Annotated in this window: 44 protein-coding genes and 3 rRNA genes (1 of these 47 running past the window's edge); 34 read left to right on the forward strand and 13 right to left on the reverse strand. The window is 67.3% G+C overall.

Annotation, left to right across the window (positions count from 1 at the left end; all coding sequences use genetic code 11):
* Positions 1-424: 424 nt before the first annotated feature.
* The 6 genes from HDA44_RS00005 (at position 425) to HDA44_RS00030 (ending at position 9613) form a co-directional block, all read left to right on the forward strand.
* A 16S ribosomal RNA gene (locus HDA44_RS00005) occupies positions 425-1949 on the forward strand.
* 510 nt (positions 1950-2459) lie between these two features.
* Positions 2460-5583 (forward strand): 23S ribosomal RNA (locus tag HDA44_RS00010).
* Between the two features lie 140 nt (positions 5584-5723).
* Positions 5724-5841 (forward strand): 5S ribosomal RNA (gene rrf / locus HDA44_RS00015).
* The 16S, 23S and 5S rRNA genes sit together here, the layout of an rRNA operon.
* Before the next feature lie 996 nt (positions 5842-6837).
* Positions 6838-7308, forward strand: coding sequence for a hypothetical protein (locus HDA44_RS00020; RefSeq protein ID WP_184830340.1), 471 nt, complete (start codon positions 6838-6840; stop codon positions 7306-7308).
* A 380-nt stretch (positions 7309-7688) separates the two neighbouring features.
* Positions 7689-8753: a tetratricopeptide repeat protein gene (locus HDA44_RS00025; RefSeq protein WP_337905562.1), complete on the forward strand. Its 1065-nt coding sequence runs from the start codon at positions 7689-7691 to the stop codon at positions 8751-8753.
* Between the two features lie 95 nt (positions 8754-8848).
* Entirely contained in the window at positions 8849-9613 is a 765-nt protein-coding gene (locus tag HDA44_RS00030; RefSeq protein ID WP_184830341.1) for a CHAD domain-containing protein, read from the forward strand.
* A 30-nt stretch (positions 9614-9643) separates the two neighbouring features.
* Here the strand turns inward: HDA44_RS00030 and HDA44_RS00035 are convergent, their stop codons facing one another.
* On the reverse strand, positions 9644-10789 hold the full coding sequence (locus HDA44_RS00035) for a DUF1015 family protein (RefSeq protein ID WP_184830342.1): 1146 nt from the start codon (positions 10787-10789) through the stop codon (positions 9644-9646).
* Between the two features lie 24 nt (positions 10790-10813).
* On the opposite strand from HDA44_RS00035, the gene HDA44_RS00040 reads away from it, so the two are divergent.
* The 13 genes from HDA44_RS00040 (at position 10814) to HDA44_RS00100 (ending at position 24774) form a co-directional block, all read left to right on the forward strand.
* Positions 10814-11920 carry an HAD-IIA family hydrolase gene (locus HDA44_RS00040; RefSeq protein ID WP_184830343.1) on the forward strand — a complete coding sequence of 369 codons (1107 nt, stop codon included), beginning with the start codon at positions 10814-10816 and terminating at the stop codon, positions 11918-11920.
* Between the two features lie 252 nt (positions 11921-12172).
* The gene (locus HDA44_RS00045) at positions 12173-12604 is read left to right on the forward strand and encodes a phasin family protein (RefSeq protein ID WP_184830344.1); all 432 of its coding nucleotides are present in this window, start codon (positions 12173-12175) and stop codon (positions 12602-12604) included.
* Between the two features lie 2 nt (positions 12605-12606).
* Positions 12607-13155, forward strand: coding sequence for a hypothetical protein (locus HDA44_RS00050; protein ID WP_184830345.1), 549 nt, complete (start codon positions 12607-12609; stop codon positions 13153-13155).
* 20 nt (positions 13156-13175) lie between these two features.
* Complete coding sequence (locus tag HDA44_RS00055) at positions 13176-13994, forward strand: TlyA family RNA methyltransferase (RefSeq protein WP_184842589.1); 819 nt, start codon at positions 13176-13178, stop codon at positions 13992-13994.
* 39 nt (positions 13995-14033) lie between these two features.
* Positions 14034-14966 (forward strand): NAD kinase, encoded by a 933-nt coding sequence (locus tag HDA44_RS00060; protein WP_184830346.1) that lies wholly within the window; start codon positions 14034-14036, stop codon positions 14964-14966.
* A gap of 2 nt (positions 14967-14968) precedes the next feature.
* Entirely contained in the window at positions 14969-16699 is a 1731-nt protein-coding gene (recN, locus tag HDA44_RS00065) for a DNA repair protein RecN (protein ID WP_184830347.1), read from the forward strand.
* Positions 16700-16796: 97 nt separating this feature from the next.
* Positions 16797-17978 carry a putative cytokinetic ring protein SteA gene (steA, locus tag HDA44_RS00070; protein ID WP_184830348.1) on the forward strand — a complete coding sequence of 394 codons (1182 nt, stop codon included), beginning with the start codon at positions 16797-16799 and terminating at the stop codon, positions 17976-17978.
* Positions 17975-18922 (forward strand): copper transporter, encoded by a 948-nt coding sequence (locus tag HDA44_RS00075; RefSeq protein WP_184830349.1) that lies wholly within the window; start codon positions 17975-17977, stop codon positions 18920-18922. The genes steA and HDA44_RS00075 overlap by 4 nt, the downstream gene beginning before the upstream one ends.
* A gap of 1 nt (position 18923) precedes the next feature.
* Positions 18924-19733 carry a hypothetical protein gene (locus HDA44_RS00080; protein WP_184830350.1) on the forward strand — a complete coding sequence of 270 codons (810 nt, stop codon included), beginning with the start codon at positions 18924-18926 and terminating at the stop codon, positions 19731-19733.
* Between the two features lie 27 nt (positions 19734-19760).
* On the forward strand, positions 19761-21332 hold the full coding sequence (gene murJ / locus HDA44_RS00085) for a murein biosynthesis integral membrane protein MurJ (protein WP_184830351.1): 1572 nt from the start codon (positions 19761-19763) through the stop codon (positions 21330-21332).
* Positions 21329-22354 (forward strand): glycosyltransferase family 4 protein, encoded by a 1026-nt coding sequence (locus HDA44_RS00090; RefSeq protein ID WP_184830352.1) that lies wholly within the window; start codon positions 21329-21331, stop codon positions 22352-22354. The genes murJ and HDA44_RS00090 overlap by 4 nt, the downstream gene beginning before the upstream one ends.
* Before the next feature lie 21 nt (positions 22355-22375).
* A complete protein-coding gene (locus HDA44_RS00095; RefSeq protein WP_184830353.1) occupies positions 22376-24124 on the forward strand; it encodes a CTP synthase in 1749 nt (582 codons plus the stop codon).
* Positions 24121-24774, forward strand: coding sequence for an NUDIX domain-containing protein (locus HDA44_RS00100; protein WP_184830354.1), 654 nt, complete (start codon positions 24121-24123; stop codon positions 24772-24774). The genes HDA44_RS00095 and HDA44_RS00100 overlap by 4 nt, the downstream gene beginning before the upstream one ends.
* Before the next feature lie 51 nt (positions 24775-24825).
* Here the strand turns inward: HDA44_RS00100 and HDA44_RS00105 are convergent, their stop codons facing one another.
* Positions 24826-25422 (reverse strand): HIT family protein, encoded by a 597-nt coding sequence (locus HDA44_RS00105; protein WP_184830355.1) that lies wholly within the window; start codon positions 25420-25422, stop codon positions 24826-24828.
* A 158-nt stretch (positions 25423-25580) separates the two neighbouring features.
* On the opposite strand from HDA44_RS00105, the gene HDA44_RS00110 reads away from it, so the two are divergent.
* Complete coding sequence (locus HDA44_RS00110) at positions 25581-27557, forward strand: DUF8189 domain-containing protein (RefSeq protein ID WP_184830356.1); 1977 nt, start codon at positions 25581-25583, stop codon at positions 27555-27557.
* On the opposite strand, the gene HDA44_RS00115 is transcribed toward HDA44_RS00110, so the two are convergent.
* The 6 genes from HDA44_RS00115 to HDA44_RS00140 form a co-directional block, all read right to left on the reverse strand.
* Positions 27558-28391, reverse strand: a complete 834-nt coding sequence (locus HDA44_RS00115; RefSeq protein WP_184830357.1) for a TIGR03620 family F420-dependent LLM class oxidoreductase — start codon at positions 28389-28391, stop codon at positions 27558-27560.
* Between the two features lie 170 nt (positions 28392-28561).
* Positions 28562-31069 carry a family 78 glycoside hydrolase catalytic domain gene (locus HDA44_RS00120; RefSeq protein ID WP_184830358.1) on the reverse strand — a complete coding sequence of 836 codons (2508 nt, stop codon included), beginning with the start codon at positions 31067-31069 and terminating at the stop codon, positions 28562-28564.
* The gene (locus tag HDA44_RS00125) at positions 31066-33414 is read right to left on the reverse strand and encodes a beta-galactosidase (protein WP_202887008.1); all 2349 of its coding nucleotides are present in this window, start codon (positions 33412-33414) and stop codon (positions 31066-31068) included. The genes HDA44_RS00120 and HDA44_RS00125 overlap by 4 nt, the downstream gene beginning before the upstream one ends.
* 39 nt (positions 33415-33453) lie before the next feature.
* Positions 33454-34338, reverse strand: coding sequence for a carbohydrate ABC transporter permease (locus HDA44_RS00130; protein WP_184830359.1), 885 nt, complete (start codon positions 34336-34338; stop codon positions 33454-33456).
* A 1-nt stretch (position 34339) separates the two neighbouring features.
* Positions 34340-35296, reverse strand: coding sequence for a carbohydrate ABC transporter permease (locus tag HDA44_RS00135; protein ID WP_184830360.1), 957 nt, complete (start codon positions 35294-35296; stop codon positions 34340-34342).
* 14 nt (positions 35297-35310) lie between these two features.
* Positions 35311-36621, reverse strand: a complete 1311-nt coding sequence (locus tag HDA44_RS00140; protein ID WP_184830361.1) for an extracellular solute-binding protein — start codon at positions 36619-36621, stop codon at positions 35311-35313.
* 385 nt (positions 36622-37006) lie between these two features.
* Between HDA44_RS00140 and ald the strand changes: the two genes are divergently transcribed.
* From ald to HDA44_RS00185, 9 genes are all read left to right on the forward strand, one after another.
* Positions 37007-38122: an alanine dehydrogenase gene (ald, locus tag HDA44_RS00145; RefSeq protein ID WP_184830362.1), complete on the forward strand. Its 1116-nt coding sequence runs from the start codon at positions 37007-37009 to the stop codon at positions 38120-38122.
* On the forward strand, positions 38119-39045 hold the full coding sequence (xerD, locus tag HDA44_RS00150) for a site-specific tyrosine recombinase XerD (RefSeq protein WP_184842596.1): 927 nt from the start codon (positions 38119-38121) through the stop codon (positions 39043-39045). The genes ald and xerD overlap by 4 nt, the downstream gene beginning before the upstream one ends.
* Positions 39046-39071: 26 nt before the next feature.
* Entirely contained in the window at positions 39072-40391 is a 1320-nt protein-coding gene (locus tag HDA44_RS00155) for a hypothetical protein (RefSeq protein WP_184830363.1), read from the forward strand.
* A gap of 247 nt (positions 40392-40638) precedes the next feature.
* Positions 40639-41745, forward strand: a complete 1107-nt coding sequence (locus HDA44_RS00160; protein ID WP_238352317.1) for a ParA family protein — start codon at positions 40639-40641, stop codon at positions 41743-41745.
* The gene (locus HDA44_RS00165) at positions 41730-42092 is read left to right on the forward strand and encodes a hypothetical protein (RefSeq protein ID WP_184830364.1); all 363 of its coding nucleotides are present in this window, start codon (positions 41730-41732) and stop codon (positions 42090-42092) included. The genes HDA44_RS00160 and HDA44_RS00165 overlap by 16 nt, the downstream gene beginning before the upstream one ends.
* The gene (locus HDA44_RS00170; RefSeq protein ID WP_184830365.1) at positions 42089-43099 is read left to right on the forward strand and encodes a segregation and condensation protein A; all 1011 of its coding nucleotides are present in this window, start codon (positions 42089-42091) and stop codon (positions 43097-43099) included. The genes HDA44_RS00165 and HDA44_RS00170 overlap by 4 nt, the downstream gene beginning before the upstream one ends.
* Positions 43096-44184 carry an SMC-Scp complex subunit ScpB gene (gene scpB / locus HDA44_RS38360; protein WP_337905563.1) on the forward strand — a complete coding sequence of 363 codons (1089 nt, stop codon included), beginning with the start codon at positions 43096-43098 and terminating at the stop codon, positions 44182-44184. The genes HDA44_RS00170 and scpB overlap by 4 nt, the downstream gene beginning before the upstream one ends.
* Complete coding sequence (locus HDA44_RS00180; RefSeq protein ID WP_184830366.1) at positions 44174-44917, forward strand: pseudouridine synthase; 744 nt, start codon at positions 44174-44176, stop codon at positions 44915-44917. The genes scpB and HDA44_RS00180 overlap by 11 nt, the downstream gene beginning before the upstream one ends.
* 99 nt (positions 44918-45016) lie before the next feature.
* Positions 45017-46240 (forward strand): IS30 family transposase, encoded by a 1224-nt coding sequence (locus tag HDA44_RS00185; protein ID WP_184830367.1) that lies wholly within the window; start codon positions 45017-45019, stop codon positions 46238-46240.
* 38 nt (positions 46241-46278) lie between these two features.
* Here the strand turns inward: HDA44_RS00185 and HDA44_RS00190 are convergent, their stop codons facing one another.
* A complete protein-coding gene (locus HDA44_RS00190; RefSeq protein WP_184830368.1) occupies positions 46279-47931 on the reverse strand; it encodes an APC family permease in 1653 nt (550 codons plus the stop codon).
* A gap of 191 nt (positions 47932-48122) precedes the next feature.
* Between HDA44_RS00190 and HDA44_RS00195 the strand changes: the two genes are divergently transcribed.
* The 3 genes from HDA44_RS00195 to HDA44_RS00205 are packed head-to-tail and all read left to right on the forward strand — an operon-like array spanning position 48123 to position 51261.
* Positions 48123-49232 (forward strand): sugar ABC transporter substrate-binding protein, encoded by a 1110-nt coding sequence (locus HDA44_RS00195; RefSeq protein WP_184830369.1) that lies wholly within the window; start codon positions 48123-48125, stop codon positions 49230-49232.
* Positions 49229-50005, forward strand: a complete 777-nt coding sequence (locus HDA44_RS00200; protein WP_337905564.1) for an ATP-binding cassette domain-containing protein — start codon at positions 49229-49231, stop codon at positions 50003-50005. Before HDA44_RS00195 ends, HDA44_RS00200 begins: the two co-directional genes overlap by 4 nt.
* Positions 50002-51261 carry an ABC transporter permease subunit gene (locus HDA44_RS00205; protein ID WP_184830370.1) on the forward strand — a complete coding sequence of 420 codons (1260 nt, stop codon included), beginning with the start codon at positions 50002-50004 and terminating at the stop codon, positions 51259-51261. The genes HDA44_RS00200 and HDA44_RS00205 overlap by 4 nt, the downstream gene beginning before the upstream one ends.
* A 19-nt stretch (positions 51262-51280) precedes the next feature.
* Here the strand turns inward: HDA44_RS00205 and HDA44_RS00210 are convergent, their stop codons facing one another.
* From HDA44_RS00210 to HDA44_RS00225, 4 genes are all read right to left on the reverse strand, one after another.
* The gene (locus HDA44_RS00210; RefSeq protein WP_184830371.1) at positions 51281-51634 is read right to left on the reverse strand and encodes a response regulator transcription factor; all 354 of its coding nucleotides are present in this window, start codon (positions 51632-51634) and stop codon (positions 51281-51283) included.
* A gap of 104 nt (positions 51635-51738) precedes the next feature.
* Positions 51739-53145 (reverse strand): CHASE3 domain-containing protein, encoded by a 1407-nt coding sequence (locus HDA44_RS00215; protein WP_184830372.1) that lies wholly within the window; start codon positions 53143-53145, stop codon positions 51739-51741.
* Entirely contained in the window at positions 53145-53798 is a 654-nt protein-coding gene (locus HDA44_RS00220) for a response regulator (protein WP_184830373.1), read from the reverse strand. Before HDA44_RS00220 ends, HDA44_RS00215 begins: the two co-directional genes overlap by 1 nt.
* A 116-nt stretch (positions 53799-53914) precedes the next feature.
* Positions 53915-55009, reverse strand: coding sequence for an alpha/beta hydrolase (locus tag HDA44_RS00225; protein ID WP_184830374.1), 1095 nt, complete (start codon positions 55007-55009; stop codon positions 53915-53917).
* Between the two features lie 159 nt (positions 55010-55168).
* Between HDA44_RS00225 and pafA the strand changes: the two genes are divergently transcribed.
* Both pafA and HDA44_RS00235 read left to right on the forward strand, forming a co-directional pair.
* Positions 55169-56530: a Pup--protein ligase gene (gene pafA / locus HDA44_RS00230; protein WP_184830375.1), complete on the forward strand. Its 1362-nt coding sequence runs from the start codon at positions 55169-55171 to the stop codon at positions 56528-56530.
* Between the two features lie 288 nt (positions 56531-56818).
* Positions 56819-57671: the 5' portion of a hypothetical protein gene (locus HDA44_RS00235; RefSeq protein ID WP_184830376.1), read on the forward strand. 512 nt of this gene lie beyond the right edge of the window; 853 of the gene's 1365 nt are visible here — the first part of the coding sequence; the start codon lies at positions 56819-56821; the stop codon falls past the right edge of the window.

Here is a 57671-nt window from a genome sequence, read left to right on the forward strand (position 1 = left end):
GTTCTTCTTGTTGGAGCGAGGCGCGGGACGCGAAAGCGGCCGGTCGCTCCGAACCCCCCAAAGGCTAGTGCAGCCGAAACGTGTCTCCGGACTCGGGTCGGCCAGCAGGACACGGGTGGGGATCGGCTAAAAATCGGGTCTTGACTCGGTGGAGCTGGTCCGGTAAAGTAACGCAGGTTGCCCCGGGAGCCTGGCTGAAAAGTCAGACTGCGGTGTGCGTCCGATTCTTGAGAACTCAACAGCGTGCCGAAAGTCAATGCCGAAAGATGCATTAACCCCGTCTACAGGCATTTGTTTGTCTGTGGCGGATTCCTTTGAAGTAATACGGATGACAAGCCAGTGATGGTTTTGTTTCTGATTCAAAGGGTCATTCGATGTTGTTGACTGTCCGGGGCTCCTTTGGGGTTTCGGTTGTCTATATTTTTCAACGGAGAGTTTGATCCTGGCTCAGGACGAACGCTGGCGGCGTGCTTAACACATGCAAGTCGAGCGGTAAGGCTCCTTCGGGAGTACACGAGCGGCGAACGGGTGAGTAACACGTGAGCAACCTACCCTCAACTTTGGGATAAGCCTCGGAAACGGGGTCTAATACCGGATAATATCTCATGCTTCATGGTGTGGGGTTGAAAGTTCTGGCGGTTGGGGATGGGCTCGCGGCCTATCAGCTTGTTGGTGGGGTAATGGCCTACCAAGGCGTCGACGGGTAGCCGGCCTGAGAGGGCGACCGGCCACACTGGGACTGAGACACGGCCCAGACTCCTACGGGAGGCAGCAGTGGGGAATATTGCGCAATGGACGAAAGTCTGACGCAGCAACGCCGCGTGAGGGATGACGGCCTTCGGGTTGTAAACCTCTTTCAGCAGGGACGAAGCGAGAGTGACGGTACCTGCAGAAGAAGGACCGGCCAACTACGTGCCAGCAGCCGCGGTAATACGTAGGGTCCGAGCGTTGTCCGGAATTATTGGGCGTAAAGGGCTCGTAGGCGGTTCGTCACGTCGGGAGTGAAAACTCGGGGCTTAACCCCGAGCCTGCTTCCGATACGGGCAGACTAGAGGTAGGCAGGGGAGAGCGGAACTCCTGGTGTAGCGGTGGAATGCGCAGATATCAGGAAGAACACCGGTGGCGAAGGCGGCTCTCTGGGCCTTACCTGACGCTGAGGAGCGAAAGCGTGGGTAGCGAACAGGATTAGATACCCTGGTAGTCCACGCCGTAAACGTTGGGCGCTAGGTGTGGGGGACATTCCACGTCCTCCGTGCCGCAGCTAACGCATTAAGCGCCCCGCCTGGGGAGTACGGCCGCAAGGCTAAAACTCAAAGGAATTGACGGGGGCCCGCACAAGCGGCGGAGCATGCGGATTAATTCGATGCAACGCGAAGAACCTTACCTGGGTTTGACATATAGGGAAATCCTCCAGAGATGGGGGGTCCGTAAGGGTCCTATACAGGTGGTGCATGGCTGTCGTCAGCTCGTGTCGTGAGATGTTGGGTTAAGTCCCGCAACGAGCGCAACCCTCGTCCTATGTTGCCAGCACGTCCTTCGGGATGGTGGGGACTCATAGGAGACTGCCGGGGTCAACTCGGAGGAAGGTGGGGATGACGTCAAGTCATCATGCCCCTTATGTCCAGGGCTTCACGCATGCTACAATGGCCGGTACAAAGGGCTGCGAAACTGTAAGGTGGAGCGAATCCCAAAAAGCCGGTCTCAGTTCGGATTGGGGTCTGCAACTCGACCCCATGAAGTCGGAGTCGCTAGTAATCGCAGATCAGCAACGCTGCGGTGAATACGTTCCCGGGCCTTGTACACACCGCCCGTCACGTCATGAAAGTCGGCAACACCCGAAGCCGGTGGCCTAACCCTTGTGGAGGGAGCCGTCGAAGGTGGGGCTGGCGATTAGGACGAAGTCGTAACAAGGTAGCCGTACCGGAAGGTGCGGCTGGATCACCTCCTTTCTAAGGAGCATTCGGCGCTGGGCTGCAGAGTTTTCTCTGGGTCTTGGTGCCTATTCATCACTGCCCGGGCGTACGTCTCGGGGTGATGGTGCTTCGGAATGTGGAACATTGACCATTAGGTTCGGAGCCTGCTCGAGTGAGCTAGTACTGCTGATACTTCCTTTCAGGGGGTGGATGCGTGGAACGTGAGCGAGGGTCAGGGGATGGACCGAGGCGCGCTGTTGGGTCCTGAGGAATCGGACCTGACCATCAGGGCCCGTTGGGGTTTTGGGGGTTGGGGCTGTTTCTTCTGGGTCACGGATCGACCGGGACGGGTGTTCTGGTTGGTGTGGTGGCTGGGGCCGGCCTTCGATATACCGTCGAGGGAGTTCTTGTTCTGGGTGTGTTGTTTCCCTGGGGCTGGGGTTCTTCTGGGTGGGTGTCGGTTCGGGTTGGTGTTCCTGCCCGTATTTTGAGAACTGTATAGTGAACGCGAGCATCTTTTGTAGCGTAATTTTTGCTTTTAGTTAGTGACAAGCTACTAAGGGCAATCGGTGGATGTCTTGGCACCAAGAGCCGATGAAGGACGTTGGAGCCTGCGATAAGCCCCGGGGAGTTGGCAACCGAGCTGTGATCCGGGGGTGTCCGAATGGGGAAACCCAGCTGGCATTCTAAAGCCAGTTACCAGTGCCTGAACACATAGGGTTCTGGAGGGAACGCGGGGAAGTGAAACATCTCAGTACCCGCAGGAAGAGAAAACAATAGTGATTCCGTGAGTAGTGGCGAGCGAAAGCGGATGAGGCTAAACCATGTGCGTGTGATAGCCGGCGTGCGTTGCGTATATGGGGTTGTGGGAGCATTCAGGTCTTAATGCCGTGAGACCGGAGAGTTATCAATCACTGTTGAAGTCGAATCTTCTGGAATGTTGAGCCGTAGTGGGTTATAGCCCTGTAGGCGTAAGACAGTGACTCTCGAGTGTTTTCCCAAGTAGCACGGGACTCTTGAAATCCCGTGTGAATCTGGCGGGACCACCCGCTAAGCCTAAATACTTCTTGGTGACCGATAGCGGACTAGTACCGTGAGGGAAAGATGAAAAGTACCCCGGGAGGGGAGTGAAATAGTACCTGAAACCGATTGCCTACAATCCGTCGGAGCATCTCCTTGTGGGGTGTGACGGCGTGCCTTTTGAAGAATGAGCCTGCGAGTTAGTGGTGTGTGGCGAGGTTAACCCGTGTGGGGTAGCCGTAGCGAAAGCGAGTCTGAATAGGGCGTTTTAGTCGCATGCTCTAGACCCGAAGCGGAGTGATCTATCCATGGGCAGGTTGAAGCGCGGGTAAGACCGCGTGGAGGACCGAACCCACCAGGGTTGAAAACCTGGGGGATGACCTGTGGATAGGGGTGAAAGGCCAATCAAACTCCGTGATAGCTGGTTCTCCCCGAAATGCATATAGGTGCAGCGTCGCGTGTTTCTTACCGGAGGTAGAGCACTGGATGGTCTAGGGGGCTTACCGGCTTACCGAAATCAGCCAAACTCCGAATGCCGGTAAGTGAGAGCGCGGCAGTGAGACTGCGGGGGATAAGCTCCGTAGTCGAGAGGGAAACAGCCCAGATCACCAGCTAAGGCCCCTAAGCGATTGCTAAGTGGAAAAGGATGTGGAGTTGCCCAGACAACCAGGAGGTTGGCTTAGAAGCAGCCACCCTTGAAAGAGTGCGTAATAGCTCACTGGTCAAGTGATTCCGCGCCGACAATGTAGCGGGGCTCAAGCAATCCGCCGAAGCTGTGGCACTCACATAAGTACTCGGCCGACTTTCGGGTTGGTCCAGGTGTGTGGGTGGGTAGGGGAGCGTCGTGCAGCGTGTGAAGCAGCCTAGTGATGGAGTTGTGGATGCTGCACGAGTGAGAATGCAGGCATGAGTAGCGAATGACGGGTGAGAAACCCGTCCGCCGGATGATCAAGGGTTCCAGGGTCAAGCTAATCTGCCCTGGGTAAGTCGGGACCTAAGGCGAGGCCGACAGGCGTAGTCGATGGACAACGGGTTGATATTCCCGTACCGGCACTGATACGACCCGACCGAACCTGCTGATGCTAAGCCAAGGATGCCATGATGTCTTCGGATGGATTGGTGGAGTTGGTGACCCGAGGTGGTAGTAGGTGCATTGAGGAGTGACGCAGGAGGGTAGTCCAACCGCGGCGATGGTAGGCGCAAGCTGATCCGCGGGCAAGGTGGTAGGGCGAGGCATAGGCAAATCCGTGTCTCATATAGCCTGAGAGCCGAGGCGGACCCGTTCAGGGGAAGTGGATGATCCCATGCTGCCGAGAAAAACTTCGCAGTGAGTGTCAGAGCCGCCCGTACCCCAAACCGACACAGGTGATCAGGTAGAGAATACCAAGGCGATCGAGTGAACCATGGTTAAGGAACTCGGCAAAATGCCCCCGTAACTTCGGGAGAAGGGGGACCGGAACCGTTACACCACTTGCTGGTGGAAGCGGTGATGGTCGCAGAGACCAGGCCCAAGCGACTGTTTACTAAAAACACAGGTCCGTGCGAAGAAGTAATTCGATGTATACGGACTGACGCCTGCCCGGTGCTGGAACGTTAAGGGGACAGGTTAGCTGGTTTCGGCCGGCGAAGCTTTGAACTTAAGCGCCAGTAAACGGCGGTGGTAACTATAACCATCCTAAGGTAGCGAAATTCCTTGTCGGGTAAGTTCCGACCTGCACGAATGGCGTAACGACTTGGGCGCTGTCTCAACCATGGACTCGGCGAAATTGCATTACGAGTAAAGATGCTCGTTACGCGCAGCAGGACGGAAAGACCCCGGGACCTTTACTACAACTTGGTATTGGTGGTCGGTACAATTTGTGTAGGATAGGTGGGAGACTGTGAAGCTCGGACGCCAGTTCGGGTGGAGTCATCGTTGAAATACCACTCTGATTGTTCTGGCTGTCTAACTTTGGTCCGTTATCCGGATCAGGGACAGTGCCTGGTGGGTAGTTTGACTGGGGCGGTCGCCTCCTAAAAGGTAACGGAGGCGCTCAAAGGTTCCCTCAGCCTGGTTGGCAATCAGGTGTTGAGTGTAAGTGCACAAGGGAGCTTGACTGTGAGACAGACATGTCGAGCAGGGACGAAAGTCGGAACTAGTGATCCGGCGGTGGCATGTGGGAGCACCGTCGCTCAACGGATAAAAGGTACCCCGGGGATAACAGGCTGATCTTCCCCAAGAGTCCATATCGACGGGATGGTTTGGCACCTCGATGTCGGCTCGTCGCATCCTGGGGCTGGAGTAGGTCCCAAGGGTTGGGCTGTTCGCCCATTAAAGCGGCACGCGAGCTGGGTTTAGAACGTCGTGAGACAGTTCGGTCCCTATCCGCTGCGCGCGCAGGAGACTTGAGAAGGGCTGCCCCTAGTACGAGAGGACCGGGGTGGACGAACCTCTGGTGTGCCAGTTGTTCCGCCAGGAGCACGGCTGGTTGGCTACGTTCGGGAGTGATAACCGCTGAAAGCATCTAAGCGGGAAGCACGCTTCAAGATGAGGTCTCCCACCGGGTTAACCGGGTAAGGCCCCCAGTAGACCACTGGGTTGATAGGCCAGAAGTGGAAGCGCCGTAAGGTGTGGAGCTGACTGGTACTAATAGGCCGAGGGCTTGTCGCACACATAACTATTATGCAAGCTGCGCTATGTAACAAAAGTTTGTTCGCGTTCACTGTACGGTTCCCAGGATACGGTCAGACCCCTAGCCCATGTGATTGAGTAGTGGCTTGTGCTGGTTTGACATGTGATCCTTATAGAGTTTCGGTGGCCATAGCGTCGGGGAAACACCCAGTCTCCATTCCGAACCTGGAAGTTAAGCCCTTCAGCGCCGATGGTACTGCGACCGGGAGGTCGTGGGAGAGTAGGACGCCGCCGGACATTCACACTGTTAAGGGCCACCCCCACCGGGGGTGGCCCTTAACATTTCCCCCACCAAACACCCCGACCAAACCGCTTAGTACTCGGCAGAGCACCGCCTAGTACTCGGTCCACGCAACCCCGGCCGGCCTTCTCCACATCCGTGGGCCGCATGTTCGACGCCACCACCATCTTCTTCCTCCACTGACATGCGACTGGACCAGCCGCTGCTGGGTGTCGGGCTCCCGGTGGCTGACCGTCTTCGTCGGCTTGACCCAGGCTTGGTGGTTGGGGACGGGCCGGGTGTGTTGGTGGGTGAGGTGGGGCTTGTCACCGGGGCTGTCCGCCTGGGTACCTGGATGGGGTGGATTGCGGTTGGTGGCGGTAACGTTTGTCCGATTACTGCTCAGCTCTCTGCTTTCTGTTCTTCTGCATCGTTAGGAGTCATCGTGGCGACGCCACCTCGCAATCCTCGCTCCGGCTCTGGGGACCGTCGCGGTTCCTCCGGAGGCAGCGGCCGCTCCGGTCGCTCAGGTGGTGGGCGGCCGGACTCCAACCGCTCGAACCCCGGCAACCGCTCGGGTTCCGGCAACCGCTCTGGCTCCGGCTCCGGTGGCTCCAGTGGCTCCGCTGGGCGCAGCGGCGGACCTAACCGCCGCAACATCGCCGGCGGTCGCTCGGGTGGGTCCGGCGGGTCTGGTGGCTCAGGCTGGTCGAGTGGCTCGGGTAGTGCGGGATCAGGTCGATCGGGATCAGGCAGCGGAGGATCAAGCGGCCGCGGTGCTGGTGGTTCGCGTTCCGGTGACGGCAGCCGGTCCGGTGGTTCGTACCGTGACGGCAACTCGTACGAGAACCGGCGTGGTTTTGCCGGCTCCCGAGGTGACAACAAGTCCGACCGGGACCCGTTCGGCGGCCAGCTGAACCGCGACGACCGCGGCAACTCGCGCGACAATCGCTCCGGCAACTCCCGCGACGACCGCGGCGGCTACCGCGATAGCCGTTCGGGTGGTTCGCGCGATGAGCGTGGTGGCTATCGGGACAACCGGTCCGGCGGCTCACGCGACGACCGTGGGTACGGGGACAACCGGTCCGGGGGTTCGCGGGATGGGCGGGCCGGTGGGTTCCGGGACGAGCGTGGTGGGTCCGGTAGTGGTTTTGGTGGCAGCCGGGGGACCGGTGGAGCTGCTGGGCGCGGCGCTGGTGGTGGGCGTGGGCCTGCTGGTGCTGGGCGTGGAGCGGCTGGTGGAGCGCGTACGGGTGCGGGCCGTGGGGTTGCCGGTTCGCGGCGCGACTTCCGGGCCGGCGGTGACGAGCGTTCGGGGCGTGACGATCGCGGAGACTTCCGGCGGGACGAGCGGTCCGGCCGCGACGACCGTGGCGGGTACCGGCAAGATGAGCGCGGTGGGCGGGACGACCGCGGGTATCGGCAGGACGAGCGTGGTGGGGACTCCCGGGGGCGCGGGTCGGCTGATTCGCGTGGACGGGTAGGTGGTCGGGACGAACGGCGTGGATCCGGCGGGTACGACCGGCCGGGAAGCGGGTCGGGCGGGTACGGACGGTCGGGGAGCGGGTCCGGCGGGTATGACCGGTCGGGGAGTGGATCCGGCGGGTACGGGCGGTCGGGGGACGGTGCGTCGGGTGATCGGCGGGGGAGCGGGGGTTCTTCTGAGGGGCGTGGGGCTCGGTCTGGTGGTGCTTTTGAGCGGCGCGGGGCGGGGGGATCGCGTTCTGGTGGAGCAGACAGGCGGGGCGCTGGGGACCGGCGGGGTGGGTTCCGGCGGGATGACGAGCGGGAAGAGAAGGTCGGGCCGCGGCGGGATGATCCGCGGGTTCCGGAAGGGATCACCGGGGCTGAGCTTGATCGTGGGGTGAAGGCCGAGCTGCGGTCGTTGCCGCGGACGCTGGCGGACCTGGTCGCGCAGCACCTGGTCGCGTCGGGGCGGTTCCTCGATGACGATCCGGAGCTGGCGTACCAGCATGCGCGGACGGCGCGGCGGTTGGCGGCGCGGCTTGGTGGCGTACGTGAGGCGGTCGCGATCACCGCGTACCTGGCTGAGCATTATGACGAGGCGCTGACCGAGTTCCGGGCGGTGCGCCGGATGACCGGGAACCATGAGGTGCTCGCGATGATGGCCGACTGCGAGCGTGCGCTCGGGCGGCCGGACAAGGCGCTGGCGCTGATCAAGGACAAGCATGCGCGGGATCTGTCGGAGCCGACGCAGATCGAGCTGCTGATCGTGGCGGCCGGGGCGCGGCGGGATCTGGGGCAGACGGCCGCGGCGATTCAGATGCTCGAGGTGCCGGAGCTGACGAAGCGGACGCGGGCGGAGTGGTTGCCTCGGTTGCGCTACGCGTATGCGGATGCGCTTGCGGAGGCTGGGCGTACTGATGACGCGCTCATCTGGTTCCACCGGGCGGCTGGGGTCGACGGCGACGGGGTGACCGGCGCGGCCGAGCGCGCGGCGGAGCTGGAAGGACTCGAGTTCACCGACCTCGACGAGGAGTCGGACGGGGACGAGTACGTCGAGGACGAGTACACCGACGAAGAACCGAACGACGCTGACGAAGACGACGCTGACGAAGACGACGCTGACGAAGAGCCGGGCGACGCTGATGAGCACGATGCCGACGAGCAGGATGCTCTGGACGATGCGGATGACGCTGAGTCGGATGGTGGGGAGTCGGATCGAGCCGCGGACCTGAAGGGTGGTCAGGGCGGCAACGCGGAGAGCGCGGCCGGCGGGGCGGACGACGATGAGGCGGACGGCGCGGCGGAGGATGGCACGGGCGGCACGGGCGGCACGGGCAGCACGGGCAGCACGGGCAGCACGAGCGGCGCGGGCGGCGCGGGCGGCGCGGTGAAGGACGGCGTGGTGGATGGCGCGGGCGGTGGGGAGAGCGCTGGTGGGGATGTTGAGGGTCGGGGGGAGTAGGGGGCGTGGGGGGAAGCGTGGAGGCCCTGGTTGTTGGGGAGTTGGTGGGGGTTGCGCTTGCCAAGGGGGGTGTGCGGTTGGGTAAGGCGGTGGGGATGGTGGAGCGTGGGGAGGATGACGCGCTTCACCAGGTGCGGGTTTCGTGCCGGCGGTTGCGGAGTGATCTGAAGTTGTTCCGGAAGTTTCCGGCGGGGGACTGGGCGACGGAGCTTCGGGCTGATCTGGCTGAGCTGGCGCAGGCGTGTGGTGAGGCGCGGGATCTGGAAGTCATCGCCGAGCTGGTCCGCGAAACCGCCACCAGCGAGGACAACCCGGAACACGTGGACACGATCCTGACCGCGCTGACCTTCCAGCTGGAACGGGCGGCCGCGCGGTCGGCCGAGGTGGTACTGGGCGAGTCGACGCGAGACCTGCTCACCACACTCGAGGCGATCGCCGCAGCGCCGGACCTGAAGCCCACCGCGAGTCAACCGTGCAGTGACGTACTACCGCGGCTGCTGCACACCGCCACCGCGAAGTTCACCGAAGCGGCCGGCAAGCTGAAGCCGTGGACGCCCGACGACGACTGGCACGAGGTGCGGCTGTTGGCAAAGCGCGTCCGGTACGCGGCAGACACCAGCGCCGCTGTGCTCGGTGCAGAAGCGAAAACAACGGCAGCACACGCAGCCACGTACCAAGAGCTGCTCGGTCAGCACCAGGACCACTGCGCCGCGGCGGATGCCCTGACTGCCATGGCGGCCGACGCTGCCGCACAGGACGACCCAGAACTGTCCTTCACGCTTGGCCGGCTCACCGAACGCCACCGCGCGGCCCGCAAACCGCTACGGGAACAGTTCCTGAGCCTGTACCACCGCCCCTGACCTACTACCTGACGTAGAGCGGTCCAGCGGTCACAGCGTCCGGAACAGCAGCCCTACCCGCGGCTTCGGTCCGAACGACGTGGCCTTCTGTGGCAGTACTACGCCCTGCGCGGCCGACCGTAGTACCTGGTCCATCTCTGGTGCTGTGAGCTCCACAGCGGCCCGCTGAGGGCCAGCCAGCGCCAGTGCGTCGTCCAGCGTGTGGTGAAAGGTGATGTCCTGCTCTACGGCGCCCCAGCTCGACAGGAGCACCTCGTGGAGCAGTGTGACCGCGGGCGCATCAGATGCGGAGTGGAGCGTCAGCCAGCTGCTGCCGTCTGTCACCGAGATGCGGTTCGGATCGCCTTCTACCCGACCAGGCTGCAGCTGCCAACCAGGTGGCGTACGCGCCTGAACCGTCGCGAGCTCCAGACCAGGTACTACCCGGTGGATCGGGTCCAGCGTGAGCGGATGACGTACGTAGTCCACCAGCATCGCCAGACCGACATCGGCACTCGGCCGGTACGGAGCACGCAGCTGTCGTTCCAGGTAGGCCGCGTACCGGTGGTGGCCGTCCGCGATGACTGCCTCGTGCTTCGCCAGCTCGGTCTCGATCTCTGCCAGTGTCACCGGGTCGTCGATCCGCCAGATGCGATGCTCGGCACCGTTGTACGTCTCCGCCTCCAGCCAGGGCTCACCAGCGCGCGCCGCGTCCACAGCATCGCTTGCCACGCCACCATCGGCGTACGCGAGCAGGATCGGCTCCAGGTCGGCGTCCGTCGCCTCCATCAGCCGTAGCCGGTCGTCGACCCAGTGCGGCATCACGTCCTCGTGCGGAAGTACCACTCGACGGGCCGGGTCCAGGCGTAGCGATCCGACCAGTCCGCAGAGTACGGCGCCGCGTAGCCGCTGCTCGTACACGTAGAGCGCGGGCTGTTCGTCCTGGACCACGATGCCGTCGCGCTGCCAGCCAACCAACCGGCGAGCCGGTTCGTCGTACCGGGACGGTCCGAGGTCCGGATCGCGTGGAAGGATGAGCCTCACCATGTTGTGCAGATCAGAGTCAGTCAGCCGCCGGACGATGGCGGGTTCCAGCACGTCGTACGGCGGCGACGTGACCGCGCCTAGCCCGCTCACCTTCCCGGCGACGAACCGCCAGGCACGCAGTGGGTCGAGTTTGAGGACCGCATCCGGCATGCGCGGAATCGTACGGGGTGAAGCATGACCACGGAACGTACCTCGCCCGAACCGCTCTCGGCGTGTGACGAACCGCTGGCGAGCCGGTACGACGTCGCGCTGCTGGACCTGGACGGCGTCGTGTACGTCGGCCCGGACCCGGTGCCGGACGCGCCCGAGAACCTGCGGAAAGCTGCCAAGGAAGGCATGCGGATCGGGTACATCACGAACAACGCGAGCCGGCCGGCCGCGGTCGTTGCCGAGCACCTCGCGTCGTTCGGCCTCGATGTGGTGTCCGAGGACGTGGTGACGTCGGCGCAGGCGGCCGCGAAGCTGGTCGCCAAGGAGTTCCCGAAGGGTTCGCCGGTGCTCGTGGTCGGCGGTGAAGGGCTGGTCGCCGCGCTGGAGGAGTACGGGCTGACGCCGGTGCGGAGCAGCGACGCGGAGCCGGTGGCCGTCGTCCAGGGATTCCACCCGGATGTGAACTGGGTGATGCTCGCGGACGGCGCGCACGCGATCCACGCGGGCGCGAAGTGGTTCGCGACCAACCTGGACCTGACCATCCCGACCGCGGCCGGCAAGGCGCCGGGGAACGGCACGCTGGTGCAGGCCGTTCGCGCCGCCGTCGACGTGGACCCGGTGGTCGCCGGGAAGCCGGAGCCGCCGCTGCTGGAGACGAGCATCGAACGGCTGGAAGCCAAGCGCCCGTTGATGATCGGCGACCGGCTCGACTCCGACATCCAGGGTGCGAACGCGGTCGGGATCGCGAGTCTGTGGGTGGCGACCGGCGTGCACGACGCGTACGACCTGGCGCGGGCGCCGAAGAACCAGCGGCCGACGTACGTGGGGGCGGGGCTCGGCGCGCTGGCCGAGAAGCAGCCCGGCGTGACCGTGCAGGGCGGGAAACACACGTGCGCCGGGTGGACCGCCGAAGTGGTGAACAACGCGGTGACGGTGCAGGGCGAGGGCGAGCCGTACGACGGGTTGCGCGCCGTACTGTCCGCGGTCTGGGCGGCCGTCGACGCGCCGGCGGAACCGGCCAAGCCCGCGAAAACAGCCGGCCGGGGCCGTCGCCCACGCCCGAAACCCGCGCCGACCGCCGACTCGATCGCCCTCGACGCCGCCCTGCACCGCATCGGCCTCGACACCTGACCCGCTTGCCCCCTGAAGTGCGGGGTTGCCCCGTCGAATTTCCAGGGGGCAACCCTCCCTTTGAGCGGGCAGGCCACCGCCAACGTCGAGCCCAACCAGACCTCCCCAAACCGGTTCGGGGAGCTGAGCCGCCCAAATCGGGCGGGTGCACCTCCCCAAAGCGGTTTGGGGAGGTGGGGCCGGGTGGGGCGGGGTGGGTGGTGTTCGGGGGGATAGGCGATACCGTTGCTGGGGACGAGCGAGGAGGCAGTCATGGTGATGGACGCACTGCGCGGCTACGTACAACTGGCGAACGGGTTGACCGAGGTCACCAAGCAGAAGGCCCAGACGGCCGCGAAAGCGTTGCTGCAGCAGACTGGGGCGGACACGCTGACCAACCGGGTGACCGACCTGGCCGACGAGATCGTTGCCACCAGCAAGAGCAACCGTCAGCTGCTGCAGGCGATCGTGTCGAACGAGGTCGAGGGCGCGGTCGCGCGGCTCGGGTTCGTCCGGGCCGAGGAGGTCGCGGCGCTGACCCGGCGGGTGAAGGCGCTGGAGACCGAGCTGGCGGAGGTGCAGGTACCCGTGCCGGCCGCGCCGGTGAAGAAGGCGCCGGCGAAGAAAGCCGCGGTGAAGAAGGCGCCGGCGAAGAAGGCGGCCGCGAAGAAGGTTGCGGCCAAGAAGACGGCGAAGAGGGTCTGACCGTGAGCGAGCATCCTGGCGAGCAGTTCCCGGCGGAGGTCGATCCGGACGTGGAGCCCGGGTCCGATCCGTACCGGTCGGAAGAGGTGCCGGCCGAGCCCGACTACGACACCGAACCAGGCAGCCAGAACCAAGCCGAGCAGCAGAGCCACAGCCAGAACCCGAGCCAAGCCGAGCACCAGAACCAGAGCCAGGACCAGAGCCTGGCTGAGTCGCAGGATCAGGCTGAGCCGGGGGAGCGGTTGGACCCGGCTGAGGTGGAGTTCGGGCCGGAGTTCGCGCGGGCGCCCGGTGAGGAGCACGAGCACTCGTTCGAGGCCGGCTCCGCGGAGACTCAGCCCGGCGAGCAGTACGCGGACGAGCAGCCCGGCGAGCAGGGCGAAGAGATGCAGGGGGAGGGTGGGCATCCGTTGGTCGAGGAGACTATGGGGCGGTTGGATGGGCTTCGGGATCGGGCCGTGGGGGAGCATGCGGAGGTGTACGCGGATCTGCATGAGCGGCTTCAGAGTGCTCTGGTTGAGGCGGATGCCGATCAGGGTGACCGGGGCTGACGGACGTACGAGAGCACGTACTGGTGGCCAAGGGAGTCAAGCGATCGCGGCTCGACGCCGAGCTGGTACGGCGTGGACTGGCGCGTTCGCGTGACCATGCGAGCGAGCTGATCGCGGCCGGCAAGGTGAAGGTGTCGGGGACGGTGGCGGGGAAGCCCGCGACCGGTGTCGGCGCGGACGCGCCGATCGTCGTGGACACGTCCGAGCACGAGGACCCGGGGTACGCGAGCCGTGGCGCGCACAAGCTGATCGGTGCGCTCGAGGCGTTCCCGGGCGTCCAGGTGCAGGGCCGCCGTACGCTCGACGCCGGCGCGTCGACCGGCGGTTTCACGGACGTGCTGCTCCGCAACGACGCCGCGCACGTGATCGCGGTCGACGTCGGGTACGGGCAACTGGTCTGGGCGTTGCAGACCGACGAGCGCGTGACGGTGATGGACCGCACCAACGTACGTACGCTCACCCTGGACGACATCGGCGCCGAACCGGTCGATCTCGTCGTCAGCGATCTGAGTTTCATCAGCCTCAAACTCGTCCTGCCGGCGCTGATCGGCGTGGTGAAACCGGACGGCGACCTGATGCTGATGGTGAAGCCACAGTTCGAGGTCGGCAAGGAGCGGCTCGGTAAGGGCGGGGTCGTACGGGAGCCGGAGTTGCGGGCGGACGCGGTTCGCGGCGTGGCCGCCAAGGCGACCGAGCTGGGCTGGGGAATCGCCGGGGTCGCGGCCAGCCCGCTGCCCGGTCCGTCCGGAAATGTCGAATACTTCCTGTGGATACGCCGGGAAGCGCCCGCTCTCGATGAGACGATGCTGCAGACTGCGATCGAGACCGGACCGCAATGACCTGTGATCGGGAGTGGACCGCAATGACCGGGAGGCAGCGTGGTTGAGCACGAGCCGCGGCGCGTGCTGCTGGTCACGCACACCGGCCGGGAGCAGGCCGTCGAGGTGGCGCGGGACGCGCACCGGCTGCTCACCGGCGCCGGGATGCAGGTCCGGCTGCTCGGCGGGGAGGCCGAGGAGCTCCGCCTGGACCCGGTCGAGATCGTCGACGACCCGGAGAAGGCGGCGAACGACGTCGAGCTGATCATGGTGCTCGGCGGCGACGGTTCGATCCTGCGCGGCGCTGAGCTGGCCCGTCCGCACGGGACACCGGTGCTCGGGGTGAACCTCGGTCATGTCGGGTTCCTGGCCGAGGCCGAGGTGGACGACCTGGAGCGGATCGTCCAGGTGGTGGTGGACCGCAGTTACACGGTCGAGGAGCGGATGACGCTGGCCGTCGAGGTACGGCTGAACGGCGAGCCGATCTTCGAGACCTGGGCGCTGAACGAGGCGAGTGTCGAGAAGGCGGCCCGGGAGAAGATGCTCGAGGTGCTGGTCGAGGTGGACGACCGGCCGCTGTCCCGCTGGGGTTGCGACGGGGTGGTGGTCGCGACGCCGACCGGAAGCACCGCGTACGCGTTCTCCGCCGGTGGGCCGATCGTCTGGCCGGAGGTCGAGGCGATCTTGCTGGTGCCGCTGAGCGCGCACGCGTTGTTCTCGCGGCCGATCGTGGTGGCGCCGACGTCGCGGCTGTCGATCGAGCTGGTGCCGTCCTGGCACGGCCGCGGCGTGCTCTGGTGCGACGGCCGGCGGATGGTCGAGGTGCCGCCCGGTGCCGAGATCGAGGTCTGCCGGGGCGCGACGCCGGTCCGGCTGGCCCGGGCGCACGAGAAGCCGTTCACGGATCGCCTGGTGGCGAAGTTCGACCTTCCCGTCCTCGGCTGGCGCGGCGCCGCCGAGCGCAAACGCAACGGCAACGGAAACGGAAACTGACCATGCTCTCGGAGATCCGCATCACCGGGCTGGGCGTGATCGAGGACGCGACGCTGGACCTCGACCCGGGCTTCACCGCCGTCACCGGTGAGACCGGCGCCGGTAAGACGATGGTCGTGACGGGCGTGAACATGCTGCTCGGTGGCCGGGCGGACAGTGGTCTGGTGCGGCACGGGACGCGGCGGGCGCGGGTCGAAGGACGGGCCAGCGCCGTGCCGCGATCGATCGTGCAGCAGGCCGAGGACCGGGGCGGTGAGCTGGACGACGACGAGCTGCTGATCGCGCGCGAGCTGTCGTCGGAGGGCCGGTCGCGGGCGTTCCTGGGCGGCGCGTCGGTGCCGGTGTCGGTGCTCGGCGAGGTGTCCGGCGACCTGGTCGCGATCCACGGGCAGGCGGATCAGTGGCGGCTGCTGCAGCCGGCCCGGCAGCGCGAGACGCTCGATACCTTTGCCGGTAAGGCGGTTCTGGTTCCGCTGCAGGAGTACGCGGCCGCGTACAAACGGCATCGTGCGGTCGAGGCCGAGCTGACCGAGCTGACCACCCGCGAGCGCGAACGGCTGGCCGAGGCGGATCTGCTGCGGTTCGGTCTGGACGAGGTCGCGAAGGCGGAGCCGCTGTCCGGCGAGGACACCGAGCTCGCGTCCGAGGAAGCACGTCTCGCGTACGCGGATGGTCTGCGTACGGCGGCCACCAACGCCGCGGCGGCGCTCGCTTCGGAGGATCTCGACGCGACCAGGCCGGGTGACGTACTCGGACTGCTCGCCCTGGCCAAGCAGGTCCTGGACGGGGAACGCGAGCACGACCCGAAGATCGCCGAGCTCGCCGACCGCGCCGGCGAACTCGGGTACCTGGCGGCCGATCTCGCCGGGGAACTGTCCGCGTACGCGACCGATGTGGACACCGATCCGGCCCGGCTGGCGGTGGTGAGTGAACGGCGCGCGTTGCTGAACACGCTGATTCGCAAGTACGGCGACACGCAGGGCACCGTCGACGAGGTACTGGAGTGGGCGAAGCGATCGGCGGCGCGGCTTGCCGAGCTGGACGGCAGTGACGAGCGGGTCGAGCTGCTCACCGCCGAGCTGGCCGAGCTGGACGCGACGTTGACGGAGCTCGGCCGGAAGATGCGGGACGCGCGGATCGAGGCGGCCGAGCGACTCGGGGTCGCGGTGTCGGCGGAGCTGACCGGGCTGGCGATGCCGCACGCGACGCTGTCGGTCGACGTGCACGAGACCGCGGCCGGCCCGTTCGGCATCGACGAGGTCGAGTTCTGCTTCGCGGCGAACCCGGGCAGCCCGGCCCGCCCGCTGCAGAAGGCGGCCTCCGGTGGTGAGTTGTCCCGGGTGATGCTCGCGCTCGAGGTGATCCTGTCCGACACGCATCCCGTACCGACGTTGGTGTTCGACGAGATCGACGCCGGGATCGGCGGCCGCGCGGCGGTCGAGGTCGGCAAGCGGCTGGCCAAGCTGGCGCAGAAGGCACAGGTGATCGTGGTGACGCACCTGCCGCAGGTGGCCGCGTTCGCGGACCGTCATGCGGTTGTGCTGAAGAGTGACGACGGCTCGGTGACGACCAGCGGTCTGGTCGCTCTGGACGACGACGCCCGGTTGAAGGAACTGTCCCGGATGATGGCCGGTCTGGAGAACTCCGATGCGGCGCAGGCGCACGCCGAGGAACTGCTCGCGCTGGCCGCGGAGCGCCACAAACCCAAGCGGAAAAGTCGTTCCAAAGGATGAATTGACGCACAGTCACCGTTAATTCAGTGCGTGAACCCGGGCCTGGCCGGGTAAATGAGCCAGGAAGGCGCTCTTGACATGGCAGGATGAGGGTGCGATGAAACTGCCCAGCCTGCGGAGAGCACGACCCACTGAACTGCCCGGTGTCACCGGCGTGGTCCGGCTGGATCGGCGTACCAAGAATCTCACCAAACGCCTCAAACCGGGCGAGATCGCGGTCATCGACCACGTCGATCTCGATCGGGTCAGCGCCGAGGCGCTGGTCGACTGCAAGGTCGCCGGGGTGGTGAACGTCGCCGACTCGATCAGCGGCCGCTACCCGAACCTAGGTCCGGAGATCCTGGTCGAGGCCGGGATTCCGCTGGTCGACGGGGTCGGCCGCGAGGTCTTCTCGATCCTGCACGAGGGCGAGCGGGTCCGGCTGGACGAAGGCACCCTGTACCGCGGCCAGGAAGTGGTCGCGAAGGGCATGAGCCAGGACAGCCAGTCGGTCGCCGAGCTGATGGACGATGCCCGATCGGGGCTTTCCACTCAGCTCGAGGCGTTCACCGCGAACACCCTGGAGTACCTGCGGCGCGAGAAGGACCTGCTGCTGGACGGCGTCGGCGTACCCGAGATCCACACGCCGATGGAGGCCAAGCACGTCCTGATCGTGGTTCGTGGGTACGACTACCGCGACGACCTGGTCGCCCTGAAGCCGTACATCCGGGAGTACCGGCCGGTGCTGATCGGTGTCGACGGTGGCGCGGACGCCCTGGTCGAGAACGGCTACGTACCGGACCTGATCGTCGGCGACATGGACTCGGTCAAGGACGAGACGCTGAAGAGCGGCGCCGAGGTGGTCGTGCACGCGTACCGGGACGGCCGCGCGCCCGGCTCGGAACGGCTGGAGCGGCTCGGGGTGGAGTCGATCGAGTTCCCGGCCACCGGCACCAGCGAGGACGTGGCGATGCTGCTGGCCGACTCCAAGGGTGCCTCGCTGATCGTCGCGGTCGGCACTCACAACTCGCTGGTGGAGTTCCTGGACAAGGGACGCTCCGGGATGGCGAGCACCTTCATCACCCGGTTGCGGGTCGGTGCCAAGCTGGTGGACGCCAAGGGCGTCGGCCGGCTGTACCGCAGCCGGGTCTCGACGTTCCAGGTTGTCGCGCTGATCGTGGCCGGCCTGTTCGCGGTCGGGATGGCGATGATCGCCATCGGTGCCGACGACGTGCTGTGGTCGATCCTGCGGGCGCGCTGGAGCGACTTCGTCTACTGGATCCGGGAGCTCTTCACGTGATCGACTTTCGCTATCACATCGTCTCGATCGTGGCGATCTTCTTCGCCCTGGGCGCCGGTGTGGTGCTCGGCGCCGGCCCGCTGAAGGGCACCGGCAGCGAACTGGTCGCGGCCCAGGCCGACAAGGACCGGCAGCAGCTCGCCGACGCGCGCGCCGAGCTGGTTCAGGTGAAGGCCCTGGACAAGTACCGCGACGACTACGTCGCCAAGGTGACCGCCGGGCTGACCGACGGCAAGCTGAACAACAAGAAGATCACCCTCGTCACGATGCCCAGCGCGGACAGCGACCTGAGCGACTCGGTTCAGAGCGAGCTGGAGAAGGCCGGTGGCACGGTCTCGACCAAGGTGTCGCTGGACTCGAAGCTGTTCGACACCGGGCAGCGGCAGCTGGTCGAGACCCTGGTCCAGCAGCTGGTGACGCCGGATCTGGACTTCCCGCCGAACAGCACGACGTACCAGCGGGCCGGGCTGTTGCTGGCCCGCGGCGTCGCGGCCAAGGAAGAGGGCAAGTCCGTGGACGCGGACTCGACCAAGGTGATCAGCGGGCTGACCGGCGCGAAGCTGCTGTCGCTGAAGCCGTCGCCGGTGAAGGACCGGTCCAGCCTGATCGTGCTGGTCGCTGCCGACCCGCCGTCGCCGGCGCCGGACACGTCGTCGTACACCGACGCGGTCGACTTCATCAAGGGCCTGGACATGGGCAGCGGTGGGGTAGTCGTCGCGGGTACGCCGGCCAGCGCGGGTGACGGCGGACTGGTCAAGGCCTTGCGGAGTGACTCCGACGCCACCAAGATCGTTTCCTCTGTGGACGTGGCCGATCTTCCCGCCGGCCAGATGACGGTTGTCTTCGCGCTGGCCGAGCAGGTCACCGGCAAGGCGGGGCAGTACGGCGCGATCAACGCGAAGAACGGCGTCGCGCCGGCAGCCGTACAGACGAAGGACAACTGACGTGGGAATACTCAGCGCCGCCCTCTCGGCGGCCGTCACCGCGGGCCTGGAGCGGGCAGCGGAACAGCTCCCGAAGGAGAACCGGGCGCCGTTCGAGCGGACCAACCACCGCGGTGAAACGGTGACGCTGCTGGAAGGGCCGGTCGCGGTCCTCGGCGCGCTCGCCGGGGTTGCCGCCTCCCGGGGCAGCGGCAAGGTGAAGGCGGCGGCGCTGGTCGCCGGTGCGGTCTCCGGCGCGGTCGGCGCGTACGACGACCTGAGCGGAACCACCCAGGCGAAGGGGTTTCGTGGTCATCTCAGCGCGTTGAAGCGCGGTGAGGTGACCAGCGGCGCGGTGAAGATTCTCGGGGTCGGCGCGGCCGGGCTGGCTGCCGCGGCGATGCTGCCGCGTAAGTCGCGCGGGGTGAAGGCGGTCGCCGGGGTCGTCGCCGACGGCGCCCTGATCGCCGGCACGGCGAACCTGACCAACCTGCTGGACCTGCGCCCGGGTCGCGCGCTGAAGGCCGTCACCGCGCTGAACGCTCCGCTTGCGGTCGTGAGCGGCCCGGCCGGTGCCGTCGTCGGCGCTGCCGCCGCGTCCGCGCCCGCCGACCTCGGTGAACGCGCGATGCTCGGCGACTGCGGCGCGAACGGCCTCGGCGCGATCACCGGCACGGCGCTGGCCGCGTCGCTGCCGCGCCCGCTGAAAACTCTCGCCCTGGCGGCCGTCGTAGCCCTGAACCTGGCCAGCGAGAAGGTCAGCTTCACCAAGGTGATCGCCGAGACCCCGGCCCTGGACAAGATCGATCAATGGGGTCGACGACCGAAGTGACAAAGAGGGCATGCGCAGGAACTCCACATGCCCTCTAGGGGCGGTCGGATCGCCCGGGCCGCGTTGCTGGTTGCGGTAGTCACCGTTTTCGCACGGGTCGTCGGGTTCGGCCGGTGGCTGGTGTTCTCGAAGACCGTGGGTGCCGGCTGTCTGGCCGAGGCGTACACGACAGCGAACCAGTTGCCGAACATTCTGTTCGAGGTGGTTGCCGGTGGGGCGCTGGCGGGTGCTGTGATCCCGGTGCTGGCCGGTCCGGTGGCACGGGGCGATCGAGCAGCACAGGGGCGGATCGTCGGCGCGTTGCTGTCCTGGTCGTTCGTTCTGTTGGCACCGGTTGCCGTACTGGCTTGGGTGCTCGCTGGGCAGTACACCGACACGATGCTGGACCCGGGCGCGGAGTGCGCCGGTTCGGCTGCGACCGCGACGCGGATGCTGGTGATCTTCGTACCGCAGGTGTTCGGCTACGCCGTCGCAGTGATCGCTACGGCTGTTCTCCAGTCCCACAAGCGTTTCGCGGCCGGTGCACTGGCTCCACTGATCTCCAGTCTGGTCGTCGTCGCTACCTACCTGGTGTTCGCGGCAGTAGCCTCCGACGCCGACACTGCGAACCGTAGTGCCACTGACCTGCTCGCCTGGGGTACGACGGCCGGCGTGCTCGCGCTGGCACTCACAGTCCTGGTACCAATGCTCCTCCTGCGACTGCCGATCAAACCCACGCTGCGCTTGGACCCAGGCGTCGGCCCGGTACTGCGCCGGCTCGCACTTGCTGGTCTGGCAGTACTGGTCGCGCAGCAGCTCACCTTCATCGTCACCACGTACTTGGCGAACCACCGTGGCGCCGCCGGCAGCATCGCGATCTACACGTGGGCGAATGCGGTCTACCTACTGCCGTACGCCGTGCTTGCAGTTCCGATCACCACAGCGGTGTTCCCACGGCTCGCGTCTGCGTTCGAGTCAGGGGAGCGGTTCGACTACTACGCCGCAACGTCCACCCGTGCCGTACTGCTGGCTGGTGGTGCCGGGGCGGCTCTGCTGGTCGGTACGGCGGTACCGGTCGCGCGGATCTTCGCGTACGACCATGGCGCCGTACAGGAAGCCAAAGCCACTTCACTGGGCAATGGACTGATCGCCTTCGCGCCAGCAGCTATCGGGTTCGCCGTACTCATGCACGTCGGCCGAGTCCTGTACGCGCGGCACTGTGGTCGTGAGGTGGCTGTAGTGACGTCAGCAGCCTGGGTAGTGGTCGCACTGGCCGGTGTGGTGCTCACGTCGTACTGGGACGCAGTACCGGCACTGGCAGCCGCCATGTCGGTCGGCATGGTCATCGGTGCAGTAGTGCTGCTCGGCGTACTGCGAAGAGAAGCAGGACCTGGTGTACTCGCGGGGTCCGGTCGTGCGACGCTTGCCGGGTTGGCCGGCGCCGTACTGGCCGGAGCCGCGAGCTGGGCGGTCGCCCTGCCGGCTGGAAACGGCGGTGTGGGCAAGGCACTGGTGTTCGCGGTCCTCTCCGGCTTGGTCACTGTCGTCGTGTACGCCGGTGTCGCCATGGCCTTCGACCGGAACGGCACCCGTGCCCTACTACGACGGGAGACGCAATGAGGATCGGGCTGCTGCTCGCGGAGTCGCGGGGTGGCATCGGGCAGCATGTCGCGTCGCTCGTGCCCCGGTTCGTCAGTGCCGGGCATGAGGTGGTTGTGAGTGCGCCGCCTGGGACCGCGGAGCACTTTGACTTCGGGCCGGCGACCATGGTCACCCAGGCTGCTGGGCTGCGTGGGTCCGACGTGATCCACGCGCACGGCTACCGCGCCGGCATGGCCGCGCTGCGGGACCGGTCGCGGCTGCGCCCACTGGTCGTCAGCTGGCACAACGCGGTGATCGCACCGGGTCCGCGTGGGCTCGTGATGCGGATGGGGCAGCGGCTGGTTGCCAAGGGCGCTGACCTGACGCTGGGTGCTTCCAGCGATCTCGTGGAGCTGGCGAAGAGCCTTGGCGCCCGCAACGCCCAGTTGGCCCCCGTAGCGGCTCCGGCGATGTCACGGGCGCGCAGGCCACGTGCTGACGTACGCCACGAGCTCGGACTGGGCAATCAGCCTGTAGTGCTCACGGTTGGTCGGCTGGCGCCGCAGAAGGACTACCCGACCTTGCTGTCGGTCGCCGCGCGCGTACACGAGTCGACACCGAACGCTGTGTTCCTGGTAGTCGGCGACGGTCCGTTGCGGGACAACCTGCAGGCGCGGATCGACGCGGAGAAGCTACCGGTCCGGCTGCTCGGTCACCGCGGCGATGTGGCCGATCTGCTCGGGGCAGCCGATGTGTTCCTGCTCACATCCCATTGGGAGGCGCGGGCGCTGGTCGTGCAAGAGGCGATGCAGGTCGGCGTACCGGTGGTGACGACCGCGGTCGGGGGCGTACCCGAGCTGGTCGACGACAGTGCCGTACTGGCGTTTCCCGGTGACGCGGACGGTCTCGCGGACGGCGTACGGGCGGTGCTGGCCGAGCCGGAGACGGCGAACGCTATGCGGACACGAGGCCGGGAGCTGGCCGCCAGATGGATGGACGAGGACGCGGTGGCGAAGAATCTGCTCGACATCTACGCGGGTCTCGTCGCGACCGGTGCTTGACAAGAGGTAGGCTGGAGGCCCGTGGACAGGGCTACGAATTCCCAGCAGACCAAGCACGTATTCGTCACCGGTGGCGTGGCCTCCAGTCTCGGCAAGGGGCTGACGGCGTCCAGCCTCGGCAGTCTGCTGACGGCGCGGGGCATCCGGGTCACCATGCAGAAGCTGGATCCGTATCTGAACGTCGATCCAGGCACGATGAACCCGTTCCAGCACGGCGAGGTGTTCGTCACCAACGACGGCGCCGAGACCGACCTCGACATCGGCCACTACGAGCGCTTCCTGGACCGTGATCTCTCCCAGGTCGCCAACGTCACCACCGGCCAGGTGTACTCCAGCGTGATCGCCAAGGAGCGGCGCGGTGAGTATCTGGGCGACACCGTCCAGGTGATCCCGCACATCACCAACGAGATCAAGGAACGGATGCTCGCGATGGCGGGCCCGGACGTCGACGTCGTGCTGCACGAGATCGGCGGCACGGTCGGTGACATCGAGTCGCTGCCGTTCCTGGAGGCGGCCCGGCAGGTCCGGCACGACGTCGGGCGGGACAACGTGTTCTTCCTGCACATCTCGCTGGTGCCGTACATGGCGCCGAGCGGTGAGCTGAAGACCAAGCCGACCCAGCACTCGGTGGCCGCGCTGCGCTCGATCGGTATCCAGCCGGACGCGATCGTCTGCCGCGCCGACCGACCGATCCCGGACAGCGTGAAGCGGAAGATCTCGCTGATGTGCGACGTCGACGTCGAGGCCGTGGTGGCCGCCGTGGACGCGCCGTCGATCTACGACATCCCGAAGGTGGTGCACGCCGAGGGCCTGGACGCGTACGTCGTGCGCCGGCTGAACCTGCAGTTCCGCGACGTCGACTGGACCCGCTGGGACGAGCTGCTGCGGGTCGTACACCACCCGAAGGACGAGGTGACGGTCGCGCTGGTCGGCAAGTACATCGACCTGCCGGACGCGTACCTGTCGGTGGCCGAGGCGCTGCGCGCGGGCGGGTTCGACAACGACGCCCGGGTGAACCTGCGCTGGATCGCGTCCGACGAGTGCGCCACGCCCGAGGCGGCGGCCAGGTTGCTCGGTGACGTGGACGCGATCTGCATCCCGGGTGGGTTCGGGGTGCGCGGGATCGAGGGCAAGATCGGCGCCATCCGGTACGCGCGTGAGCAGGGCGTACCGATCCTGGGGCTGTGTCTCGGCCTGCAGTGCATGGTGATCGAGGTGGCGCGGGACCTGGCCGGGCTGGACCAGGCGGGGTCGACCGAGTTCGACCCGGACGCCGAGCAGCCGGTGATCGCGACCATGGAGGAGCAGAAGCACATCGTCGACGGCTCCGGCGACCTGGGCGGCACGATGCGGCTCGGCCTGTACCCGGCGAACCTGGCCGACGGGTCGATCGTCCGCGAGCTGTACGGCGCGCCGTCGGTGCAGGAGCGGCACCGGCACCGCTACGAGGTCAACAACGCGTACCGGGACAAACTGGAGACTGCCGGGCTGGTGTTCAGCGGGCTGTCGCCGGACAACGAGCTGGTCGAGTTCATCGAGCTGGACCGGTCCGTACACCCGTACTTCGTCGCCACCCAGGCGCACCCGGAGCTGCGGTCCCGGCCGACCAAGCCGCACCCGCTGTTCTCCGGTCTGGTCGCGGCCGCGCTGGACCGGCAGCGTGAGTCCCGGCTGCCGGTCGAGGACCCGAAGCCGGCCAAGAAGCCTGCCGCCAAGGACCCCAAGGACCCCAAGGACGCTGCCAAGGACAAGGTGGAAGCGGCTCGATGACGGAGCACCCTGAGCTGCGGTTCGGTGCCGGGCTGGCGGATCAGCCCGAGCACTGGCCGGTCTCCGCGTCGCAGGTGGTGCACGAGACCGGCCGGGTGATCTCGGTACGGCGCGACACGATCGAACCGCCAGGCGGCGAGTCGTTCGTACGGGATGTGGTCGTGCATCCGGGTGCGGTTGGAGTGGTTGCACTCGACCAGGACAATCGGATGCTGCTCGTACGCCAGTACCGGCATCCGGTCGGCTACAAGCTGCTGGAGGCGCCGGCTGGTCTGCTGGACGTGCAGGGTGAGCAGTACCGCCTGGGCGCGGAGCGGGAGCTGTGGGAGGAGACCGCTACCAAGGCTGCCGACTGGCGGATTCTCGTCGACGCGTTCACCTCGCCCGGGCTGACCGACGAGGCGGTGCGGATCTTCCTGGCCCGCGACCTGTCGCCGGCCGACGAGGCGTTCGAACGTGTCCATGAGGAAGCGGAGATGGAGACGGTCTGGGCTCCGCTGATCGACGTGGTCGGCGCGGTCCTGGCCGGCCACCTGCAGAACCCGATCCTGGTGATGGGCTCGCTGGCCGCCTGGACCGCGCTGAACGGTCCAGGCTTCGGCACCCTCCGCCCCGCCAACGCCCCCTGGCCGGCCAAGGACCACGCCTGACCGACAACCCGATCGACTCCCTCAGGACCGGATCTGAGGTGGTGGGTGGGGTCAGCTGAGGTGGGCGGTGCCGCCGGCCTTGGCGAGGGTGGTGGCTACCTGGCGGGTGTTGGTGGTGTGTTCGGAGCTGGGGATCGGCGGCAGGATTTCGTTCCAGGCGGCGATCATCGCGCCGCGGAGCTGCATCATGCCGAGTGGCCGGGCGAGGAAGTGGACGTGGAAGTGTTCGCTGCCGTCACCCCAGCGGTTGAAGTGGGTACGGGCGACGCTGTCGATGCCCTGGATCGCGTTCGCCACCCGCTGAATGATCACGCCGAGGGTCGCGGTCAGTTCCGGCGGCAGGTTGTCGAGCCGGTAGTGCTCCCGCGACACCAGCATCGCGACCAGCGGCAGGCCGCTGAGCTCGCTGCGCGCCCGCAAGACCCACTGGTCGTCGGACCAGATCGCGTTCTGGTCCGGGGTGGCGCAGATCCCGCAGCTCGTCCCGGCCTCGCCGGCGCGGGGCGGTTCGGGTAGCACCGGATCGGCCAGTGGGACCACCTGCAGGTCACCTTCGAAGGGGAAGAACGGGCCGCCGAGAAGTGGCTCGGCGGAGACTCGCTCGCCGTACGGAAGCCGGCGGTGGTACTCGGAAGGCAGATCGGTCATGACCGCACTCTGCCGAGTACGCGGGACCTGGGCAAGCGTGGACAAGCGGCGCCGGCTTTTCGGGTCTCGTTTCAGCGGTTGACGGCGTCGTGGGGGAGCGGTCACGCTGCGGGGAATCGATTTCTTGCCACCGAATGACGGAGCCCGTGAGGTGGATGATGGAGCCTAGGCGGCGGACCGTGGTGCTGGGTGGATTGGGAGTCGCGGCCGGAGCACTGACCGGACTGCCTCCCGTGAGTGCGGCCGCGAGCACGGCGGCGCTCACTTGGGTCGGGGCGGGGCCGTTCAAGCATGTGTACGATCCGACGCCGGGCGGCCCGCCGTACGAGTACCTGAACGACCACTGCGTGATCCAGGGCCGCGACGGCACCTGGCACCTGTACGGGATCATCGGCAACTCCGCTCCGCCCGGTAGCTTCCCCGGCGGCAACGCGGAGATCCACTTCGCCCATGCGACCGCTCCGGCGCTGGACGGTCCCTGGACCACACAGCCGTACGCGCTGAGCGTTGACCCGAACTACTTCAGTGAAGAGCACCTGTGGGCACCGCATGTCATCGAGAACGCTGGTACGTACTACATGTTCTACGCGGCCGGCGGTAGCGGCTGTGCGATCAACCTGGCTACGTCCACCGACCTGTTCAACTGGACGCGAATTCCACAAGGGCCGGTGTTCCGCGGGCTGGTCGCACGTGACCCGTTTGTCACCCGCATCGGCAACCAGTGGGTCATGTACTACTGCGAGCTGGCCAACTGGCAGTCGAACCACATCGTCGCGGCACGTACAAGTACTGACCTGATCCACTGGAGTGCACCACGGACTGTCTTCACTGACCCGAGTACTGACTCCAACGCGTCAGTCACCGAGTCTCCGGTTGTGGTGCAGCGCGACGGCACGTACTACCTGTTCATCGGCCCGCGCTTCGGGTACGTCGGTACGGATGTGTTCCGCAGCACCGACCCGTTCAACTTCCAGCTCGCCAGCTACGCCGGTCACGTACCTGCTCATGCCATAGAGGTTGTTGGTGATCGCGTCACGGGCGCCGGGTCGTTCCAGCACGGCGTCTACCTCGCTGACTTGCAGTGGCGCAGTACGCCGCCGGTCTGGCACAGCCTGGACAACCCGGCTGCCGGACTGAACCCACAGGGCGCCATAGAGCTGTTTGCCCTCGACAACAACCACCGGATCGTCAGACGCGTACTACCTGGCGACTGGGAGTTGTTCAGCGACGAAGTGACCACAGTGCCAACAGTCGGCCGCAACACCGACGGACGGTTGGAGCTGTTCACAGTCGCGAAGGACCAGGGTCTGATTCATCGCGTCCAGCGAGCTGACGGGACCTGGGGTGACTGGGAGGTGTTCGGTGGAGCAGCTGGTGCCGCACCGGCCGTCTCACGCAATGCCGATGGCCGCCTGGAGGTGTTCGCACTCGGGCCAGCCGGTGCGTACATCACGCACCGCTGGCAGAACGGTGGCGGTTCGGCGAGCTGGAGTGACTGGGAGAGCTTCGGTGGCGCAGCCGGTGCGCCGCCTGTCGTAGGCGTCAATGCCGACGGCCGGATGGAGGTGTTCGCACTCGGTCCAGGCGGTGCGTACGTCGCGCACCGCTGGCAGAACGTACCGAACGGTGGCTGGAGCTCCTGGGACACTGGCTTCGGCGGTCCGGCAGCCGCACTCAGTACGGTCAACCGCGACGGGCGTGGACTGCTCAACGTGTTCGCACTCGCACCGGTGAGTACTGGCGTACATAGGCGAGTCCAGACGGTACCGAGTGGTGGCTGGGCTGGTTGGCAGCTGGCCGACTCGTGGGCGGATGCTTCCGCGCGCACTGCCGTGAACGCGGACGGCCGGTTGGAGATGTTCTGCATCCCGCCCGGTGGCGCGCAGATCACGCACCGCTGGCAGACCACTCCAACCAGCGGTGCGTGGAGCAACAGTGAGGTGTTCGACTCACAGCCGGTCGCGGCAAGCCCCACTGTCATCGTGGACGCGAGCGGCCGCCAGCATGTCTTCGCCGTCGCACCGGACGGCGTACTGCGCGAACGCATCCAGTTTGCACCCAGCAGTGGCTGGGGGCCGTGGCGAACGTTGCCAGGAGCCCCCATCCTGCCGCTGCCGGTCGGACACCCCAGCTAGCTAGATCCCCAGTACAGTCGCGAGCGCTTCGTACCCGGGCAGTAGGTCCATCCCCTCTTTGCCCAGTTGCTGGATCGCGACATGGTCCGCGCCTGCCTCCAGGTGCGCGCGCAGACCGGCCGCCACGTCGACCGCGGAGCCGTGCAGCACCAGCGCGTCGACGAGCCGGTCGCTGCCGCCGCCGGCCAGGTCGTCGGGGCCGAACCCGAGCCGCTCGAAGCTCTTGGTGTAGTTGCTCAGCTGCAGGTACGACGACAGCCGGTCCCGCGCCGTGGCTCGGGCGATCTCCGGATCGGTCTCCAGCACCACCATCTGCTCGGGCGCGAGCAGCACCCCGCCGCCGAGAATCCGGCGGGCCTCCTTGGTGTGCTCAGGCGTGGTCAGGTACGGCAGCGCGCCGGCCGTCCGCGTCCCGGCGAGGTGCACGACCTTCGGCCCGAGCGCGGCCAGCGCCCGGCGGTCCTCCGGTACCTTCGCGTCGTCGAGCTCGTCCAGGTACCGCACGATCACCTCGTACGGCGACCGGTAGTCGTTGTTGAGCTCCCGGTGCCCGATCCCGACGCCGAGCAGGAACCGGCCCGGGTGCTCGTCCTCGAGCCGGTGGTACGACGCCGCCACCTCGGCCACCGGAGACTTCCACATGTTCACGATGCTGGTACCGACGGCGATCGAGTTCGTTGCGGCCAGCAACACCTCGGCGTCGCGCAGGCCGGTGTCCGGGGACGCGCCCAGCCACAGCGTGCCGTACCCTGCCCGCTCGATCCCCGCCGCCAGCTCCGGACCGAAATGCTGTGGTCCGTGCCAGACCCCGAACCGTCCCAGTTCCACCGCCACGCCTGCTCCTCTCGTCGATGACCCGCAGCATCGGACGCCCCGGGGCGGACGGGTGCCGATGCCAAGCATCTCTGACAACCAGGACTACCCGTCAATGATTCCTGCCGCGTCAAAGGGCTTCTCGATCAGACCATCAGAACGGGTGGTATGAACTCTCCGGGCCCGCGCTCTCAGGCTCGGGGCTGGATCACCTTCACGTCGGGATCGGTCTCGATCCGGACCCGTACGGTCGGTGGCGCCGAAACCTCGAGCTCGACGGTGCCGGAGCTGCGCCGCGACCAGGCGGTCCGGATCGGTCCGCGGGGCGAGTCGAAGCTGACCGTGGCATCGTTCACGGTGTCCAGAATCAGCGGCCGGACGACGATCTCCGCCCACCCGGCCGAGTCCGGGGCCTGCCGGAGCCCGGCCACATCACCGAGAATCCAGTCGTCGATCACCCCGAGCATGAAGTGGTTCTGCGAGCCGGGCAGGTGGCCCGCCGCCGGGCCCGCCCACATCTCGGTCAGCGCGGTGGCGCCGGATTCGACCTGCCCGCCGTAGCCCGGCGCATCGGTCCGGCGGATCATCGCGTCCAGAATCGCCGCGTTCCCACTGTCCGTCAGCGCGCGGATGAGCGCCGGCAGCGCGATCTCGCCGACGGTGATGGCTCCACCCGCGCGGTCGACGGCAGCCAGCAGACCTCGGGTGATGCCCTCGCGCTCGACGTCGTCGATGCCCTCGGCGGTCCAGGCGAATGCCCAGCTGGCCTGGCTTCCGGTGCCCCACTGCCCGGCCCCGTCGCGGAACGCCGATCTGAACCGCGCCCAAGTCTCGTCAGCGCGGCGATGCCAGTCCGCGGCCGGCGCCGTCTCGCCGAGAACGGACGCCGCGCGGGCCGCCGTACGCAGGGAACTGGCCCAGCCATGCGTGGCGACGAGATTCCGTGGCGTGCTGTCGTCGATCTCGATCCAGTCGCCGAGACCGAAGTCCAGCAACCCGTCGGCGGTCGCCCGCGACTCGAGGTGCTCCAGGTACCGACCCATCGCCGGCAGCGCGCGCCGCAGTACTGCCGTGTCCGCGTAGTGCCGGTAGAGCTGCCACGGGACCTCGATGATCGCCCGGCCCCAGTTCGGATCGTCGCGGAACGCCGTCGAGTCGCCCTTGTGCACGTCGAAGTCGAAGACGATCAGCTCCGGGGCAGTACTCGGGATCAGGCCGGCTTCGGTCTGCGCCTCGATCATGTGCCGGACAGCGTCTGTGAGGTGCGCCTGTACGTCGTAGTTGCGCGCCAGCGGGGCGAAACACAGGTACAGCTGCTCGAGCCAGCCGAGCTTCTCGCGGTGCGGGCAGTCGGTGAAGACCGAGTACATGTTGCCCTGCACCGCGCGATCGATCATGCGGTGCAGCCGATCGAGGAAGGGATCGCTGGTGACGAAACTCCCGGCTGCCGGGTTGTCCGTACGCATGACGTCGAACCGGAGCGCCGAATCGGGTTCCTGCTCCGACAGTCCCTCGACGTGCCAGTACCGGGCGCCGTGATACACGAAGGCGGGGTGCCAGCTCGCGGTTGTTGCCGTCGGCACCATGCTGTCCCAGATCGGGCCACCGGTCGTGATCTGCTGGGGCAGGCCGTCGGAGCCCAGCAACTCGCCCGGCCGGAGCGTGATCGGCGTACCAGCGACGGCGGCCCGGAGGTCGAGCCGCGGCCGGCCGGCCAGGTTCACGCCGAAGTCGATCACCCGGCTGCCGTCGGCGCGCCGCTCGACCGAAGCCGGCCGGACCTGCTCGATCACCCGGATCGGCGGTGCGGACCGCCAGAAGATCTGCTGGTCCCCGGTGTCGACCTCGACCGCGGGCGACCAGTCGCCGGCCGCTCGGGGATCATGATCCTCGCCACCGAACCAGTGCGCGGTCCGCGTCGGTCCCAGCCTGGCCTGCCATCCGCTGCCGGAGCAGATCGACTGACGCCGGCCTTCAGCATCGACGAGCTCGAGCCGCACCCGCGCGTACGGCACGTGTCCGGCAGTGAACTTCGTGTACCGGCTGGGGATCCGGGGCACCCAGGCGATACCGCCACCGAGGCTCAGCCGCAGTTCGTTGCGTCCGGCCCTGATCGAGTCGGTGACATCCCACGCGGCCGCCGGTATCGAACGGTGCAGCGCCGAATAACCAGGCTCGAGCTCGGCGTCGATCGCCGGGCGGCCGTTGATCAGCGGTACGACGACGCCCGCGCCGCTCAGGTACATCCGCGCGCTGACGATGTCCGCCGCGACGGTGAATTCGGTCTCGACTTCCGGCAGCGAGGCCGGCTCTGTCCGCGCCGGGTCGAGCCAGGCGGCATGAGTGATCGCTGCTGCCTCCCACTCCGACGCATCCCAGAGTCCTGCCTCGATCCACGCGTCCAGGCTCGGTACCGGTGTGCCGCCGTCGATCGCCGCGACGACGCGCCACCACACCCGCTGCCGGGACCGCAGCGGCTCCAGTGGCCAGTCGGCCGTGTGCGCATCCGCCGGCAGCGCGCCGTCGTACAGGTCCGGGTGTCCGTTCGGTTCGGACCCGAGCTGCAGCCGGAGCGAAGAAGGCGGCTGGCTGCCGTGGAACTTCCAGCTGAGGCGTGGTGAGCGATCTGGGACACCGATCGGATCGACGCGGCCGGCGGCGCGCAGCCCAACCGCGATCGGAGGGCGCCGGGCGGTCATCGGGCCTGCTCCGACCACACTGTCGAGGCGATCAACTGAATGCCGTCGACCGAGCACAGTGGCGCCGTGGCGTCATTCTTGCGCGACCTGGCCCCGGCCGGAAGGTACACCGGTGCCGCTGGGAACAACGGCAGCACCCTCAAGACCAGTTCGGAGTCGGGCCGTACCGGCACCGCGGACAGATCGAAGCTCCACAACGAGCCGTCCCAGAAACGATCCGCGACCGGGGAGCCGTCAAGCCACAGCTGGGCCGCGTCGCCCGTCCAGTCCACCTCGAGTTCCACCAGATCCCCGTACTCGCCGAACCAGCTCGGCAGCTGCAAGGTCCACTCGGCGGCGCCGGCCAGGAAGTCCTCGTTGCGGGGCGCCGATGCCCGCCGGTCACGGAATCCGTACGTCCGGTACTCAAGGTCCGGCTTGCGGTCGAGCCGGGCCTCGACCGCACCGATCCTCGGCGGTGGACCGGCGAGCTCGACTGGCACGGACACGAAAGTCCGCAGTGCGGGCTCGTACCGCCGAACCGCTGGCGTCTCGCTCGCGCGCAGGCGCAGCCCGCCGTCCGCCTCGGTCCACAACGGCGCCTTGCTCAGCAGCAGTTGCCGCTCACGGTGACTCGCCGGACTGCTCCAGGGCGCGCCGTTGGGCCGGTCGATGACCCAGGCGTCGTCGGCGCACTCCGCATTCAGCACCAGTACATCGATGCTCGCTTCGTCCCGCGCGACCTCGACGACGAAGCCGCTGCCGTCGTCCAGCGGCCGGCCGTCCGCCGCGCGGAGGACCTCCCCGTCCGTGGACGCCAGCTGAGGATCGATGCCGTGATCCGCGGTCAGCACCAGCGTCGATCGCTGACCATCGAGCACGGTCAACGGCGACGCCGTGGCCCACCGCACGCGTACGCCGCCGACCTCCAGGTGTACTGGCCAGCGGGTCACCGTCCCGGCCGGGATGTCCACCGGCACCGGCGGGAAGCTGACAGTTTCGTCGCGGAGCCGGATCTCGAACTGGGCACCGCGATAGTCGTCGAGGGGGACCTCGGGCTGGTGCCAGCCGATGAAGACGAAGCCGCTCGCTCCATCGCTGCGGAGCGCCCAGCGCAAGGTCGTCGCGTCCTCGACCCCGCTGGGGACGATCTCGGGGAACGACGGTGGCATTTGCGCCAGGGCCGTACCGAACGCGGCGAGGGCCGCGTGCTGACGGCGCAACGGACCCAGGCTCGGCGCGATCCTTCCGGATGCTCCGATCGGTGCATGGAAGTCGTAGTCGAACCGCGGCAGGTCGTTCGGATAGCCGGTCGCATGGCTCTCCTGCAGGCCGTCGGCTCCCGCCGGATTGGTGCCGCCGGCAAACATGTAGTACCCCTGCCAGCCCGATCCGCTGCCGAGCGCGTTGTTGGAGATCGCCGCGACGTCGAGCGCGGACGGCCACGGCCGGCGGTGATAGGACCCGGCCATGCCACCGCCGAGCTCACAGGTCACGATCGGGAACAGCGCCGAGGTCGGGGCCGCGCCGTCGGTGACCGAATGCGTGCCCTGCTGCGCCCGGACGTCCGCGCCCAGCATCGTGTCGTCCCAGTGGCTGGAGAAGAAGAAGTGCGCGCGGAAACTGTCGTCCCACGGCGCGTCGTGTTCCATCCAGAAACCGTCCGGATAGCCGCCGTACAACGGAATGACTTCCTGGCCGGGCAGCTGGGCGCTGCCCCAGGCGGACGAGGTCCACAGTGGAGCCGAGAGCCCGGCCGCTCGCAGCATCCGCTTGAGGGTGTGGATGTGGTGCGGGCGGTCGACGAGCTCGTTCTCGATCTGGATGGCGACGACGGTTCCGCGCGGGCCACAGTACGGTCCGGCGACCTCGCCGAGCACGCCGAACCACCCCTCGACCAGATCCAGGTAGCGCGGATCGTCGGTCCGCAACGTGGCGCCGGAATGCTGGACCCAGTCCGGGAATCCGCCGTAGCGGGCCTCGCCGTGGGACCACGGCCCGACCCGCAGGATGACGCCCAGGCCGATCTCGCCGGCGAGCCGGATGAAGGCGGCGAGATCGCGATTGCCGTCGAACCGAAGCTGCCCGCGGTCCTCCTCGTGGTGATTCCAGTAGATGTAGGTCGACACCTCGGTGGCTCCGGCCGCGCGCAGCAGCCGGAGCCGCTCGTCCCAGCGCTCGCGGGGAGTACGGCTGAAATGCAACTCGGCCGCGACGGGGATCGAGGGCACACCGTCGACCAGCATCCATCGGCTGGTGACCTGGTAGCGGTCGTGCTGGTCGATCTCGTTGCTCATCGCCGGCAGTACGGCAGGCTGCTTCCAGCCGGCCGGAGTGGCCCGGAGCGGCTCGCGGTCACGGTTCACGGTGATTCCTCAACGGATTGGGAGCGGATGGTGAGCTGATCACTTGACGGAGCCCAAGGTCATGCCCTCGACGATGCGGCGGCCGAGCGCGACGTACAGAACGATGGTCGGCACCACCACGATCACGATGCCGGCGAACAGTCCGCCCCAGTTCGAGGTGTACTGCATCGTGCTGTACAGACCCAGGAGCGCCCGCGGCAACGTGCCTTGCTGGTCGTCGGTGATGAAGACCAGGGCGAGCAGCGTTTCGTTCCACAGGCCGAGGCCGGTGAGCAGCATCGCGGTGGTGATCCCGGGCCGGGCCAGCGGCCACATGATCTGGCGAAAGGTCCGGAACGGCCCGGCGCCGTCCAGCGCGGCCGCCTCTTCCAGTTCGGTCGGCAGCGACCGGAAGAAGCCGGTCAGCAGGAAGACGGCGAACGGCAACGACGTCGCGACGTACAGGATGTAGAGGCTGATCCGGCTGTCCCACCAGCCGAAGGCCTGGTAGGCGGCGTTGCTGATGGCGTTCATGAAAACGAACAGCGGAACGATGATGATCTGCAGCGGGATGCCGAGTCCCATCGCGAACAGCGTGGTGACCGGCCCGGCGCTCCGCATCCCGGTCCGCGAGAGTGGGTACGCCGCGAGTGCCGCGAGGCCGACCACGGACACCGAACCCAGACCGACGAGCAGGACCGAGTTCAGGAACCCGACGCCCAGCTTCGACGTCACCCACGCACTGACATAGTTGCTGAAGGACCAGACCTCCGGCAGCGCGAACGGCTTGGTGAACACCGCGGACCCACCGCGGAACGATCCGAGGATCACCCAGCCGAGCAGCGCGACGTTGAACGCGGCCCAGCCGACGACGAAGGCGACACACAGCGCCCAGAGCACCCGGGGAACAACCGCGGAACGGACGACTCCGACAGGACTGGCCATCTCAGAACTCCAAGGCTTCGCGACGCATGAAACGCCGGACGGCCACCACGAGGACAAGTGTCATCAGGACCATCACCACGGCCATCGCGGAGCCGAGCCCCATGTCGTACTGCGCGGGCGCGCCTCCGGTGGTGGTCAGGAACACCTCGATGGTCATCGTGCGTGCCTGCGGCGGGGGATTCGCGCCGGTGCCGACGAGACCGTAGACGAACTCGAAGATGCGGATCGCGCTGATCATCCAGAGCACCGCCGTGACCGACACCAGGTCCCAGGTGAGTGGCAGGGTGACGTGCAGGAAGGCCCGGAACCGGCCGGCGCCGTCGAGCGCCGCCTGCTCGTAGTAGTACGCGGGAATCCGGCCGATGGCCGACGCCATCAGCATCACGTAGTACCCGGTCGATCCCCAGATCGTGGCGATCAGGATCATCTTGAAGATCCAGTCCGGCGTCAGCCAGAGCTGGGCGGCCGACCCGAGCCCGGCCAGCCGCAACGTCGCGTTCAGCAGACCGTCCGGCGACAGCAGCAGCCCCAGACCGATGCCGACGGCAATCGGCGACAGCAGGTGCGGCACGAACATGATCGTCCGCAGCACCGGGCCGAGCTTCAGCTCCCGCAGCACCGAGGAGATCAGGAAGGCACAGGCGAAGACGCCGATGCCACAGACGATCAGGATGGTGATCGTGTTGGTGAACGCCATCCGGAAGCTGTCGTCGCGCCACATCCGCCGGTAGTTCCCGAACCCGACGAAGACCTGCGGATCACCCATCCCGCGCCACTTCACGAAGCTCACCCAGACCCCGTACAGCGCCGGCAGTACGAAGAAGCCGACGTAGAACAGCAAGGCGGGGGTGATGAAGGGCCAGTAGATCTTCCGGCGGCCCTGCTCGGCGGGCGAACCGCCGGACCGGGCGCGCACCCGCGGGGCCAGACCCGCGGGACTCGCCATCACTCGACTCATCAGGCCGCGATCCTCTAGTTGTTCTTGTGGTAGTCGGCGGTTCGCTTCGAGAGCTCGGCCCGGAAGCCGGCCGCGTCGGTCTTGCCCTCGAAGAAGGCGACCACCGCGGGCTGCCAGACGTCGGTGACCCACTTCGGCATCGAGTTGTACAACCCGTCGTTGGTGCCGAAGAAGGCGGTGGCGTTCGCGAACTCCTTGGCGTACCCGGCCAGGTCCGGCGGCGGGGTGACGTCGGTCCGGGCCGGCATGCTCTTGGCGACCGTCGCGATCCGGGAGAGCTGCTTCTTGGCCAGGAAGTACGCGATGAACTTGTCCGCCGCCTCCTTGTGCAGCGCCTTCCGCGGTACGGCGAAACCGATCGGCCCGGCATCGACGACGCCGGCGCCCTTGTCCTGGTCCGAGATGGCCGGGAACGGGAAGGACCGGAACTGAATCAGCTTGCTCACGTCCTTGCCCTGCGAGGTCAGCGACGTGGTCGCTTCCGTCGGCAGCCAGCTGCCCATCAGGATCAGATTGGTCTTGCTGGTCTGATCGGCCCACGCGCTCTGCTGCGTCGGGAACTTCGTTCCGTTGAAGCCTTTCGGGAAATATCCGCCCTTGATCAGCTGTTGAATCGCTTCAGTTCCGCGTTTCCACGCAGGCGTTTCGAAGCCTTGGCCGGACGAATCCTTCGCGGCGTTGGCGATCGTGCCCGGGCCGCCGGTCCGCATCAGCGCCCACAGCACCCAGTACGCGTCGTAGTCGGCGATGTCGCCGTCGAGCGCCACCGGCGTCCGGCCGGCCGCCTTCAGTTTGTCGAGCACCTTGATGAACTCGGCCCAGGTCTTCGGCGGGTGCTCGCTGAGCTCTGGCGTGACCTTCTGGTTGTACCAGACCGACGACCCGACCAGGCTGTACGGCGCCAGCCGCGGGCCGTCCGTACCGGAGACCTCTTTCAGCATCGGCTTGATCAGCGAGTCGCCGACGGTCAGGTCCTCGCCCGGGATCTTCGACTTGTAGACGTCGGTCAGGTTCTGCAAATTCGTACTACCGTAGGAAGTCAGCAGGTCGGTGCCACCGTCCACCAGGTCCGGGGGGTTGCCCGCGGTGAGCCGCGGGATCACCTGCTTGCCGACTTCACGGCCGACCCACTGCGCGTCGACCTGGATTCCGGTTTCGGCGCTGAAGTCGTCGAGTGCCGCCTTGATCGCCTTCTGCTGGCCCTCGCCCTCGGTCCACATCGACCAGTAGACGAGCTTGCTCGCGGCACCGGACTTCGCGTCCTTCGCGCCGCCGCAGCCGGCGATCCCGAGGGTGCCCAGGGTCAGTGCGAGGACTCCGGACACCGCTCTCAACCTCGTGATGCGCATGGCGATCCCTTCTCTGGACTGTGCTCTGCTTGCCGACCTGCAACGGGCAGGTTCTGTCCGGTTGTGCACGGAAGAGCGCTTTGAAACGTTTTAATCACCGCTTTTGAACAGGCTATGCAGCGCGAGTGATTTCGGTCAAGAACCTGGCCCGAATCCGCCGGTGCGGAATTCGTCCGGCCGGCGCGGCCGCGCGGTGAAAATTCCTGCCGCGTCAGTGGGTATTTCGATCAGACCATCCGGACGGGTGGTATGAACTCTTCGGGCATACACTCGGCAACGACCTGGCAACCACCCCTCGAGCGCCGGGCCGCGGACACAACGACGTGCGCCGCACACCTGGATCGGGAAAGAAGGGCGAGTTGTGAAGGTCGGAGTTCCGAAGGAAGTCAAGAACCACGAGTACCGGGTGGCGATCACCCCGTCCGGAGTGCACGAGTTCGTGCGGACCGGGCACGAGGTTCTGATCGAGCAGGGGGCCGGCGACGGCTCACTGATCCCGGACCAGGAGTTCGTCGCGGCGGGGGCGCGGATCGTGCCGAACGCGGACGACGTCTGGGCGGACGCGGAGCTGGTGCTGAAGGTGAAGGAGCCGGTGGCGGAGGAGTACCACCGGATGCGCAAGGACCAGGTCCTCTTCACGTACCTGCACCTCGCCGCCAGCCAGGATTGCACCGAAGCGCTGCTGCGGTCCGGTATCACCGGCATCGCCTACGAGACGGTGCAGCTTCCGGATGGATCGCTTCCGTTGCTGGCGCCGATGAGTGAGGTGGCCGGCCGGCTCGCGCCACAGTCCGGTGCGTACCACCTGATGGCGCAGGGCGGTGGCCGTGGCGTGCTGCTCGGCGGCGTGTCCGGCGTACACCCGGCCCGCGTGGTCATCCTGGGTGCTGGTGTCTCCGGGATGAACGCGGCCGCCATCGCGCTCGGCATGCAGGCGCAGGTGCAGTTGTTCGACCGCAACATCGCACGCCTCCGGCAGGCCGACCAGATCTACCAGGGGCACCTGCTGACCATCGCCTCGAACGCGTACGAGATCGAGCGGGCCGTACTGGAAGCGGATCTGGTCATCGGGGCGGTGCTGGTGGTCGGTGCGAAGGCGCCGAAGCTGGTCACCAACGACATGGTCCGCCGGATGAAGCCGGGCAGCGTGCTGGTCGACATCGCGATCGACCAGGGCGGCTGCTTCGAGGACTCGCGCCCGACCACGCACGCCGACCCGGTGTACCGGGTGCACAACTCGCTGTTCTACTGCGTCGCGAACATGCCTGGCGCGGTGCCGAACACGTCCACGTACGCGCTCACCAACGTGACGCTGCCGTACGCGATCGAGCTGGCGAACCTGGGCTGGCGGGAGGCGCTGAAGCAGGACCACAGCCTGGCGCTCGGGCTGAACACGTTCGACGGCCACGTCACGTACGGTCCGGTCGCGGAAGCCCACGACCTGTCGCAGCTGAAGCTGGACGAGGTGCTGGTCTGAGCATCGCCCGTGCGGTTGGCGCTTACCTGGACCACCTCACGGTGGAACGCGGCCTGGCCGCCAACACGCTGGCGTCGTACCGGCGCGACCTGCGCCGGTACACCGGCTTCCTCCGCGAAGTGGGCATCGACGAGCTCGGCCCGATCACCGAGGCGGTCATCGGCGACTTCCTGATGCGGCTGCGGGAGGGCGACGCGGACCACCCGCCACTGACCGCGTCCAGCGCGGGGCGGACAGTGGTCGCGGTCCGCGGGTTCCACAAGTTCTGCGTCCGCGAGGGACTGACCGCGGTGGACCCCGCCGCGGCCGTCAAGCCGCCCACGCCGCCACAACGATTGCCCAAGGCCCTCTCGGTCGACGAGGTCACGCGCATCCTCTCAGCGGCCGCTGGAGCTGATTCAGAGCCCGCTGTGCTCGCTACCCGCGACGCGGCGCTGCTGGAGTTCCTGTACGGCACCGGCGCGCGAATCTCCGAAGCTGTCGGGCTGGACGTCGATGACATCGACCTGGACGCCGGTGCGGTGCTACTGCGCGGTAAGGGCAGTAAAGAACGGGTAGTACCCGTCGGTTCGTACGCACGTGAGGCCTTGTCGGCGTACCAGGTCCGTGGCCGGCCTGATTTGGTGTCGCGCGGTCGCGGAACGGCCGCACTGTTCCTGAACGCGCGCGGTGGGCGGTTGTCGCGGCAAAGCGCATGGACCGTGTTGCGCAGAGCCGCACAGCGCGCCGGCATCGCGCAGGAGATCTCCCCGCACACACTGCGCCATTCGTACGCCACGCACCTGCTCGACGGCGGTGCGGATGTCCGCGTGGTGCAGGAGCTGCTCGGGCATGCATCGGTGACGACCACGCAGGTGTACACGCTGGTCACTGTCGACAAGCTGCGAGAGGTGTACGCGACCTCGCATCCACGGGCACTCTGACCCCTGCGCTCGGAAATACTTCGGGGGTGCCGACGATGCCCCGGGAGTTCATTGACGTACTGGCCGAACGCTTGGCCGACTACACCGGCCGAGACTGGCGGGAGGCTCGTTCCGTCGTACGGGACGCCGATGACGGTCTGGCTGATCAGATGGCCGATCTGATGCTGGCCGACGTACGCGAGCATGTGGGTGACGCGCATGCGGAGTACCAGAGTGCCCGACGACGGCTCGTCGACGCTGTCGGCCCGGCGCTGCGAGCTGTTTCACCTGGTGTCGGAACCGACGTCCAGCAACGCCAGCAGGCACGAGCGGACGCGGAGCGCGTGTTCGCCGCTGCTGTTGACGTTGCCCATCCAGTGGCTGTCGCAGTGCAGGCGCCACGGGCGAAGGAACTGGTGCGGGCGGCGCAGATCGCTGATGTACGCGCGACACTGCGTGGGCTGCCGGCTGACCGGATGCCAACGGTCGAGCAGGTCGGGGAGTGGCTGGACCGGGCTGAGCAGGCAGATGGCTTCCGTCGGGAGTTCGTCGTCGATGTCGGCAGCGATCTGCTCTTGGCAGCCGGCGACCGAAACTACGACCCGCTTGGCCGTGAGGTGTCGACGCGCCGGATGCTGCAGGACGGCGTGGCGCGGGCGTGGGTACGGCAGCGGCTGCCGGAGGTCACGGCCGCACTGGGCCGGCCGATGGAACCGGGTGACGAAGAGCTGTTGCCGTACGGGTTCCGAGGTGGAATGGCGGACGGACTGGCCCAGGCAATCGGCGATCGCACCGGACGACCTCGTGACGAAGTACTGGACCGGCTTTGCGTGGTCGGCGACCTGAGCTTGCCCGCGGAGTCCGACCAGTGGGAGGTCGCCCGTCAGCTGCTGGTACCGGACGCCGCGATGGAACACGTCGACGTACGAGACCGAAAGCGGGCAATCGGGCAGGTCCGCTACCGGATGGAAGACCAGCTCGCGTACTACCACGAGGACCCCGCTCGGCTGCGCGACCTGACCCCCCAACAGGCAGGCGCCGCGATAGCCACCACCGGAGCAGACTGGGCCGGAGAATGGGGTGCCCGACTCCCCGAACCCCCCACCCCACCCGAGCACACCAACCAACTCACCCCAGACCAGCCGGCACCGGAGCAGGCAGGACCGGAGCAGGTGAGTCCGGGTCAGCAGGATCCGGCACTCCGCACCGCGCTGAACGCCGCCTTCGTCCCCGGCGCCGGCAAGTCACCCGGCCGCCCGGAACCAGCGCCGGCAACCCAGCCAGGCGCCACGGGAACACCGGTCCGCCAAGCAACCCGTCAGCCGGGTACCCGCCCCGGCACAACCCCAGGCGCCCGCGAAGCCTGACCCTCACCTCACCTGCCTTGCCTCGGCGGGTCGACAGGAGCTGCCGACCTCGACCCCCGATGTCGAGCGGTGGGGACGGTGTGCGATTATCTGGTGACGGTTGGTTACTCCAGGAGGGTGAGCGGCCTCGTTCGGAGCTTTGTCGACAAACCACCCGACCCCGGTGCGGAGTGGCTGATTGAGAGTGCTTGAATGCACGCTTACAGTCGCATGCGTCGCCCGTATCGGTTGAAAGGTTTGACGAGTCATGAACGAGTCGACATTCCCGGGCACCGAGAACGAGATGGACCGGCTGCCGGAGCGGTTTTCCGCCCCGGAGCAGGTCCAGCCGATCAGCATGCCACCCAGCCCGACCAGCACCCCAGGGACCAGTGCCCCGGGGACCGGCCCGGAGCGTCCGGCCCAGCAGCCGGCGCGGGCCTTGCCCGACAACTATGCGGAGATGCCGAAGCCGACGGCCAAGCTCACCGCGGAGGATCTCGCACCCGTGAATGACCCGAACGGTCCGCGTCACAAGATCGGACCGACCGGCCGGCCGCTGCCGGACCTACCGGAAGCGCTGCCGCCGACCAGGACCGGACCGGCGCAGGTCATCGCGATGTGCAACCAGAAGGGCGGCGTCGGCAAGACCACTACCACGATCAACCTCGGCGCGGCGATCGCCGAGACCGGTCGCAAGGTGCTGCTGATCGACTTCGACCCGCAGGGGTCCGCGTCGATCGGCCTCGGCGTGCAGCCGCACGACCTGGAACTGTCGGTGTACAACCTGCTGATGCAGCGCGACATCACCGCCGACGAGGTGATCCAGCCGACGCGGGTGGAGAACCTCGACCTGCTGCCGGCCAACATCGACCTGTCCGCGGCCGAGGTGCAGCTGGTCCAGGAGGTCGCCCGCGAGTACACGCTGCAGCGCGTCCTGGACCCGATCATCCCGCTCTACGACGTGATCCTGATCGACTGCGCCCCGTCGCTCGGTCTGCTCACGGTGAACGCGCTGACCGCGTCGAACGGCATCGTCGTACCGCTGGAGTGTGAGTTCTTCGCGCTCCGCGGGCTGGCGATGCTGACCGACACGATCGCCAAGGTCCAGGACCGGCTGAACCCGAAGCTGGAGATCGTCGGCATCCTCGGCACCATGTTCGACGGGCGGACGACGCACGCCCGGGAGGTACTGGACCGGGTGGTCCAGGCCTTCGACGAACGCGTCTTTCATACCGTCATCCGGCGTACCGTGAAGTTCCCCGAGACGACTGTCGTCGGCGAACCGATCACCACGTACGCCCCGTCATCGAGCGCGGCCACCCAGTACCGCGATCTCGCCAAGGAGGTGCTGGCGCGTTGTCCCGCCGGGTGAGCCTGCCAGGTGCCAGTGAACTCTTCGGGGGTGCGGCACCGAAGCAGACCCAACCCGAGAAGCGCACCACCACTGACGGACCGGCGGCCACCGTCCGGTCCCGTACGGCCGTCGTCGACGAACGTAAGTCAAGTGGTCGAATTCGGCACGACACGAAGATCACCGTGTACGTGACCGAAGAAGAGCTGATCGGTTTGGAGACAACCAGACTCGCGCTCCGCGCGGAGCACGGCCTGAACGCCGACCGGGGCCGGATCGTCCGGGAGGCGATCGACGTCCTGCTCGCCGACTTCGTCGACCACGGACCGGACTCGGTGCTGGTACGGCGGCTGAAGGCGTCGGAGTGACGGTGTCCTCGGACCCGCCCGCCGGCGCCGAGGAGCTCCCGGCGGTTGCCGAGGGCAAGGGATTCAGTGTCCATCTGGTCAACTTCGAGGGCCCGTTCGACCTGCTGCTGCAGCTGATCAGCAAACACAAGCTGGACATCACCGAGATCGCGCTGTCGGTCATCACCGACGACTTCATCGCGCACATCAAGGCGCTCGGCTCCGAGTGGGACCTCGACCAGACGTCGGAGTTCCTGCTGATCGCGGCGACGCTGCTCGACCTGAAGGCGGCGCGGCTGCTGCCCAAGGGCGAGGTCGAGGACGACGAGGACCTGGCGTTGCTGGAGGCGCGCGACCTGCTGTTCGCGCGGCTGCTGCAGTACCGGGCGTTCAAGCAGATCGCGGCGCTGGTCAAGGATCGGATGGAGCACGAGTCGCGGCGGTTCCCGCGCGCGGTCGGGGTGGAGCCGCGGTTCGCGGAGCTACTGCCGGAGGTGCTGCTCGGGATCGATCCGGCCGGGCTGGCGGCGTTGGCGGCGAAGGCGATGGCGCCCAAGAACGACGTACCCGCCGGGGTGTCGCTGGCGCACCTGCACGCGCCGGCCGTCACGGTCCGCGAACAGGCGGAGGTGATCATCGACCGGCTCCGCCGCCAGCGCAGCGCGACCTTCCGCTCGCTCGTCGCCGACTCACCCGACACCGTCACGACTGTCTGCCGGTTCCTGGCGCTGCTCGAGCTGTTCCGCGAGGCGGCGGTGTCGTTCGACCAGGTGACTCCGCTGGGTGAGCTGACGATCCGCTGGACCGGCACCGACGAAGGCGCGATCGCGGTGAGCGACGAATTCGACGAGCTCCTCAAACCGGCGGACGAGTCCGGCGAGGCCCCGCGGGTCCAGGACGACCCCGACTTCCTGGAGGCCGGCGAAAGCCACACCGACCCCGACGAGACCGCCCCAGAAGACTTCACCCCAGGCACGTCTGACCCGACCAACTCCAACCCGGACAACCCCGATACGGCGGACCAGTGACCAACCCCGACCCCACCCCAGCCCCCGCCACCCCCGACGAAGCAATCACCTCGGACGACGCGACCGCCTCCGACGAGGCAACCACCGCTGGCGGCGAGGAGTACACCTCGTCGGTCGTCACCTCCGCCGCGACCGCGACGCCAACCGAAGTACGCGACGAGGGGGAAGGCGGCGCCTCCGCCTCGTCTCCGGACACCGCGGTTGTCGGTGATGAGCAGAGCGTGTTGCCGGTGGGGGATGAGGTTGTTGTTGATGACGACACGATGCGGCGGGCGCTTGAGGCCATTTTGATGGTGACGGACGAGCCGTTGCCGGTGCTGACGTTGGCGCGGGCGGTGGGGCGGCCGGTTGGTGATGTCGCGGACGCGCTGGCGGGGCTGGCGGCCGAGTACACCGAGCAGGGGCGCGGGTTCGACCTGCGTGAGGTGGGCGGCGGCTGGCGGTACTACACCCGCGCCGACGCCGCCATGTACGTCGAACGCTTCGTCCTGGACGGACAGCAGGCGCGGCTGACCCAGGCGGCGCTGGAGACGCTCGCGGTGGTCGCGTACAAGCAGCCGGTCAGTCGTGCGCGGGTCTCCGCGATCCGTGGGGTGAACGTCGACGGCGTGATGCGTACGCTCGTCGCGCGTGGTCTGGTCGAAGAGGCCGGCGCCGACACGGAATCCCAGGCGACCCTGTACCGGACCAGCACGTACTTCCTTGAGCGGATGGGGATGCAGTCCCTGGACGATCTGCCGGAGCTGGCGCCGTACTTGCCTGAAATGGACGACATAGAAGAGGAACTGGCGGCGCAGGCACTACCTGAAGCTCCCGCGGACACCGAACCGGAGCAGACAACCGAACAACCCACTCTCACCCCCGAAGACAGCTCGGACGATGCCGGGCAGGACACCGAAGGTGACGTGAGTGACCGGGGGATCGACGGAGACCTGACCGAGCCGTCGGAGCAGGATGCACTGCCTGAGCCGGACGAGTCGGCTGAGCAGGACGAGGCGGTTGCGCGGGATGAGTTGGCTGAGTCGGATGAGTTGGCTGGGCGGGATGTTGTGAGTGAGCGGGATGGGGTGCGGGATGGGGGATGAGGGGCGGGATGCCGGGGTTCGGTTGCAGAAGGTGTTGGCTCGGGCGGGGGTGGCTTCGCGGCGGAATGCGGAGTTGCTGATCGAGGAGGGGCGGGTCGAGGTCGACGGGCGGGTGGTGACCGAGTTCGGGGTGCGGGTCGACCCCGAGGTCGCGGTGATTCGCGTCGACGGGGCGCGGATTCCGCCGGTCAGCGCGAACGTTTACCTGGTACTCAACAAACCGCGCGGTGTCGTCACCACGATGTCCGATCCGCAGGGCCGGCCGTGCATCACCGACTATGTGCGGGACCGCCCGGAGCGGTTGTTCCACATCGGCCGGCTGGACACCGACACGGAAGGTCTGTTGCTGCTCACCAACCACGGTGAGTTCGCGCACCGGCTGGCGCATCCGTCGTACGAGGTGTCCAAGACGTACGTCGCCGAGGTGGACGGCAACGTGAAACCGGCCGCGCTGCGCCGCCTCCTGGACGGCGTCGACCTGGACGACGGTCCGGCCCGGGCAGACACGGTGAAGGTCGTCTCCACGGTCCCGGGGCGTACGTTGATCGAGATGTCCTTGCACGAGGGCCGGAACCGGATCGTACGCCGGATGTTCGACGCGGTCGGCCACCCGGTGAAGCGGCTCACCCGCACCGCGATCGGCCCAGTACGCCGCGGCAACCTCCACACCGGCGACCTCCGCGCCCTCGACCCGACCGAACTCGGCCAGCTCCTGGACCTGGTCGACCTCTGAAGCTTCCCCACCAATGTTGTGGGTTCCCCACCGGTATACGAGTGGAGAACCCAGGCGGGGTCCAGTGGTCGAAGCAACGCCTGATGGAAGGTGTTGTGTATGCCGATGAGGTATCCGTACGGAGTGCGGGATGAGTTTTTCGCGCTGGTGGGTGGTGGGTGGTCGGTGCAGTCAGCGGCGTCGGCGGTCGGCGTGTCGTGGGATACGGGTTCGTTGTGGTGGCGAACATCGGGGCTTGTGGAGCCATCGTTGCGGCAGAACAGAGCTGGTGGGTTGCCGGGCAGCGTGCCAGCAGCAGTCCCGGGTGGGGTCGCGGGGACGCGAGCTCGGCGGCCGTTGACCAGTGAGGACCGGGCGGTGATCGCTGTGCTGTTACGGCAGGGGTTGTCGTATGCCGGGATCGGTGAGGCGATCGGGCGGGACAAGTCGGTGATCTGGCGTGAGGTGGCCCGCAATCGCGGCCGGGACGGGTCCTATTGGGCGCCGGTGGCTCACCGTGCCGCTCATGAGCGGCGGCGCCGGCCCAAGGAGTTCAAGCTGGCCGCCGATCCGGGGCTGTGCGCCCGGATCACCGGCTGGATGGACACCGGCTGGTCCCCGGGCCTGATCGCGGCAGTACTGCGCCGTGATCACCCCGGCGACAGCGCGCAGGAGAGGATGGCTCGTGTGTCGCACGAAACCATCTACCAAGCGCTGTATGTGCAGACCCGCGGCCAGCTGCGACAAGACCTGCACCGGCAGTTGAGCCTGCGCCGCACGGCCCGCAAACCCCGCGGCGGCGACCATCGCCAGGCCCGAAACCCGTACCGGGAAGCGTTCACGATCAGTCAACGCCCCGCCGAGGCCACCGACCGTGCCGTGCCCGGACATTGGGAAGGCGACCTGATCATCGGCACCGGCAACCGCTCCGCGGTCGGCACACTGGTCGAGCGCACCACCCGGTTCACCATCTTGCTGCACCTGCCCGGCCAGCACGACGCCGACACCGTGGCCGAGACCATGATCACCCAGATGCGCACCCTGCCCGACCACCTGCGCCGCTCCCTGACCTGGGACCGCGGACGCGAACTAGCCGCCTACCGGCGCATCCAGCTCGATCTGAACATGCCTGTCTACTTCTGCGACCCCCACTCCCCCTGGCAACGCGGCACCAACGAGAACACCAACCGGCTCCTGCGGTTCTGGCTCACCAAAGGCACAGACCTGTCCACCCACACCGCCGCCAGCCTCGACCAGATCGCCACCACCCTCAACCAACGACCCCGCCCTACACTCAACCTCAAAACCCCAGCCCAAGCACTGGCCGAACTACTCGTTGCTTAGACCACTGGACCCCGCCCCACAACGGGAGTGGTTAACCGCTACGCCTGCCGCAGATCGGCCTCCTCCGGGACGACGACCTGGTCGATCATCGACTGGATGCGTTCGGCCGGGAGTGCGACGGACAAGGCCCAGAAGTAGATGACCAGGCTGAAGACGGCTACCGCGAGCATGTCCCACCAGAGCGGGAACCACGGGTGCTTGAGCGGCCCGAAGTCGCTCAGGTACACGATCAGGCCCATCCCGACCAGGTACACCGGCAGCCACTGCGCGGCGCGGAGGTCGAGTTGCGGGGTGATCGGGTTCATCTTGAACACCCGGTTGCCGATCAGGATGACGTACCCGATCAGGATCGCGATGCCGAGCTTCCAGTCGGTGTCCCAGCCGGACCACAGGATCAGCAGGTTGGCGACGACGAACGCCAGCGGCGACATCCAGTTCGCGCCGGGCAGCCGGTACGGGCGGTGCGCGCCGGGCAGCCGGTTCCGGAACACGCCGAGGGACAGCGGCGCCCCGGCGTACATCAGGACGCTCGCGCTGGTGATCAACCCGACCAGCGACCGCCAGCTCGGGAACGGCAGGAAGCAGACACAGCCGATGACGAACGCGGCGATCAGCCCGACCCACGGTACGCCGCGGCTGTTCGTCCGCTCGAAGACCGACGGGACGTACCCGTTGCGGCTCAGCCCGTACGAGACCCGCGAACTGCCCGTGATGTAGATCAGGCCGGTACCACCTGGCGAGATGATCGCGTCCAGGTACAGGATCGTCGCCAGCCAGCCGAGACTTGCCAGCGTCGCGACCTGTGCGAACGGACCGGTCAGCGTGGTGAACGCCGCGGTCGCCCAGGTGCCCTTGACCTGGTCGGCCGGCAGCGCGGCGAGGAACACGACCTGCAGCAGGATGTAGATGATCGCGCCGATCACGATCGACCCGATCACCGCCCGCGGGATGTCGCGCTTCGGGTTGCTGCTCTCACCGGCCAGCTGGTCGGCCTGCTCGAACCCCAGCATGGCGAAGATGATGCCGCTGGTGGACACCGCGGACAGGATGCCTTTGGCGCCGTACGGGTTGAAACCGTCGGCCGCGGTGAAGTTGCTGCCGTGGAACTGCGCGATCGCCAGCACGAAGATGGTCAGCAGGGGAATGCCCACCTTCCACCAGGTCGCCACGCTGTTCGTCCGGGCCAGCAGCCGGATGCTGAGGAAGTTGATCGCGGTGATGACCGCCATCAGGACGACCGCGACGACGATGCCGCTGCCGGTCAGTACGTGCTGGCCGTTCTTGGTCACCAGCCAGTGTTTGCCGAACGAGTAGTGCTGGCCGTAGGTGATCATCGCGAGCACCTCGATCGGCGCGACGGTCGCGGCCTGCAGCCAGGAGAACCAGCCGAACGAGGCGCCGGCCGCACCGCCGAACGCGTAGTGCGGGAAGCGCGCGGTGCCGCCGGAGACCGGGTACATCCCGCCCAGCTCGGCGTGTGTCAGTGCCAGGATGGTGATCGCGACACCACCGATGACCCACGAGATGATCGCCGCGGGTCCTGCGGTCGCCAGGGCGCCCTGCGCGCCGAACAACCAGCCGGAGCCGATGATCGATCCCTCCGACGCCCAGATCAGCCCGACGAATCCGATGTCGCGCTTCAGCCCGGGCCGGCTCTGCTGTGCGGAGGGTTGTGCAGCGGAAATGGCCATAACCGCACCATCGCGCGAGGCTGCCGGAGGTGCAGTAACGCTGCCTGGAGACCGCACCCCCTGCTAGCAGGTACGGCCGGGTACCCGCTGGTGGGCACCGGGTTTTGCGGCCTGCTGCGAGGACGCGGCCGGGCCCGGGATCGCATCCTGGCGGGGAGGACAACCCTGTCGCGATCATGAAGGACGCACCGATGCGAACATCAACCAGAGCAGTCGCGCTGACCGGGACCACGCTGGCGCTCATCGCCGGTCTTGTTGCCTGTAGCAACAGCAACAACAGCTCGTCGTCGAGCGGCAGCAGTAGCGCGCCGCCGGCGAACACGAAGGTCGGCATCCTGCTTCCGGACACGGCGTCCTCGCCGCGCTGGGTCTCCGCCGACCCGAACGAGTTGCGCAAGCAGTGCACCGACAACAAGCTGACCTGCTACATCGACAACGCCAACGGCGGCGCGACCACCATGCAGTCGCAGGCCCAGGCGCTGATCAACCAGGGCGTCGGCGTCCTGCTGGTCACCAACCTGGACTCCGGCTCCGGCAAGGCGATCGAGTCGCTGGCGAAGCAACACAACGTCGTCACGATCGACTACGACCGGCTGACCACGGGCGGTTCGGCGGCGTACTACGTGTCGTACGACAACGTGAAGGTCGGCGAGGACCAGGGCAAGGCGCTGACGTCCTGTCCGCAGGTCGCGGGCAAGCCGGCGGTCGGGTACGTCGACATCGACGGCGCGCCGACCGACAACAACGCCACCCTGTTCGCGCAGGGGTACAACTCGGTGCTGTCGAAGCAGACCGGTTGGACCAAGCTCGCCGAGCAGACCGGCAACTGGGATCCGGCGACCGCGCAGACCGTGTTCACCACGATGCTGGGCCAGCACCCGAGCCTCGGCGCGGTGATGGTTGCCAACGACACCATGGCGCAGTCGGTGATCAACGTACTGAAGTCGCAGAGTCTGTCCGGCAAGGTGGCGGTGTCCGGGCAGGACGCCACGGCGGGCGGTCTGGACAACGTGATGGAGGGCACCCAGTGCTTCACCATCTACAAGCCGGTCGCCGGTGAGGCGGATGTCGCGATCAAGCTGGCGGGCCAGATCCTGTCCGGCCAGAAGCCGACCGCGCCGGCCACGATCAAGGACCCGACCACCGGGCGCGAGGTTCCTTCGTACCTGGCGTCGCCGACCGTGATCACCAAGGCGAACGTGGCCCAGCCGGTCAAGGACGGGTACGAGACGGCCGCGTCGGTGTGCCCGACTCCCGCACTGCAGAAGCTCTGCACCGAGAACGGTATCCACACCCCGTGACGATCTTGGAGCTGCGCGGCGTCGGCAAGTCGTTCGGCCCGGTGGTGGCGCTGCGGTCGGTGGACTTCCGCGCCGCGGCCGGTGACGTGACCGCCCTGGTCGGGGACAACGGGGCGGGCAAGTCGACGCTGGTCAAGTGCATCGGCGGGATTCACCGGATCGACGAGGGCGAGATCCTGGTCGAAGGGACGGCGCAACATCTGCACGAACCGCGGGACGCGGCGCACCTCGGGATCGAGATCGTGCACCAGGACCTGGCGCTCTGCGACAACTTGGATGTCGTCGGCAACATGTTCCTCGGCCGCGAACGGATCGGCCGGCTGCATACGCTGGACGAGAACACGATGGAGCGGATGGCCGGTGAGACGCTGACCTCGCTGTCGGTCCGGACGGTCCGATCGGTCCGGCAGAAGGTGGCCAGCCTGTCCGGTGGTCAGCGGCAGACGGTGGCGATCGCGAAGTCGGTGCTGTGGAGCTCGAAGATCGTGATCCTGGACGAGCCGACCGCGGCGCTCGGGGTGGCGCAGACCGAGCACGTACTGGAGCTGGTGCGGCGGCTCGCCGATCGTGGCGTGGCGGTGGTCCTGGTGTCGCACAACATGAACGACGTCATGCAGGTCGCCGACTCGATCGCCGTCCTGTTCCTGGGCCGGATGGCGACCCAGGTACGGCGGTCCGACGTGACCCAGACGCAGGTCGTCGAGCTGATCACCTCCGGCCGGTCGGGTGACCTCGGTCTGCCGGGGGCCGAGTCGATCGGAGCACCGGCGTGAACGCGGTCCTGGCCGAGAAGGCACCCCAACCGGCGCCGAGCGCGCTGGCCGAGTACCTGCGGGACTACGTCTCGCGGCTGCGTGGCGGTGAGCTCGGGTCGGCTCCGGCGGTGGTCGGGCTGATCGTGATCACGGCGTTCTTCGCGATCGTGCACCAGGGCTTCCTGAGCGCGTACAACCTCGAGGCGCTGGTGATCCAGGCGGCTCCGATCATCGTGATGGCGATGGGCCTGGTGTTCGTACTGCTGCTGGGCGAGATCGACCTGTCGGCGGGGACGACCGGTGGGTTGTGCTCGGCGATCATGGCGGTGTTGCTGTTGCGGCACGGCTGGCTGTGGTGGCCGGCGATGCTGGCCGGACTGGCCGCGGGACTGGCGATCGGGTTCGTGATGGGGTGGCTGCGCGCGAAGGCGGGTATCCCGTCGTTCGTGATCACGCTGGCCACGTTCCTCGCGTTCCAGGGCGCGACGCTGATCCTGGTCGGCGGTCAGGGGTCGGTGATCCTGCCGGCCGGGACTCCGCTGATCAACCTGGAGAACAGCTTCGTACCGTTGTGGCTGGGCTGGACCTTGCTGGGCGTGTTCGTGGTCGGGTACGCGGCGCTGAAACTGAGCGATGCGCGCGCCCGGAGGCGTACCGGACTGGCCGCGACGCCGGTCGTGGTGATCGTGTCGAAGGTGATCGGCGTGGCCGTACTCGGGGTCGCGTTCACGTACGAGATGGGGAAGAACCGGAACCTGATCACCAACGCGTTCTTCAGCAGCAAGGCACAGGGCGAGCCGTGGGTGGTCGTACTGCTGATGTTGTTGTTCGTGGTCTGGCATTTCGTGCTCAGCCGGACCCGGTACGGGCGGCACGTGTATGCCGTCGGGGGGAACGAGGAGGCGTCGCGGCGCGGCGGTGTCGCGGTCTCGCGGATCCGGATCTCGGTGTTCGTGATCTGCTCCGGGATGGCGGCCGTCTCCGGCCTCGTCGCGGCGTCCCTCCTGCAGTCGGTGCAGTCGAACGCGGGTGCCGGCAACACGCTGCTGCTGGCGGTCGGTGCCGCGGTGATCGGCGGTACGTCGCTGTTCGGCGGGCGTGGGCGGATGATCGACGCCGTACTCGGTGGCCTGGTGGTCGCGGTGATCATCAACGGGATGAGCGACCTGATCCAGGGTTCGAACTCGTCCGGCTACGAGTGGGTCGTCACCGGTGCCGTACTGCTGCTGGCCGCCGGATTCGACGCGGTGGTCCGGCGCGGGAAGACCGCCTGAGGGTTCTGGTCCGCCGGGGTCAGCCGTTCGTGAGCAGTCGGCGGATGGCCCCGGCGGACAGGCTTGTCTTGGCGACGAAACCGATGGCGGGGCTGGCGGCGATCAGGTCCGCGTAGTCCTGCTCGGCGTGGCTGGAGATCAGGATCATCGGCGCCGACGTACCGGACGCGCGCAACCTGGTGATCAGCTCGAAACCGCTCTCACCGCCGAGGTCGATGTCGACGAGGACGACGTCCGGCCGCAGGTGCTCGACCAGGTCGGTCGCCTCGGCGGTACTGGTCGCCGTACCGACCACCGTCACGCCTTCGCGTACCAGCAGCCCGCGTGCCGCGTTCAGGAAGCGCCGGCTGTCGTCGACGATCACGCACCGCATGGCACCAGCATCGCAGCGGTTGGCGCCGCTGGCATTCCTGCTGCCTGTACTGCTGCCGTGCTGGTGGTGTGCTGGTGGTGTGCTGGTGCTGTGAAGGTGTTGTCCTACGACGATGTGATGGGCAACGAGACCGACAGCGTGGTGCCTTCTCCAGAAGGGCTTTCGACCACCAGCGTACCGCCGAGCGCGGCCACCCGGTCGTCCAGTCCGACCAGCCCGGAGCCCTTCGCCGGGTCCGCGCCGCCGATCCCGTCATCGCGTACGGACAACACCAACCGATCGGTCGTCAAACGCGCAACGACGTGGACGACGGACGCGTCGGCGTGCTTTGCCGCGTTGGTGAGTGCCTCGGACACGACGTAGTACGCGGCCGCCTCGATCGGTGCCGGCAGCCGGGTGCCGACGTCGATCCGGACCTCGACCGGCACCTTGGACCGGCGCGCGAGCATCCGCACCGCCGGCCCGATCCCGCCCTGGGACAGGATCGCCGGATGGATGCCGCGGGCAAGTTCCCGGACCTCGTCCAGGGTCGCGGACAGGCCCTTGGCGACCTCGTCCAGTTCCTCGGCCTGCCCGTTCGGGCTGCCGGCCTGGATCGCGCGGACGTCCAGCGTCAGTGAGACCAGCCGCTGCTGGATGCCGTCGTGCAGGTCGCGTTCGATCTGCCGGCGGGTCTCGTCGGAGGACCGGACGATGCGGGCCCGGGACGCGGCCAGGTCGGCACTGGCGGCGCCGAGCGAACCGGCCATCGTGTTGAACGTCCGCTCCAGCGTGCGGATCTCGCCGACGCCGGTCTCGGGTACCCGGACCGCGAGGTCGCCAGCGGCCAGCCGGTTCGCCATCTCGGCCGTGACACGGACCGGGCGGACGATGGCGCGGGTCAGGTAGACCGCGAAGCCGAGCACGAGAACGACGGTGCCGGCCAGTCCCATCACTGCTGCCGCCACTGCCCGGTTGGCGATCATGTCGGTGTTCTGCTGTTCGGAACTGGACAGCTTCTGCTCCGAGCTGATCAAGGTGTCCAGTACCGACCGGATCGCCGCGACCCGGTTGGTGCCGTCCGCGGTGATGGCCGCGGTACGAGCCGAGTCCGGGTCTGCTCGGGATGCTTCGATCACGGGCAACGAGTAGTCCCGCAGGTACGAGGTGATGCGCTGGTCGGCCTGGTTCGCCCGTGCGACCTGGTCGGGGCTGTCGGCCACCAGTTGCTCCAGCGTCCCGGTCTGTGCCGGCAGTTGCGCGGCAGCGTCACGCCAGGGCTGCAGGAACTTCTCCTGGCCGGTGATGACGAAGTCACGCTGCCCGGTAGCCAGATCGCTCACCATCCGTTCCACCTGGTTCGCGCTGGTCAGTACGGCTCCGCTGTGTTGTGCCTGTTGCTCCGAAGCGCGCAGCCCTTGTACGGACACCAGCAGCACGACGAACCCGGAGCCGACCAGCACCATCAGCAGTCCGCTCGCGGTGACCACTCGCCGCGCGACCCCACCCCTCGACTCGAAGCCGACGGTCACTAGCGTCCGCCCAGGAACATCAGCACGGCCAGTACGCGCCGGTGGTCGTCGTCGGTCTCAGGCAGGTCCAGCTTGGTGAGGATGCTGCGGACGTGCTTCTCCACGGTCCCTTCGGTCACCCACAGCCGACGAGCCACACCGGCGTTGGACCGTCCTTCCGCGACCAGCGACAGCACCTGTCGCTCCCGCTCGCTCAGAGCAGCCAGCGGGTCGTTGCGATGCTGTGTGTCGACCAGCTCCTGCACTACTGCCGGATCGACGACCGAGCCTCCCCGTGCAACGCGTCGCAGGCTCTCCAGGAACTCCTCTACGTCCGTCACACGGCTCTTGAGTAGGTAGCCCACACCGTGCCCGGCTGCCATCAGCTGCAGTGCATGCTCCACCTCGACGTGCGCCGACAGCAGCAGTACCGCTGTTTCCGGGTGCTCGCGCCGGATCACGTCCGCGGTGTCCAGTCCTTCGGTGGCGTGTCCTGGTGGCATCCGGATGTCGACGATGACCAGATCCGGGCCCTGGCCACGGACCATCTCCAGGAGCTCGGGTCCGTCTCCTGCGGTGCCGAGCACGCTGAAACCGGACCGGTCCAGCAGACTGGCGAGGCCTTCACGCAGCAGCACATCGTCGTCCGCTATCGCCACTCGGGTCCGGCTCACGTCCTACCCCTGTCGCGGAGGTCCCTCATGCCTGGTGAATTCCAGTGTGGCACCGGATATTCACCAGGCAATCACCGTTACTCGCCGTACAGCTTCGGTGTCTCTGGGGTGTCGGCCTAGTGCCTGAAGAACTCGCGGACGAGGCGCCGTACGGTGTGGCTGGCGTGCGGTGCCGTACCGACCAGCTTGGTGCGCGCGGGCGTACTCATCAGACCCGCTTGCTGCAGCTGCGGAGCGAAGGCGGCGTAGTCGGTCCAGATCCAGTGGTTCGCGTGTGAGAGCTGTATGCGGCGGACCGGTCCACCATGCGCCATCAGCGCCGACCAGGTGCGGTCGAACCGTGCATCGCGGAAGCCGTCCGTACCTGCCAGCAGCAGCGGCTTCCGGGTGCCGTGCTGGGCGATCGGGTAGAGCTCACCGTCCAGCGTGTCCAGGTAGCCCTCCAAGTTGACCGCTGCGCGTACCAGTGGGTGCTCCAGCGCCACCGCAGCCGTCGCACCGCCGGCTGAGTGCCCATAGCACCCCACTCGCCGCAGGTCGATCGGTACGTGTAAGTCGGCCAGGTGATCCAGTACGAACCGCACGTCGGCGAACCGGGTGTCCATCATGATCCGTGACTGCACTGGGTCGCTCTGCACGTCGGGTGCGATCTCGATGACCCGCAGCCGCCCGTCCGGGAACACGACTTCGCTAGCTTCACCAGGGTGGTCGATCGTCACTACTACGAAGCCATGGCTGGCCAGGTCCTCGGCTACTGACGTGCCGATGGTGCGGGGGTCGGCTCCTCCTGGGCTGTAGAGCAGAGTGGGCCAGCGGCCGGGTGCGGTCGGCGCATCGACGTACGAATGGGTCAGTGTGGCCGCCCAGTCCACTCCACTGGCGGGGAGCTCCGGATGGAGCAGTCCGGCGTCCAGTCCCTTGAACACCTCTGCCCCGGCCGGTGCGAGCTGGGGAGCGCGGCGGTGGCCGCGTACGCCTGAGGCTGGGTAGAAGACGGTTAGTGCGAGCTCCCTGGTTGGTGCACCGTTCCACGGGTCGGTGCGGTGCGTGTCGGTGAGTGCTCGAGTGGTCGTGCCGACAGGCCATGGGCCGGTAGGAGCCGGCAGCCGCAGCTTCAGGTCAGTGGTCGCGGCGGCTGCTTGCAGGGGAAGGACGCCGGCCAATGACGCGGCGGTGGCGGTGCCGGCGGTGAGGAAGGTTCGTCGTCGCATAGGACGACGCTGACAGCTTCGGTGCCGCCGATGTGGCGAGTGGGCCCGATCTCCACCCGGACCTCAGGCCCTGGGTGGAGAGCATCAAAGGGGTAACGCCGGGGACGGCGCGCCTGAGACAGGGGACGGTTGTCGGAGGGGCGCCGTAGTGTGGGTGATGTGAACCGGCGAATCTTCGGTCTGGAGAACGAATACGGCGTCACCTGTACGTTCCGCGGGCAGCGGCGGCTGACCCCGGACGAGGTGGCGCGGTATCTGTTTCGGCGGGTCGTGTCCTGGGGGCGGAGCAGCAACGTGTTCCTCCGCAACGGGGCCCGGCTCTACCTCGACGTGGGCTCCCACCCGGAGTACGCGACTGGTGAGTGCGACTCGGTCACCGACCTGATCGCGCACGACAAGGCCGGTGAGCGGATCCTCGAGGGACTGCTGGTCGACGCGCAGAAGCGGCTGCACGACGAAGGCATCTTCGGCGACGTCTACCTGTTCAAGAACAACACCGACTCGGCCGGCAACAGCTACGGCTGCCACGAGAACTACCTGGTCTCGCGGCACGGCGACTTCGCCAAGCTCGCCGACGTGCTGATCCCGTTCCTGGTCACCCGGCAACTGATCTGCGGCGCCGGCAAGGTGCTGCAGACGCCGCGCGGTGCCGTGTACTCGGTGTCCCAGCGCGCCGAGCACATCTGGGAGGGCGTGTCGTCAGCGACCACCCGGTCCCGGCCGATCATCAACACCCGCGACGAGCCGCACGCGGACGCCGAGCGGTTCCGCCGGCTGCACGTGATCGTCGGCGACTCGAACATGTCCGAGACCACGATGCTGCTCAAGGTGGCCAGCACCGACCTGGTACTGCGGATGATCGAGGCCGGCATCGTGATGCGCGACCTGACCCTCGACAACCCGATCCGGGCGATCCGCGAGATCAGCCACGACATGACCGGCCGCCGCGAGGTCCGGCTGGCGAACGGGCGCGAGGCGTCCGCGCTGGACATCCAGACCGAGTACCTGACCAAGGCGCGTGACTTCGTCGACCGCCGCGAGCTGGGTACGCCCGCGGTGGAGCGGGCGCTGTCGCTGTGGGAGCGGACGCTGAAGGCGATCGAGTCCGGTGACCTGACCGGGATCGAGCGCGAGATCGACTGGGTGATCAAGTACCGGCTGATCGAGCGGTACCGCGCGCAGAACAACCTCGGCCTGGCGTCGCCGCGGGTGGCGCAGCTCGACCTGGCGTACCACGACATCCACCGGCCGCGCGGGCTGTACTACCTGCTCGAACGGAAGGGCGCGGTCACCCGGGTCGTCGACGACCTGCGGGTGTTCGAGGCGAAGTCGGTGCCGCCGCAGACGACGCGGGCGCGGTTGCGCGGCGAGTTCATCAAGCGCGCGCAGGAGCGGCGCCGCGACTTCACCGTCGACTGGGTACACCTGAAGCTGAACGACCAGGCCCAGCGGACCGTCCTGTGCAAGGACCCCTTCAAGTCCCACGACGAAAGAGTCGAAAAGCTCATCGCGAGCATGTAGAGAAGAAAAGACGGCTGGGGTTGGGGAACGACGAAAGAGTCGAAAAGCTCATCGCCAGCATGTGAACGTTTAGTGAGCAACCGCGGGCAGCTGTTGAGCTGTTCGCGGTTGTTTCGCTGTCTGCTGGGCTTGATGTCCGGTTGTGGCCACGGTGATTGCAAGTGCGCGTAACTTGAGCCCTTGTCGCAGTTGTGTGCACTGGCGAATACTCGTTCGCACGTCGGCGGATCTCTTCAGGAATACCGCCGATTCCCGTGAAACGATTCATTCTCCGGAAGGACATCGACGATGACCTTGGAACCGACCGAGGCCGGCGGCTGGGACGCGCTGAGTCGCCGTAGGTTGCTGCAGTTGACCGGGGCAGGCGCGGGCGCGATGGCACTGGGTTCGCTGACTGCCGGCACCGCGAGCGCCGAGGAAGCCGGCACTGCCGATCGCGCCGGGCGGCCCAGGCCGGAACTGCTCAACGGATCGACCTTCCCGGTCGGGCTGTGGGTACCGCCGCCGGCAGAGCAGACGACGCTTGCGCGCTACCGCGAAGTGACCGACGCGGGCTTCACCTTCGCGACCTCCGTCGAGCAGCCGCAGACCGTGGAGTTCCAGCGGCAGGTGCTGCGGCTCGCCGAGCAGGCCGGGCTCAAGTGGATTGCCACCGACGAGCGGCTCGTCAACATCTACAACCAGCAGCCGCCGGAGCAGTGGGGCCGAGTGGTCGAGTCAGTGGTCGCGGACTACCGGCGCTACCCGGCCTGGGCCGGTTTCTACCTGTGGGACGAGCCCAACGCCGGCGTCTTCACCAACATCGGGAAGGTCGCCGCGCAGATCCGGCGAGCCGCGCCGACGAAGCTCCCGTACGTCAACCTGTTCCCGACCTACGCCAACGCGCAGCAGCTGGGCGCACCGACGTACGAGGCCTATCTCGACCGCTACGTCGACGAGGCCAACCCGGAGTACATGTCCTACGACCACTACTCCGTGCTGAAGCCGGACGGCGTGACCCCCGACTTCTTCATCAACCTGGCGGCGGTCCGGAACAAGTCCCTGGCCACCGGGCTGCCGACCTGGGCGTTCATCCTGAGCTGCGAGCACAACCGGTACCGGCTGCCGAGCGAGGCCGACCTGTACTGGCAGATCAACGTGA

Origin of the sequence: Kribbella solani, from assembly GCF_014205295.1 — a bacterium.
Lineage (GTDB): Bacteria > Actinomycetota > Actinomycetes > Propionibacteriales > Kribbellaceae > Kribbella > Kribbella solani.

Excerpts from the sequence above, each read along its gene's own strand:
- HDA44_RS00020 (WP_184830340.1), top strand. The coding sequence starts at position 6,838 with ATGAGCGTGGTGGCTATCGGGACAACCGGTCCGGCGGCTCACGCGACG.
- HDA44_RS00030 (WP_184830341.1), top strand. The coding sequence starts at position 8,849 with ATGGTGGAGCGTGGGGAGGATGACGCGCTTCACCAGGTGCGGGTTTCG.
- HDA44_RS00035 (WP_184830342.1), bottom strand. The coding sequence starts at position 10,789 with ATGCCGGATGCGGTCCTCAAACTCGACCCACTGCGTGCCTGGCGGTTC.
- HDA44_RS00040 (WP_184830343.1), top strand. The coding sequence starts at position 10,814 with ATGACCACGGAACGTACCTCGCCCGAACCGCTCTCGGCGTGTGACGAA.
- HDA44_RS00045 (WP_184830344.1), top strand. The coding sequence starts at position 12,173 with ATGGTGATGGACGCACTGCGCGGCTACGTACAACTGGCGAACGGGTTG.
- recN (WP_184830347.1), top strand. The coding sequence starts at position 14,969 with ATGCTCTCGGAGATCCGCATCACCGGGCTGGGCGTGATCGAGGACGCG.
- steA (WP_184830348.1), top strand. The coding sequence starts at position 16,797 with ATGAAACTGCCCAGCCTGCGGAGAGCACGACCCACTGAACTGCCCGGT.
- murJ (WP_184830351.1), top strand. The coding sequence starts at position 19,761 with ATGCCCTCTAGGGGCGGTCGGATCGCCCGGGCCGCGTTGCTGGTTGCG.
- HDA44_RS00090 (WP_184830352.1), top strand. The coding sequence starts at position 21,329 with ATGAGGATCGGGCTGCTGCTCGCGGAGTCGCGGGGTGGCATCGGGCAG.
- HDA44_RS00100 (WP_184830354.1), top strand. The coding sequence starts at position 24,121 with ATGACGGAGCACCCTGAGCTGCGGTTCGGTGCCGGGCTGGCGGATCAG.
- HDA44_RS00105 (WP_184830355.1), bottom strand. The coding sequence starts at position 25,422 with ATGACCGATCTGCCTTCCGAGTACCACCGCCGGCTTCCGTACGGCGAG.
- HDA44_RS00110 (WP_184830356.1), top strand. The coding sequence starts at position 25,581 with ATGGAGCCTAGGCGGCGGACCGTGGTGCTGGGTGGATTGGGAGTCGCG.
- HDA44_RS00120 (WP_184830358.1), bottom strand. The coding sequence starts at position 31,069 with ATGACCGCCCGGCGCCCTCCGATCGCGGTTGGGCTGCGCGCCGCCGGC.
- HDA44_RS00130 (WP_184830359.1), bottom strand. The coding sequence starts at position 34,338 with ATGGCCAGTCCTGTCGGAGTCGTCCGTTCCGCGGTTGTTCCCCGGGTG.
- HDA44_RS00135 (WP_184830360.1), bottom strand. The coding sequence starts at position 35,296 with ATGAGTCGAGTGATGGCGAGTCCCGCGGGTCTGGCCCCGCGGGTGCGC.
- HDA44_RS00160 (WP_238352317.1), top strand. The coding sequence starts at position 40,639 with ATGAACGAGTCGACATTCCCGGGCACCGAGAACGAGATGGACCGGCTG.
- HDA44_RS00180 (WP_184830366.1), top strand. The coding sequence starts at position 44,174 with ATGGGGGATGAGGGGCGGGATGCCGGGGTTCGGTTGCAGAAGGTGTTG.
- HDA44_RS00185 (WP_184830367.1), top strand. The coding sequence starts at position 45,017 with ATGCCGATGAGGTATCCGTACGGAGTGCGGGATGAGTTTTTCGCGCTG.
- HDA44_RS00190 (WP_184830368.1), bottom strand. The coding sequence starts at position 47,931 with ATGGCCATTTCCGCTGCACAACCCTCCGCACAGCAGAGCCGGCCCGGG.
- HDA44_RS00195 (WP_184830369.1), top strand. The coding sequence starts at position 48,123 with ATGCGAACATCAACCAGAGCAGTCGCGCTGACCGGGACCACGCTGGCG.
- HDA44_RS00210 (WP_184830371.1), bottom strand. The coding sequence starts at position 51,634 with ATGCGGTGCGTGATCGTCGACGACAGCCGGCGCTTCCTGAACGCGGCA.
- HDA44_RS00225 (WP_184830374.1), bottom strand. The coding sequence starts at position 55,009 with ATGCGACGACGAACCTTCCTCACCGCCGGCACCGCCACCGCCGCGTCA.